The 56,701-nt window shown below is 60.1% G+C and carries 54 protein-coding genes and 1 pseudogene (1 of these 55 only partly in view); 32 read left to right on the top strand and 23 right to left on the bottom strand.

Features of this window, described 5'->3' with window-relative positions:
* Positions 1-140 precede the first annotated feature (140 nt).
* From ACA047_RS15660 to ACA047_RS15650, 3 genes are all read left to right on the top strand, one after another.
* Positions 141-566, top strand: coding sequence for a GlcG/HbpS family heme-binding protein (locus ACA047_RS15660; RefSeq protein WP_497350714.1), 426 nt, complete (start codon positions 141-143; stop codon positions 564-566).
* 111 nt (positions 567-677) lie between these two features.
* A complete protein-coding gene (locus ACA047_RS15655; protein ID WP_497350712.1) occupies positions 678-1,514 on the top strand; it encodes an AraC family transcriptional regulator in 837 nt (278 codons plus the stop codon).
* 53 nt (positions 1,515-1,567) lie between these two features.
* A complete protein-coding gene (locus tag ACA047_RS15650; RefSeq protein ID WP_497350710.1) occupies positions 1,568-2,170 on the top strand; it encodes a LysE family translocator in 603 nt (200 codons plus the stop codon).
* 155 nt (positions 2,171-2,325) lie between these two features.
* Here the strand turns inward: ACA047_RS15650 and ACA047_RS15645 are convergent, their stop codons facing one another.
* A complete protein-coding gene (locus ACA047_RS15645; protein ID WP_497350708.1) occupies positions 2,326-3,276 on the bottom strand; it encodes a class I SAM-dependent methyltransferase in 951 nt (316 codons plus the stop codon).
* Positions 3,277-3,372: 96 nt separating this feature from the next.
* The gene (locus tag ACA047_RS15640; protein WP_497360380.1) at positions 3,373-4,086 is read right to left on the bottom strand and encodes a murein L,D-transpeptidase catalytic domain family protein; all 714 of its coding nucleotides are present in this window, start codon (positions 4,084-4,086) and stop codon (positions 3,373-3,375) included.
* Positions 4,087-4,215: 129 nt separating this feature from the next.
* On the opposite strand from ACA047_RS15640, the gene ACA047_RS15635 reads away from it, so the two are divergent.
* On the top strand, positions 4,216-5,778 hold the full coding sequence (locus ACA047_RS15635) for a L,D-transpeptidase family protein (protein WP_497350706.1): 1,563 nt from the start codon (positions 4,216-4,218) through the stop codon (positions 5,776-5,778).
* 13 nt (positions 5,779-5,791) lie between these two features.
* Here the strand turns inward: ACA047_RS15635 and ACA047_RS15630 are convergent, their stop codons facing one another.
* A complete protein-coding gene (locus ACA047_RS15630; RefSeq protein WP_497350704.1) occupies positions 5,792-6,424 on the bottom strand; it encodes an NAD(P)H-dependent oxidoreductase in 633 nt (210 codons plus the stop codon).
* Positions 6,425-6,510: 86 nt separating this feature from the next.
* On the opposite strand from ACA047_RS15630, the gene ACA047_RS15625 reads away from it, so the two are divergent.
* The 4 genes from ACA047_RS15625 to ACA047_RS15610 all read left to right on the top strand — a co-directional run bounded on the left by ACA047_RS15625 (position 6,511) and on the right by ACA047_RS15610 (position 11,156).
* Positions 6,511-7,140, top strand: a complete 630-nt coding sequence (locus ACA047_RS15625) for a TetR/AcrR family transcriptional regulator (protein ID WP_497350702.1) — start codon at positions 6,511-6,513, stop codon at positions 7,138-7,140.
* Positions 7,141-7,644: 504 nt separating this feature from the next.
* Entirely contained in the window at positions 7,645-10,206 is a 2,562-nt protein-coding gene (nirB, locus tag ACA047_RS15620; protein ID WP_497350700.1) for a nitrite reductase large subunit NirB, read from the top strand.
* Positions 10,206-10,592, top strand: coding sequence for a nitrite reductase small subunit NirD (gene nirD, locus ACA047_RS15615; RefSeq protein WP_497350698.1), 387 nt, complete (start codon positions 10,206-10,208; stop codon positions 10,590-10,592). Before nirB ends, nirD begins: the two co-directional genes overlap by 1 nt.
* Before the next feature lie 123 nt (positions 10,593-10,715).
* Positions 10,716-11,156 carry a CBS domain-containing protein gene (locus ACA047_RS15610; protein ID WP_497350696.1) on the top strand — a complete coding sequence of 147 codons (441 nt, stop codon included), beginning with the start codon at positions 10,716-10,718 and terminating at the stop codon, positions 11,154-11,156.
* Between the two features lie 153 nt (positions 11,157-11,309).
* Here the strand turns inward: ACA047_RS15610 and ACA047_RS15605 are convergent, their stop codons facing one another.
* Together ACA047_RS15605 and ACA047_RS15600 are read right to left on the bottom strand one after the other, a co-directional pair.
* Positions 11,310-12,347: an AraC family transcriptional regulator ligand-binding domain-containing protein gene (locus tag ACA047_RS15605; protein WP_497350694.1), complete on the bottom strand. Its 1,038-nt coding sequence runs from the start codon at positions 12,345-12,347 to the stop codon at positions 11,310-11,312.
* A gap of 9 nt (positions 12,348-12,356) precedes the next feature.
* Positions 12,357-13,271 (bottom strand): GGDEF domain-containing protein, encoded by a 915-nt coding sequence (locus tag ACA047_RS15600; RefSeq protein WP_497350692.1) that lies wholly within the window; start codon positions 13,269-13,271, stop codon positions 12,357-12,359.
* 370 nt (positions 13,272-13,641) lie between these two features.
* On the opposite strand from ACA047_RS15600, the gene ACA047_RS15595 reads away from it, so the two are divergent.
* The 8 genes from ACA047_RS15595 to ACA047_RS15560 all read left to right on the top strand — a co-directional run bounded on the left by ACA047_RS15595 (position 13,642) and on the right by ACA047_RS15560 (position 24,422).
* Positions 13,642-16,170 carry a TonB-dependent receptor gene (locus tag ACA047_RS15595; protein WP_497350690.1) on the top strand — a complete coding sequence of 843 codons (2,529 nt, stop codon included), beginning with the start codon at positions 13,642-13,644 and terminating at the stop codon, positions 16,168-16,170.
* A 200-nt stretch (positions 16,171-16,370) separates the two neighbouring features.
* Positions 16,371-18,254 carry a phytase gene (locus ACA047_RS15590; RefSeq protein ID WP_497360378.1) on the top strand — a complete coding sequence of 628 codons (1,884 nt, stop codon included), beginning with the start codon at positions 16,371-16,373 and terminating at the stop codon, positions 18,252-18,254.
* Between the two features lie 64 nt (positions 18,255-18,318).
* Positions 18,319-19,026, top strand: a complete 708-nt coding sequence (tolQ, locus tag ACA047_RS15585) for a protein TolQ (RefSeq protein ID WP_497350688.1) — start codon at positions 18,319-18,321, stop codon at positions 19,024-19,026.
* Positions 19,027-19,039: 13 nt separating this feature from the next.
* Positions 19,040-19,486 carry a protein TolR gene (gene tolR, locus ACA047_RS15580; RefSeq protein WP_497350686.1) on the top strand — a complete coding sequence of 149 codons (447 nt, stop codon included), beginning with the start codon at positions 19,040-19,042 and terminating at the stop codon, positions 19,484-19,486.
* Positions 19,483-20,292, top strand: coding sequence for an energy transducer TonB (locus ACA047_RS15575; protein WP_497350684.1), 810 nt, complete (start codon positions 19,483-19,485; stop codon positions 20,290-20,292). The genes tolR and ACA047_RS15575 overlap by 4 nt, the downstream gene beginning before the upstream one ends.
* Before the next feature lie 185 nt (positions 20,293-20,477).
* Positions 20,478-20,987 (top strand): sigma-70 family RNA polymerase sigma factor, encoded by a 510-nt coding sequence (locus tag ACA047_RS15570; protein ID WP_497350682.1) that lies wholly within the window; start codon positions 20,478-20,480, stop codon positions 20,985-20,987.
* Positions 20,984-21,931: a FecR domain-containing protein gene (locus tag ACA047_RS15565; protein ID WP_497350680.1), complete on the top strand. Its 948-nt coding sequence runs from the start codon at positions 20,984-20,986 to the stop codon at positions 21,929-21,931. The genes ACA047_RS15570 and ACA047_RS15565 overlap by 4 nt, the downstream gene beginning before the upstream one ends.
* Positions 21,932-21,998: 67 nt before the next feature.
* Entirely contained in the window at positions 21,999-24,422 is a 2,424-nt protein-coding gene (locus tag ACA047_RS15560) for a TonB-dependent siderophore receptor (protein WP_497350678.1), read from the top strand.
* A gap of 68 nt (positions 24,423-24,490) precedes the next feature.
* Here ACA047_RS15560 and ACA047_RS15555 read toward each other — a convergent pair whose 3' ends face one another.
* The 3 genes from ACA047_RS15555 to ACA047_RS15545 form a co-directional block, all read right to left on the bottom strand.
* Positions 24,491-24,892: a hypothetical protein gene (locus ACA047_RS15555; protein ID WP_497350676.1), complete on the bottom strand. Its 402-nt coding sequence runs from the start codon at positions 24,890-24,892 to the stop codon at positions 24,491-24,493.
* Between the two features lie 149 nt (positions 24,893-25,041).
* A complete protein-coding gene (locus tag ACA047_RS15550; RefSeq protein WP_497350674.1) occupies positions 25,042-25,521 on the bottom strand; it encodes a nuclear transport factor 2 family protein in 480 nt (159 codons plus the stop codon).
* A gap of 57 nt (positions 25,522-25,578) precedes the next feature.
* On the bottom strand, positions 25,579-26,148 hold the full coding sequence (locus ACA047_RS15545) for a TetR/AcrR family transcriptional regulator (RefSeq protein ID WP_497350672.1): 570 nt from the start codon (positions 26,146-26,148) through the stop codon (positions 25,579-25,581).
* Between the two features lie 208 nt (positions 26,149-26,356).
* Here ACA047_RS15545 and pssA point away from each other — a divergent pair, with 208 nt between their 5' ends.
* Both pssA and ACA047_RS15535 read left to right on the top strand, forming a co-directional pair.
* Entirely contained in the window at positions 26,357-27,700 is a 1,344-nt protein-coding gene (gene pssA / locus ACA047_RS15540) for a CDP-diacylglycerol--serine O-phosphatidyltransferase (protein ID WP_497350670.1), read from the top strand.
* 11 nt (positions 27,701-27,711) lie between these two features.
* Positions 27,712-28,728, top strand: coding sequence for an AraC family transcriptional regulator (locus tag ACA047_RS15535; RefSeq protein ID WP_497350668.1), 1,017 nt, complete (start codon positions 27,712-27,714; stop codon positions 28,726-28,728).
* Here ACA047_RS15535 and arnF read toward each other — a convergent pair.
* The 7 genes from arnF to arnB are packed head-to-tail and all read right to left on the bottom strand — an operon-like array spanning position 28,712 to position 36,169.
* Positions 28,712-29,134 (bottom strand): 4-amino-4-deoxy-L-arabinose-phosphoundecaprenol flippase subunit ArnF, encoded by a 423-nt coding sequence (gene arnF, locus ACA047_RS15530; protein ID WP_497350666.1) that lies wholly within the window; start codon positions 29,132-29,134, stop codon positions 28,712-28,714. The two genes, ACA047_RS15535 and arnF, sit on opposite strands and share 17 nt — an antisense overlap.
* Complete coding sequence (gene arnE, locus ACA047_RS15525; protein ID WP_497350664.1) at positions 29,131-29,475, bottom strand: 4-amino-4-deoxy-L-arabinose-phosphoundecaprenol flippase subunit ArnE; 345 nt, start codon at positions 29,473-29,475, stop codon at positions 29,131-29,133. Before arnE ends, arnF begins: the two co-directional genes overlap by 4 nt.
* Positions 29,472-31,121 carry a lipid IV(A) 4-amino-4-deoxy-L-arabinosyltransferase gene (arnT, locus tag ACA047_RS15520; RefSeq protein WP_497350662.1) on the bottom strand — a complete coding sequence of 550 codons (1,650 nt, stop codon included), beginning with the start codon at positions 31,119-31,121 and terminating at the stop codon, positions 29,472-29,474. Before arnT ends, arnE begins: the two co-directional genes overlap by 4 nt.
* On the bottom strand, positions 31,118-32,002 hold the full coding sequence (arnD, locus tag ACA047_RS15515) for a 4-deoxy-4-formamido-L-arabinose-phosphoundecaprenol deformylase (protein ID WP_497350660.1): 885 nt from the start codon (positions 32,000-32,002) through the stop codon (positions 31,118-31,120). Before arnD ends, arnT begins: the two co-directional genes overlap by 4 nt.
* Positions 32,002-34,008 (bottom strand): bifunctional UDP-4-amino-4-deoxy-L-arabinose formyltransferase/UDP-glucuronic acid oxidase ArnA, encoded by a 2,007-nt coding sequence (gene arnA, locus ACA047_RS15510; protein WP_497350658.1) that lies wholly within the window; start codon positions 34,006-34,008, stop codon positions 32,002-32,004. The genes arnD and arnA overlap by 1 nt, the downstream gene beginning before the upstream one ends.
* On the bottom strand, positions 34,005-35,024 hold the full coding sequence (gene arnC / locus ACA047_RS15505) for an undecaprenyl-phosphate 4-deoxy-4-formamido-L-arabinose transferase (protein ID WP_497350656.1): 1,020 nt from the start codon (positions 35,022-35,024) through the stop codon (positions 34,005-34,007). Before arnC ends, arnA begins: the two co-directional genes overlap by 4 nt.
* Positions 35,021-36,169 carry a UDP-4-amino-4-deoxy-L-arabinose aminotransferase gene (gene arnB / locus ACA047_RS15500; RefSeq protein ID WP_497350654.1) on the bottom strand — a complete coding sequence of 383 codons (1,149 nt, stop codon included), beginning with the start codon at positions 36,167-36,169 and terminating at the stop codon, positions 35,021-35,023. The genes arnC and arnB overlap by 4 nt, the downstream gene beginning before the upstream one ends.
* A 639-nt stretch (positions 36,170-36,808) precedes the next feature.
* Between arnB and ACA047_RS15495 the strand changes: the two genes are divergently transcribed.
* From ACA047_RS15495 to ACA047_RS15455, 9 genes are all read left to right on the top strand, one after another.
* Positions 36,809-37,552 carry a glycosyltransferase family 2 protein gene (locus ACA047_RS15495; RefSeq protein WP_497350652.1) on the top strand — a complete coding sequence of 248 codons (744 nt, stop codon included), beginning with the start codon at positions 36,809-36,811 and terminating at the stop codon, positions 37,550-37,552.
* 1 nt (position 37,553) lies between these two features.
* Complete coding sequence (locus ACA047_RS15490; protein WP_497350650.1) at positions 37,554-37,847, top strand: lipid-A-disaccharide synthase N-terminal domain-containing protein; 294 nt, start codon at positions 37,554-37,556, stop codon at positions 37,845-37,847.
* 66 nt (positions 37,848-37,913) lie between these two features.
* Entirely contained in the window at positions 37,914-39,371 is a 1,458-nt protein-coding gene (locus ACA047_RS15485) for an ArnT family glycosyltransferase (RefSeq protein ID WP_497360376.1), read from the top strand.
* Positions 39,314-40,303, top strand: a complete 990-nt coding sequence (locus ACA047_RS15480; RefSeq protein WP_497350648.1) for an SdiA-regulated domain-containing protein — start codon at positions 39,314-39,316, stop codon at positions 40,301-40,303. The genes ACA047_RS15485 and ACA047_RS15480 overlap by 58 nt, the downstream gene beginning before the upstream one ends.
* A 281-nt stretch (positions 40,304-40,584) precedes the next feature.
* The gene (locus tag ACA047_RS15475; RefSeq protein ID WP_497350646.1) at positions 40,585-42,249 is read left to right on the top strand and encodes an AMP-binding protein; all 1,665 of its coding nucleotides are present in this window, start codon (positions 40,585-40,587) and stop codon (positions 42,247-42,249) included.
* 16 nt (positions 42,250-42,265) lie between these two features.
* Positions 42,266-43,027: an SDR family NAD(P)-dependent oxidoreductase gene (locus ACA047_RS15470; protein ID WP_497350644.1), complete on the top strand. Its 762-nt coding sequence runs from the start codon at positions 42,266-42,268 to the stop codon at positions 43,025-43,027.
* Positions 43,028-43,037: 10 nt separating this feature from the next.
* A complete protein-coding gene (locus tag ACA047_RS15465) occupies positions 43,038-44,225 on the top strand; it encodes an acetyl-CoA C-acyltransferase (RefSeq protein ID WP_497350642.1) in 1,188 nt (395 codons plus the stop codon).
* Positions 44,226-44,234: 9 nt separating this feature from the next.
* Positions 44,235-45,362, top strand: a complete 1,128-nt coding sequence (locus ACA047_RS15460; protein ID WP_497350640.1) for an acyl-CoA dehydrogenase — start codon at positions 44,235-44,237, stop codon at positions 45,360-45,362.
* 131 nt (positions 45,363-45,493) lie between these two features.
* The gene (locus tag ACA047_RS15455) at positions 45,494-46,267 is read left to right on the top strand and encodes an enoyl-CoA hydratase (protein WP_497350638.1); all 774 of its coding nucleotides are present in this window, start codon (positions 45,494-45,496) and stop codon (positions 46,265-46,267) included.
* A gap of 125 nt (positions 46,268-46,392) precedes the next feature.
* Here ACA047_RS15455 and ACA047_RS15450 read toward each other — a convergent pair whose 3' ends face one another.
* From ACA047_RS15450 to ACA047_RS15420, 7 genes are all read right to left on the bottom strand, one after another.
* The gene (locus ACA047_RS15450) at positions 46,393-47,544 is read right to left on the bottom strand and encodes an acyl-CoA dehydrogenase family protein (protein ID WP_497350636.1); all 1,152 of its coding nucleotides are present in this window, start codon (positions 47,542-47,544) and stop codon (positions 46,393-46,395) included.
* Positions 47,545-47,547: 3 nt separating this feature from the next.
* Positions 47,548-48,654 (bottom strand): enoyl-CoA hydratase/isomerase family protein, encoded by a 1,107-nt coding sequence (locus tag ACA047_RS15445; RefSeq protein ID WP_497350634.1) that lies wholly within the window; start codon positions 48,652-48,654, stop codon positions 47,548-47,550.
* A 134-nt stretch (positions 48,655-48,788) separates the two neighbouring features.
* Positions 48,789-49,496, bottom strand: coding sequence for an HPP family protein (locus tag ACA047_RS15440; protein WP_497350632.1), 708 nt, complete (start codon positions 49,494-49,496; stop codon positions 48,789-48,791).
* Between the two features lie 250 nt (positions 49,497-49,746).
* The gene (locus ACA047_RS15435) at positions 49,747-50,667 is read right to left on the bottom strand and encodes a LysR family transcriptional regulator (protein WP_497350630.1); all 921 of its coding nucleotides are present in this window, start codon (positions 50,665-50,667) and stop codon (positions 49,747-49,749) included.
* A 68-nt stretch (positions 50,668-50,735) separates the two neighbouring features.
* Positions 50,736-51,275, bottom strand: coding sequence for a hypothetical protein (locus ACA047_RS15430; RefSeq protein ID WP_497350628.1), 540 nt, complete (start codon positions 51,273-51,275; stop codon positions 50,736-50,738).
* A gap of 41 nt (positions 51,276-51,316) precedes the next feature.
* Positions 51,317-52,120, bottom strand: a complete 804-nt coding sequence (locus ACA047_RS15425; protein WP_497350626.1) for a putative hydro-lyase — start codon at positions 52,118-52,120, stop codon at positions 51,317-51,319.
* 91 nt (positions 52,121-52,211) lie between these two features.
* Positions 52,212-53,159 (bottom strand): LysR family transcriptional regulator, encoded by a 948-nt coding sequence (locus ACA047_RS15420; RefSeq protein WP_497350624.1) that lies wholly within the window; start codon positions 53,157-53,159, stop codon positions 52,212-52,214.
* A 273-nt stretch (positions 53,160-53,432) separates the two neighbouring features.
* Between ACA047_RS15420 and ACA047_RS15415 the strand changes: the two are divergent.
* A pseudogene (locus ACA047_RS15415) lies at positions 53,433-53,579 on the top strand (OprD family outer membrane porin); the annotation flags it as partial.
* A 166-nt stretch (positions 53,580-53,745) separates the two neighbouring features.
* Positions 53,746-54,258 carry a histidine phosphatase family protein gene (locus ACA047_RS15410; RefSeq protein WP_497350622.1) on the top strand — a complete coding sequence of 171 codons (513 nt, stop codon included), beginning with the start codon at positions 53,746-53,748 and terminating at the stop codon, positions 54,256-54,258.
* A gap of 48 nt (positions 54,259-54,306) precedes the next feature.
* Here the strand turns inward: ACA047_RS15410 and ACA047_RS15405 are convergent, their stop codons facing one another.
* Complete coding sequence (locus ACA047_RS15405; RefSeq protein ID WP_497350620.1) at positions 54,307-54,720, bottom strand: hypothetical protein; 414 nt, start codon at positions 54,718-54,720, stop codon at positions 54,307-54,309.
* A 371-nt stretch (positions 54,721-55,091) separates the two neighbouring features.
* On the opposite strand from ACA047_RS15405, the gene ACA047_RS15400 reads away from it, so the two are divergent.
* From ACA047_RS15400 to yddG, 3 genes are all read left to right on the top strand, one after another.
* Positions 55,092-55,526 (top strand): GNAT family N-acetyltransferase, encoded by a 435-nt coding sequence (locus tag ACA047_RS15400; RefSeq protein ID WP_497350618.1) that lies wholly within the window; start codon positions 55,092-55,094, stop codon positions 55,524-55,526.
* Between the two features lie 69 nt (positions 55,527-55,595).
* Complete coding sequence (locus ACA047_RS15395; protein WP_497350616.1) at positions 55,596-56,369, top strand: helix-turn-helix domain-containing protein; 774 nt, start codon at positions 55,596-55,598, stop codon at positions 56,367-56,369.
* Positions 56,370-56,468: 99 nt separating this feature from the next.
* Positions 56,469-56,701, top strand: partial view of an aromatic amino acid exporter YddG gene (gene yddG, locus ACA047_RS15390; RefSeq protein ID WP_497350614.1) — the beginning only. 670 nt of this gene lie beyond the right edge of the window; only the first 233 of its 903 coding nucleotides appear in the window; its start codon is at positions 56,469-56,471; its stop codon lies off the right edge, out of view.

The following is a 56,701-nucleotide window of genomic DNA, read 5'->3' as shown; positions in this document are numbered from 1 at the left end:
AGTGCTAGAACCGATAAGTCGAATGTGTTGGCCCAAACTTCACCGAAGAACAATACTCCGGCACAGTCATCGGCATCTCGGTAGGCAAGAACGATCCGCTGGCGAGCCGTTTCAATCAGGCGATAGCACCGGAGTCATTCATGAAAACCAAAGCGGTACTCACTGACAAAGATGTTGCACAGTTGCTCGTGATAGCCAAGGAACTGGCTCACCAGCGCCAATGGGCCGTGTCGATCTGCGTGGTGGACGACGGTGGCCATCCCCTTGGTCTGCTGCGCCTGGATGATGCCTCGCCGTTATCGGCTTATATCGCCACTGAAAAAGCCCGGACCGCCGCCATGGGCCGGCGCGACAGCAAGGTCTTCGAAGACATGATCAACGGCGGTCGCTATGCCTTCCTCAGTGCACCCCATTTGCAAGGCATGCTCGAAGGCGGCGTGACCATCCGCCACGAAGGCCAATGCATCGGCGCTATCGGGGTATCCGGGGTCAAGGCCGAGCAGGATGCCGAACTGGCCCGGCTGGCGGTGGAGACGGTACTGTCGGTCATTGCACCGGATGCCTGACAGGAGTCGAGCCGCTGTAGTTCCCCCAGAAAAAGACTGCACAAATCTTCCAGACACCTTCGCCATCAGCGGTTAATCTGCCCCAAGCGGATACACCAAAGGGGGCAAGGCATGGCGGCGCGCAACTGGATCGATCTCAAGCAGGACGCCACGTCCGGTATAGAGACCGTGCGCGCGCATTTCGAGGGGCATGCCTACGACCCCCATTGGCATGACACCTATCTGGTGGGGGTGACCGAGCAGGGCGTGCAGCAGTTTCATTGCCGCCGACAGCAGCACAACAGCACGCCGGGCAAAGTGTTCCTGCTTGAGCCCGGTGAGCTGCATGACGGCAATGCGCCTCACGACAACGGTTTTACCTACCGCACGTTGTACTTGGAACCTCAATGGCTGGAGCGCGAATTGCGTTCATTGTTCGACGAGGCACCGGACAACGCCCAGCTGGGATTTGCCGCCACGCTGACTGACGATGCGCGGTTGTCGAGCGCCACGGCCATGGCATTCCAGAGCCTGCATGAGCAGGAAATCCGCATCGTGCGCCAGACCGCCCTCGACACCTTGCTGGCCAACCTGACCCAACACTTGCACTGGCGGGCACGGATCAACCCCGACCCACGCCTGCCGCTGGTGGCGCAGCAGGCCCGTGATTATCTGCACAGTCATCTGAGTGAAGACCTCGGGCTGGACGATCTGGCGCGAGTCACCGGCGTGGATCGTTTCCGCCTGAGCCGCGCGTTCAAGGCCGCTTTCGGCCTCGCACCTCACGCTTATCTGATCCAGTTGCGCCTGGCCAAGGCGCGACGCTTGCTAGCCCGGGGCGAGAACGCCGTAGCGGTGGCCGCCATGCTTGGGTTTGCCGACCAAAGCCATCTTGGCCGCTGGTTCCAGCGGGCCTATCGCCTGAGCCCGGCGGACTACCGCAAACGTTGCTCAAACGTTCCAGACTGAGCCCGGCCTGGTGGGGATGATCGACTTACGATCATTCACCGAGACGTTGCCCCATGGACCAGTTACTGCCGTTTGCCCTGTTCGCGTTTGTCGCCTCCATCACCCCAGGCCCGACCAATATCCTGGTACTGAGCCACAGCTCGCGCTTTGGCCTGGTGACCACCTTGCCAATCATTCTCGGCGCCTGTGCCGCGGCGGCCTTGTTAGTGCTGTTGGTGGGCACGGGATTGGGGGATGTGCTGGCGCGTCATGCCACGATTCAAACGCTGCTGTCCTGGACCGGCATCGCCTGGCTGAGCTGGATGGCCTGGCAGATTTTCAGCGCACCGGCCCAGGCCATCGCCCCTGACCGGCCCGTCGAAGGCCCGCGACTCGGCCCGACGGGGGCGGCCGGGTTGCAGTTGGTCAATCCGAAAACCTGGATGATGGCGTTGGCGGTGGTCAGCGTGTTTGCAGGCGCCGAGGCTGACCGCACCGTGCGCGTGCTCTGGCTGTCCCTGGCGTTTTTTGCGATTTCGATTCCGTGCATGACCGTTTGGGCTTATCTAGGGCTCGGCGCTGCCAGGTTCTGTCGTTCCGCCGTGGCGATGGGACGGTTCAATCGGGTCATGGCGGTGCTGTTGCTGGTGTCGGCGTGGTTGACGTTGGTGGTGTAGCCCCCCGAAACCCCGTCAGCCACTGCGGCACTGCCCACGACCATGGCCATCTATCGCTCGGTCAAGAGCCGGGAGGTTGAAGCCATGGTGAGCCGGATAACCACTGGCCTGGTCAGCCCTTGGTGGTCATTGCGGCTGCAATAGTCTTCAGCCTTCTAGCTTTCAGATATCGTCGTCTTGAACACTAGCGCTTTGAGGCCACATTCCCTATCAGCGTCGGGAAACTGCGGTGGGTTTTCCAGACGCTGTTCGAACTTCAGCCCAGGTGCGTGGCGAGTGACACCGTCGATGAGAAAGTCCGGGCCGGTGGCCGGGTCATTGCTGCAGGCCAGGACCGTGCCGTGGGCGCTCAGCAACTCTGGCAAGCGGCGCAGGACTCGTTGGTAATCCTTGGTCAGCAGGAAGCTGCCTTTCTGGAAGGTGGGCGGGTCGATGATGACCAGGTCATAAGGACCGCTGTTGATCACTTTGCCCCAGGATTTGAACAAGTCGTGGCTGAGGAAGCTGACCCGACTCAGGTCATGGTCGTTCAGGCGATGGTTGTCGCGGCCACGGCTCAGGGCTGCGCGGGACATGTCCAGGTTGACCACGTGCTGCGCACCGCCGGCGATGGCCGCCACCGAAAACCCACACGTGTAGGCGAACAGATTCAGCACTCGCTTGCCGCCGGCGTTGGCCCGCACCCAGTCGCGGCCGTAGCGCATATCAAGAAACAGGCCGTTGTTCTGTTTTTTGCCCAGGTCGATCCGGTAACGCAGGCCGCCTTCGGTCAGGGTCCACTCGTCGATTGGCTCGCCCACCAGCCATTGGGTGAGGCTTTGCGGCAGGTACCGGTGTTGCACAGCCAGCGTATGCGCCGCGCTGTGTTGCCAGGCCGGCGAGGCGGCGAGCGCCAGCAGCATCGACAGTAAGTCCTCCAACTGGGCCGGCGCAGGCTCCTTGAACAGTGAGACCAGCACCACGCCTTGCAACCAGTCGACGGTGACCTGCTCCAGCCCCGGCCAGCAGCGACCGCGACCATGGAACAGGCGACGGGTTTCTTTGGGCACAGACGCCAATGCCGTCAGTAAATGAGTCTGCAGGGTTTGAAGGGCTTCAGGGTTCATCAAGCAAGGCCGGCGATTCGAAAGGCCGGCATTTTAACCACAGTGTGTTCCCCTGTGGCGAGGGCGCTTGCTTGTGCTTGCGCAGCGACCGCCTGGTTAGCCGCCGCTGGTGGCGAGAATGCTGGCAACCTGCTGCGGCTGGCAGTTGAGGTAGGCCGAGCGCTTGAGCCAGCTCGGGTCCGGGTACCAGGAAAACATGAATTGACCGCCCTTGAGCCTGTCGATCACTTGGCGCGCCACCTGAGGGCGTACGGCAGGGCAGCCCTGGCTGCGTCCGATGCGTCCCTGGCGTTGGCTCCACAGGGGATTCACGTAGTCGGCGGCGTGAATCACGATCGCGCGATCGCGGGCCTGGTCATTAAAGCCCGGCTCCAGACCGTCCATGCGCAGCGAATATCCGTGGGTGCCCTGATAGCTTTCCTGGGTGCGGAACAGGCCCAGGCTAGACTGGTAACTGCCCAGGCGATTGGAGAATTGAGTGGCGAAATTTTCCCCGGATTTCTGCCCGTGGGCCACCAGGTCGCGCAATACCAGCTTCTTCTGGCGCAGGTCGAAGATCCACAGGCGACGGGCCGTGGAGGGTTGCGAATAGTCGATCACCGCCAGGTGACGGGCCTGGGTCGCACCGTTTGCGACCGCACATTGCATGGCGCTCAAGGCACTTTTGAGCGCCAGGGGATTGAGTTCCGGCGCCGCGTGGGCGAGGCTGTTGTAAAGACGTTGAGAATTTGCCTTGTCGGCCAGCGCAGGACTGCACATGATCCCCAGGCCCGTCATGATCAGACAGAGTCGGCGTAAAAAGCTCAGCACGGATGAAAAATTCCCACGGTGGTGTTTGTTGGCGGCATCCCGTCCGTTTTTGTTCGTTTGCATAATGGCGGGGCGTACCTGTCGCAAAGTTAACCGTCAACAAGACGGCCATGGATTGGAGTAAAGCAGTTGTTCAAAAAGCCCGTATGTTACTTGAGCCTTTTATTGCTCGCTGCGCCATTGGTCGCGACAGCCGGGGACAGCGCCCCGGCGCCTGTACAAACCACACTGGCGCAACTGTCGGTTGCCTGTCCGGGGGTGGCCGCAGGCGTCGACTTTCCGACGATGATGAGCTTGCAGGCGTTTTATCAGCAAAACGCAGGCCAGGAAGTCTGGTCGGATGGCGAGCGACTGGCGGGGTTGCGGGTCCAGCTGCAACAGCTAGCCGATGACGGACTGGACCCGGCGCGTTACAGCCTGCCGGCCGAAGGCGCCGCCCTGAGCGCGGATTGTCTGGATATCGCCATCAGCCAGCGCTACCTGCAAGCCTTGTATGACTTGCGTTTCGGCTATCTGCCCCAGGACCGCCTGGAGCCGGTGTGGAAAGCCAACCCGCAGCCACAAGACCGCCAAGCCGCGGTGCTGGCCATCGCTGGGCCGGGGCTGCAAAACCTGGCGGGGGCTTTTGAACAGGCCCGGCCGAGCCTGGACCTTTATCGCAACTTGCGTGAGCTCTATGCCCGGCTACGGCAACAGCCCTTATCCGACTGGCAGTCGGTGCCTGGTGGCCCATTGTTGCAACCGGACAAGCGCGACGCTCGCGTACCAGCCCTGGCCCAGCGACTGTTCAATGAGGGTTACCTGAGCGCGCCACCGCTCGTGACCGACGAGCATTACAGCTCCAATCTTGTGGATGCGATGAAGCGCTTTCAGCTGCGGCATTCGCTGCAAGCCGATGGCGTGGTGGGGCCGTGGACCGTCACCGAGCTGAACATCAGCCCGGCCACTCGGCGTGAGCAGTTGCGCGTCAACCTGGAGCGCATGCGCTGGCTGGCCCAGGACCTGGAGCCTGACAGCGTGCTGGTCAACGTCGCCGCGGCGCAGTTGACGGTTTACCAGGGCGGCGCGCCCGCCTGGCAAACCCGCACCCAGGTGGGCCGTGCGCAACGGCAAACGCCGCTGCTCAAATCCCAGGTCACGCGCCTGACGCTCAACCCTACCTGGACCATTCCGCCGACGATCATGCGCGAAGACAAACTGCCCGAGATCCGCCGCGATCCGGAGTTTCTCAGCCGACAGAACCTGAAAATTCTCGATCGAGATGGCCTGCCGCTGATGGCGGCGGATATCGACTGGGACCATCCCGGCGACCTCATGCTGCGCCAGGACCCCGGGCCGAAGAACCCGCTGGGAAAAATGGCGATCCGCTTTCCCAATCCGTTTTCCGTGTACCTGCATGACACGCCGAGCCAGGCACTGTTCAGCAAAGGGCCGCGGGCATTCAGTTCCGGCTGCGTGCGGATCGAGCAGGTGATGCACTTGCGGGACCTGTTGGTGACCCCGGCCGAGCGCTTGCGCACCGATACCCTGCTGGACAGTGGACTGACCCATGAATTCAGGCTGGCCAGGCCCATGCCGATTCTGCTGAGTTACTGGACGGCGCAAGCGGACGGTCAGGGGCAGGCGGTGTACATCCCGGATATTTATGGTCGCGATGCAGTCTTGTCTGCCGCTCGGGGCCGCGCGCTCTGACGGCTGCGCGGGGTCAAGCGCATTCGGTGCGGGCTTGAACCTGCGACGTCTCGTCGGACGGTGAGAATAACCGCCGGCCAATGACACGGGCGGCGTCCAGGTGACGGTCTGGATCGAGGGTTTCCGATTCGAGCAAACGTTGGGAACTCACCACGCGGGCGCCGCAGTAATCGAAGATGCCATGGTCGATTTGCGCGGTCATCGCCTCTCCATAACCGTGGCGTAGAAACGTGTCGGCATCGGCACCGCCGACGGCCACCAAATGCACCTGCAAGTGCTGCAGTTTTTTGATGAACGGCTGATCGAGGCTGAAATCGAACGCCCAGCCGTTGGAAAACACTCGGTCGATCCAACCCTTGAGCAGCGCGGGCATCGACCACCAGTAGATGGGATACACCAGCACCAGCGTGTCGGCCCGGTCGATTCTGCCTTGCTCGGCCAGCACATCTGCTGGCGGCAAGGCCTCGCGGTGGTGTACGGCATGGTCGGCGAAACTGAACCGCGGATCGAAGCCCTCGGCGGCCAGGTCGGCTATTTCGAACGAATCGTTAGGACTGGCTTGGGTGAGGCCCTGGGCGATTTGTTCGGCAATGCTGTGGGTGAGGGAGCGTGGATTGTGATGAGCAACAACGATGAGTGCGTGCATGGCGAAACTCCTGCTGGCAACGAAGGCTGGAAGGCGGGTATGCTTGGTTAAGTTACCTTTAGTAAGTTACGGTTGGTAAAGTTAGCATGTCAAGCACCGGAGAAAATTCGCCGTCTTCTGCTTCACCCCGTCGCCGTCTTTCACGGGAAGACCGCCAACGGCAACTACTGGACGTCGCCTGGCGCCTGGTGCGGGAGGAGGGTAGCGAGGCGCTGACCCTGGCTCGACTCGCGGAACAGGCGGGCGTGACCAAGCCCATCGTCTATGACCACTTCACCACTCGACCTGGGTTGCTGGCGGCGCTTTATCAGGATTTCGACGCCCGCCAGACGGCGCTCATGGACGTGGCCCTAGAAGCAAGTGAACCGACTCTGCAAAGCCGGGCTGCGGTGATTGCTTCTTCCTATGTCGAATGCGTGCTGTTGCAGGGCCGAGAGATCCCAGGAGTGATTGCGGCGTTGACCAGTTCCCCGGAACTGGAAAGCATCAAGCGTGAATATGAGGCGATTTTTCTGAATAAATGCCGGGCTGTCCTGGAACCGTTCGCCGGCACGAGGACCATCGCCCAGGCAAGTTTGCGGGCGATGTTGGGGGCGGCGGAAGCCCTGTCCAATGCCGCTGCCACCGGGGAAATCAGCGCGGCGCAGGCGAAGGAAGAACTCTTTGTGAGCATCGTTGCGATGGTGGATAGAACCGCCCGCACTCCGGCAAGCTGACCCACCACTATTGCGAGCAGGCTTCCACAAGGGATTGGTGGTGGGCGCTGATTTGTGGCCGCTCGGAAAGAGGGAATACCTGCACTTTTATGAAGCCTGATGCGGCAGATCGCACCATGGGAAGGCAGATGCCGGCGCTATGACCGTCGGATTCATACACCGGAGATTCTTGGGTGGCTGAGCGCTCGTCACCACGGGCAAGCCTTGCTCCCACAGGGGTTGTGGGTGGTTAGAGGCGTCGATGGGACTGTGAAATCGGGATGTCAGTGAGGCTTGGCACGCTCGCTGCAAGAGGCTACTCAGGCCCACCGTGAACACAATCGAGTGGGCAGCCCTGTCGGTCAACGAAGATCGAGAGCCAGTAGGCCGGGGGATAACGGTAGGTCAGGGCGCAGTCGCCGGATCGATACCGCACAGAACAGGCAAAGACGCCTGGAACCGCAAGGTTTCAGGCGTCTTTTTTTTGCTTTCAATATCGTGATGGGCTTTTGTCGGGTGCTTTTTATGAATTCCAACGTTGCTTCTCTGAACAAGCTGCAAACGCTGATCGTGATCGGCAATGGCATGGTCGGCCATCACTGTGTCGAGCAACTGATCGAGCGCGGTGCCCTCAATCATTACCACCTGCATGTGTTCAGCGAAGAGCCGATGCGCGCCTACGACCGCGTGCATCTGTCCGAGTATTTCTCCGGCCGCGACGCCGAATCCCTGGCCCTCGGTGAAGCCTCGTTGTACCAGACGCCGGGTGTCACGCTGCACCTGGGTGTACCGGTGCTGGAAATCGACCGCCAGGCGCGTCAGGTCGTTACCGCCCAAGATCGCATCAGCTACGACAAACTGGTGCTCGCCACCGGTTCCTACCCGTTCGTGCCGCCTATCCAAGGCGCCGAGGGTGATTCCTGCCTGGTCTATCGCACCCTTGAAGACCTGGACGCGATCCGTGCCGCCGCCAACAATGCTCGTCGTGGCGTGGTGGTCGGAGGCGGCCTGCTGGGCCTTGAAGCGGCCAATGCCCTCAAGACCCTCGGCCTGGAAGCCCACGTGGTGGAATTCGCGCCACGGTTGATGCCGGTGCAGTTGGACGAGCAGGGCGGCCTGGCCCTCAAGGCCCGCATCGAGACGCTGGGCGTCGGCGTGCACCTGTCCAAGGGCACCCAGTCGATCTGCGCCGGTGAGCAATACCGTTATCGGATGAACTTCGGCAATGACGATTTCCTGGAAACCGACCTGATCGTGTTTTCCGCCGGTATCCGCGCCCAGGATGCTCTGGCTCGCCAGAGCGACCTGCAAATCGGTCCGCGCGGCGGCGTGGTGATCGATGACCATTGCCTGAGCAGCGACCCGGACATCTACGCCATCGGCGAATGCGCGGCCTGGAACGGCAGCATCTTCGGCCTGGTCGCACCGGGTTACCAAATGGCCCGCAATGTCGCGGCGCGCCTGTGCGGCGAAAGCGGCGAACCCTTCACCGGCGCCGACATGTCCACCAAGCTCAAATTGCTCGGCGTAGACGTTGGCTCCATCGGCGACGCCCACGGCAACACACCGGGGTCGCGCAGCTTCCAGTTTATCGACGGAACCAGCGCCAGCTACCGCCGACTGGTGGTGGACGCCGACGGCAAACGGGTGATCGGTGCGGTGTTGGTGGGCGACAACAGCTACTACGACACGCTGCTGCAATACATGCAGAACGGCATCGCGTTGCCCAAGGACGCGGCCAGCCTGATCCTGCCGTCGTCCGAAGGCGCACCGACCCTGGGCCCGGCCGCGCTGCCCGAGTCGGCGACCATTTGCTCGTGCCACAACGTCACCAAAGGCTCGATCTGCTCGGCCATCGACAGTGGCTGCACCGATCTTGGACAACTCAAATGCGACACCAAGGCCGGCACCGGTTGTGGTGGTTGCGCGGCCCTGGTCAAGCAGGTGTTCGAGCACGAACTGATTGCCCGAGGCGTCAGCGTCGACAAGAGCCTGTGCGAACACTTCGCTTACACCCGTCAGGAGCTGTACGCCTTGGTGCGGGTGGAAGGGATTATCAGTTTCGAAGAACTGCTGGCCAAGCACGGCCGTGGTCACACCGGTTGCGACCTATGCAAACCGGCGGTGGGCTCGATTCTGGCCTCGTGCTGGAACCAGCCGATCATGGACCCGTCCCTGGTGCCGTTGCAGGATACCAACGACACCTTCATGGCGAACATGCAGAAAAACGGTACCTATTCGGTGGTGCCGCGCATCGCCGGTGGCGAAATTACCGCCGACAAACTGATCGCCATCGGTGTGGTCGCCAAGAAATACGACCTTTACACCAAGATCACCGGCGGCCAGCGCATCGATTTGTTCGGTGCCCAACTGCACCAGTTGCCAGACATCTGGGCCGAACTGATCGAAGCCGGTTTCGAGACGGGCCACGCCTACGGTAAATCGACCCGCACAGTGAAATCCTGTGTGGGCAGCACCTGGTGCCGCTACGGCGTGCAGGACAGCGTGCAAATGGCCCTGACCCTCGAGGATCGCTACAAAGGCTTGCGTTCACCCCACAAGCTCAAGTTCGCGGTGTCCGGTTGCACCCGCGAGTGCGCCGAGGCCCAGAGCAAGGACGTCGGCGTGATCGCCACCGAGAAGGGCTGGAACCTCTACGTGGCTGGCAACGGCGGCATGCGCCCCCGTCACGCGGAGCTGTTCGCCACTGACTTGGATGACAAAACCCTGATTCGCTACATCGATCGCTTCCTGATGTTCTACATCCGCACCGCCGACAAGTTGCAGCGCACTTCGGTCTGGCGCGAGAGCCTGGAAGGTGGCCTGGATTACCTCAAGGACGTGATCATCAATGACAGCCTGGGCCTGGGGGTCGAGCTCGAAGCCCAGATGCAGCTGGTGGTCGAGCGCTATGAATGCGAATGGGCCAACGCCCTCAAAGACCCGGACAAACTCAAGCGTTTCCGCACCTTCGTCAACGATGGGCGCGGCGATCCGGATGTTCATTTTGTCAGGGAACGCGGCCAGCGCCGCCCGGTTCACGCCGGCGAACTTCACCTGATTCCCGTCACCGAGGAGGTGCTCTGATGAGCCAGTCAAACGTCGTTCGTATCCCCGCCCGCGATGTGGCCCAAAGCCCTGTGCAATGGCGCGCCCTGTGCAGCCGCGAGGACCTGGTCCCCAACTCAGGTGTGGTTGCCTGGCACGACGGCAGCCAGGTAGCGTTGCTGTACCTGCCCGAGCATCAGGACAAGCCGCTGTACGCCATTGATAACCGCGACCCAAAATCCGGCGCGAACGTGATCGGCCGCGGCTTGTTGGGCAGTATCAAGGGTGAGCTGGTGATCGCTTCGCCGATGTACAAACAGCACTTTCGCCTCGAAGACGGCCATTGCCTGGAATACCCGGAGCAGCGCCTGCGGGTTTGGCCGGTGCGCTTGAATGGCGATGTGGTCGAAATTGGCGAAGACTGATCCGCGCCTGAATTGAAAACACATTTGTGGCGAGGGGATAAATCCCCTCGCCACAGGGACTGCGTCGGGCTCAGTTTTCTGTGTTTGATTAGCATCACCTTTAACTGAAGTTGAGGATTAACAATGAAAACAGCCGCTCAACTGGTGAGACTCAAGAGTGTGCAAAACCAGCATGTCCACAGCATCGCGCCGGAGCAGACAGTGCTCGAAGCGTTGCGAATCATGGCCGAGAAAAACGTCGGCGCGCTGCCAGTGATCGAAGACGGTCAGGTGATTGGCGTGTTCAGCGAACGGGACTATGCGCGCAAGATGGTGCTGCAAGGGCGCTCCTCTGTGGGTACTGCGGTACGCACCATCATGAGCACGCCGGTGGTCACGGCTGACAGCCAGCAAAGTATCGAGCGCTGCATGGAGGTCATGACCGACAGCCATCTGCGCCACTTGCCGGTGCTGGATAACGGGCAGTTGATTGGCCTGTTGTCCATTGGCGATCTGGTGAAGGAAGCCATTGTCGAGCAGGCGAATTTGATTCAGCAGTTGGAGCACTACATTCGCGGGCATTGAGGCCCGGCTCTCTACCGCCGAACGAGGCTGTTGTGGTGAGGGCGCTTACTTACGCTGGGTGGTGAAGCGGCTCCACGATTTTACGGTCGCAGCACAACCGAGCGTAAGTAAGCGCCCTCACCACAACAGCTGCTCACCACAGGGCATTGCTGCTTATTCCAACGCCAGCAACTGCCGAATCAAATTCGGCGTACTGCCGGTCCAGCGTTTGAACGAACGGCGAAAGTTTGCCGTGTCGTTGAAGCTCAGGTACTGCGCGACTTCCTCGTTGCTGAAGCCCTTGACCTGATACAAATACAAGGCCACATGGGTGTGTACCCGGTCCACCTGGTGCTGGAACCCGGTGTGGTGCTTGTGCAACTTGCGCTTGAGGGTGGCCGGGCTCATGGCGAAAGCCTGGGCGGTCTGTTCCAGGCTTGGCGTCTGTTGCACATGGGCATGCAGGTAGTCGTAAACGCAATCCAGAAAACTTGCAGAAAAGCCCAGTTGATCGAGCTGTTCCCGTGCTTCGATGCGCGCCACCTGGCCGGCGGTGGCCGAGACGTTGGGCCAGGGCAGGGCCAGAAAATGGCGGGGCAGACGCATCAGGTCCAGCGGTCGGTTGAACTGAGTGTGTTCACCCAGGTGCACCCAATACTGTTCGACATAGCGCGGCTCGCCGTGGCGAAAGCTGCACTGCCAGGGCAGGCGTTCGCCGCTTAGCCACGTACTCATGGCTACCATCGAGGTCACGCTCGCTTCCAGCACAAAACGCCATTGCTCATCGGCTCCGCAGCTGTCCAGCCAATGAACGTAGGCATAATGCTCGTCCAGTAACAGGCGCGGCGTCGCCAACGGGCAGAGCAGAGCCTGCTGCTCGATCAGGGTTTCCAGCGCCTGGTGCAGATTCTGCGCGTGACGCAAGGCATGGCTGGCAGGCCCGTAGTGCCCAGGCAACAGCCGTTGGCCGAACAGGAAGCTGCTGTCGCTGGCATCGAGCAAGCGCCGGCTGTTGTCGATCAAACCGAGGAACTGCTGCGCGCTGATGCGGCTCTGGCCGGCCAGGATATCGTCGTGGAACAGCCCGGTGCCGCGCAGCAGGCGATGGCTGTCGATGTCCCGTGACAGTGCCAGATCGATCAGCGCGGCAGGCTGATAATGCCCCGGAATGAAGCGACTGTCGGTTTCATACCAGCAAGTCTTGAGCGTCATGGGCCGGCCTCAGGCGCTTTTCGACAGCGTATGCCGCGTCTGGGCCAGCGTCAGGTTCAGGCGCCTGAGCAAGGCTTCGGGAGACTCGTCGAAAGCCATCACCGCTGCTGTGCTGGCGACCAGTTGCAAGCGCTCGCCGTGTTGCCGGGTCTTATGGGCCAGGCTGCGAACGGCAACTTCGAGCTCCAGGGCCAGGCGCTGGGCCTGACTCTCGCCGGTGTCGGGCAACAGCACCACGAAGCGATCACCGGCCAGGCGGCAAAGCAGATCCTGACGGCGCAGGTTTAGCACCAGCAACTGGCTGACGGCTTGCAGTACAGCGTCGCCCTCACCATGGCCGAAACGCTGGTTGATGGCGGTGAAGTTGTCCAGGTCCAGGGCCAGCAGCGACAAAGGCTGCTGGCGGCGCCGGCTGTCCTCCAGGCTGGCGGACAATTCATGTTTGAGGAAATCGGCACCACCCAGCGGCGTGAGTTTGTCGAACAAGCGGTGCTCGCGAAACAACCGCTCGCGCTTCTCCATTTGGCCGTTGATCGCCAGTTGTTCCCGGTGCCAATGATAAATGCCCAGGGTCAGCAGGATCATGCCCACCGGCATCGGCCCGGATTCCAGCCAGTGATCCCAGGTGATGTTGGCGGGCAGGCGGATGAACTCGTCGAGGCTGTCGATCCACCAGGAAAAGAAAATGCAGCCCAGGCCCAGAATCAGGTAATTGGTCACCCGGCCGGCCGGGCGACTTTTGAGCACCAGGCCCAGCCAGACCAGCGCCAGCAGCGCCGAGCCACCTTCGCCGAGAATATCGAGCCAGATCCATTCGCCGACGGGTTTGAGTTCACCGCAGGCCAGATGCAGGATCAATCCGAGGTTGGCCGCCAGTAGGAGCAGGGTGAGCTTGAGGCGGTGCGGTCGGAGCACGGAGAACATGGCCGGAATCCTTTTGCCAGAGGCGGAATGCGGCTCAGCACAGCAGATGGATGTGACAGTGTGGTGACGGTGCGTGAATGGGTGGGGGAGGTCGAATCAGCTCATCGATCCTTTGAATTTTTTCCGATTGACGCCTGCTTCGCAGTCGAGCGGGAGCAAGGTCCTTCGCCACGCAGGACTGCGTTGTTATCCAATCTCCACTCGGGCAGGTCATTTCAGCTCATTGCGCCCCGTCAGCCCCCCTAAATCAGGCTGTTACAGCCCCTGCGACCAACGTCTGTCACAGAACCGTCATTGCCCACCCCTAGCGTGCCCTCCCAGTTGCCGGGCCGTTGCCTGGCGGATTTTTGGATTCCTGGGGAGGACCACCATGCACCACCGCACAAGCACTGCCGGGCTCGTTGGTTTCACGTTCACCGCATTGGCCATGGCCATTGCCAGTGATCGTCTGAACGCCGCCGAGCAGACTGCCGACGCCACTGAACACGTCGAAGTGGTGGGTCAGGCGGCCAGCATCGACCAGGCTCTTAAGGAGCAACGCAGCGCCGACACCATCAAGAGTGTGGTGCATGCCGACGGCGTGGCGCAGTTGCCCGACGAAAACGTCGCCGAGGCAGCGCAGCGTCTGCCGGGTGTCAGCGTCGAGCGCGACCAGGGCGAAGGTCGCTTTGTCAGCGTGCGGGGCTTGGGGCCGGACCTCAACAGCGTGACCATCAACGGCACGCTGGTGCCGGCTCCGGAAAGCGGACGCCGGGCGGTTGCCCTGGACGTGCTGCCTTCGGAATTGGTGCAGTCGCTGTCGGTGATCAAGACCTTGACGCCGGACATGGACGCCAACTCCCTGGGCGGCACGGTGGACGTTAAAAGCCTTTCGGCCTTCGACCACAAAGGCCTGTTTTACACCGGCAGCAGCGAAGCCAGCTACGACAAGAACACCGGCCAGACCAGTCCGAAGTTCTCCGGTGCCATCAGCGACCGCTTCAGCCTGGGGGACGGCATCGACAACTTCGGCGTGGCCGCAGCGCTGAGCTGGCAGAAGCGCGATTTTGGCTCGGACAACGTCGAAACCGGTGGTGCCTGGGATTTTGAGCGCGGGGCGCAGCTCGAAGAATTCGAAATGCGCGACTACGACATTCGCCGGGAGCGGGCCGGTGGCGGGTTGAACTTCGACTATAAACCCGATGATTTCAGCAGTTATTACCTGCGCACCCTTTACAGCAACTACAAAGACAGCGAAACCCGCAACGCCGCGAGCATCAGCTTCGACGACCCACAAGAGGCCGGCGAGGTAGGAGAGGCCGAGGGCGAGCGCAAACTCAAGCAACGTGAAGAGACCCAGAAAATCCAGTCCTACGTGCTGGGCGGCGAACGCATGTTCGGTCTCTGGACCCTGAGTGGCCAGGGCGGCTACAGCCAATCCAGTGAAGACACTCCCGGCCACATCGCCGGTGCCACCTTCAAAAGCATCGACAGTTTTGACGCAGGCTTCTACGACAGCGAAAAGCCGCGGTCGATCGTCGGCTCGTCGTTCTACGACACGTCCAATTACAGCCTCGACAAGGTGGAGTGGGAACAACAGAAAACCACCGACACCGAGAAAAACCTGCGCCTGGACCTGGCCCGGGACTACGACTTCAGAGGTTACGCATCCCAGGTCAAATTCGGTGGCAAAGTCAGCCGTCGCAACAAGGACAACGACCTCGACGCTTGGGTTTACGAGGATTTCGACGATCTGGGGTACACCGACGAACAGCTCAACCTCTCGCAATATGAAAAGGGCAACGTGAACTACCGTCTCGGCGAGTTCGGCTCTGGCATCAGCGCCAACGCCATCAAGCAGTTGCTGGGCGGTCTCAACAGCGCCGACTTTTATGACGAGGAGCAGTCGCGGGTCAACGACTTCAAGATGAGCGAAGACATCAATGCCGCTTACTTGATGAATACCGTCGACATCGATGACTGGCGCTTCATCGGCGGCATGCGCTACGAAGGCACCGATTTCGACGCCAAGGGCACCGGTTCCACCGACGGCGTGTTCACCGACACCGAAACCCACCGCAAGTACCATCAATGGCTGCCGGGCCTGCACGCGCGCTATCAACTGGACAAGAGCACTCAGGTGCGCGCGGCCTGGACCAAATCGGTGGTGCGCCCGACCTTCGGGCAACTGGCGCCGGGTTATGTCATCGACGATGACGAAGCGACCTTTGGCAACCCGGACCTCAAGCCGCTGGAATCGAGCAACCTGGACCTGGGCATCGAACATTTCATGGGCCATGCCGGCACCGTTTCGGCCTTCGTGTTCTACAAGGACATCAAGAACTTCGTCTACAACACTGACCTGGCGGGCACCGGCGCCTGGGCCGATTTCTCCGAAGCCAACACCTACGCCAATGGTGACAGCGCCAAGCTCTACGGCCTGGAGTTGGCCTACTCACAAAAATTCGACTGGCTGCCGGCGCCCTTGAATGGGCTGCTGATGGGCGCAAACGCGACCTTCAGCCGCTCCAGCGCCGAGATCGAAGGCTTCGACCAGGCCAGCGGCACCCAGCGCAAGCGCAGCATCGACCTGCCGAACCAGTCGGACACCGTGGGCAACCTCATGGTGGGTTGGGAAAACGACAAGCTCAGCTTGCGCCTGTCGGCCAACTACAAGTCGGCGTACCTCTATGAGCTGGCGTCCATCAGCGACAGTAATCATGACCTGTATGTCGATGCCCAAACCTTCATCGATTTCAGCGCCCGTTATTCGCTGACCAAAAACCTGCAAGTCAGCCTGGAGACGCAGAACCTCACCGACGAGCCGTATTTCGTCTACAGCGGCCACCGCGCCTACAACGGCCAGTACGAAGAGTACGGCCCGACCTACAAGCTGGGCCTGACCTTTACCCACTTCTGAATCGCAGCACTGATCACCGTGGCGAGGGAGCTTGCTCCCGCTCAAGTGCGCAGCACTTGCCAGACCATAGGGGGCTGCTTCGCAGCCCAGCGGGAGCAAGCTCCCTCGCCACACAGTTCCAGACAAGCTTCATATGAGTAACGAACAAGGATTTTGCGTTGAATACGAACATAAGTTTACCCAAGCGCTACCTGCTGGCGATGTTCATCAGCCTGGTAACGGTCCCGGCCCTGGCGGCTTCATCCGTTCCCAGCCTGAAGCTACAACCCTGGCCTCAGCCCCAAAAACTGTCGATCAATGCCCTGACATTCCTGCCTGACCATTCGACGACCGAGCGACTGGCCAGTGCCGGTGAAGGCCTGCTGTTACTGGATGCCGAGGGCCGTGAACTGGCACGCCTGAAGGGCACCTTCGAAGGCCTCGACAGCCGGACCCTGGGCGCGAATGTGCTGGTTGCCAGCCTCGACAGCACGCGCCAGCAAGCGCTGCTGGTCAGCCTCGATCCGCAAAAACGTCAGTGGGGAACGCCGCTGTACCTGCCAACGCGGGATTTTCCCGTGAACGGTCTGTGCCTGTACCGCGACGAAGCGAGCAACCTGTTTGTGTTTCTGGTGGGTGAAGAGGGCAAGGGCGAGCAATGGCTGGTGGGCACAGCCGAGCGACTGAGTGAAACCGCCCGGCGGGTGCGTGGCCTGCCACTGCCGCCAGATGCCAAGTCCTGCCAGGTGGAAGACAACGCCAACCAACTGTTCGTCAACGAAGAGCGGGTGGGCTGGTGGGCTTATCCGGCATCCGCCGAGGCCGATGCCGTTCGTGTACCTGTGGCGATGCGCACACCGTTCGGCGATATCCAGCACGCCGCCGGCGCCATGGCCGTGCTGCCGCAAGGCTTGCTGGGGCTGGACCCCAAGGCGGCGCAATTGCATCTATATCAGCAAGCGGGCGAGGGCTGGAACTCAACGGCCAATCTGCCGCTGCCGGGCCTGAGCGAGCCGGAAAGCCTTGCGGTACGCCCGACGAAAACCGGCGTCGAAGTGCTGTTGCGCGATGATGAAAACGGGCGCCTGTACCAAGGGGAAATCGATTGGCAACCCACTCCGGTGTCCTTGCCGTCGTCACTGCCCAATGTGGCCGCCATCGTTCAGAGCGAACCGGTGGCGCGCCAGGGCGATGCGGCGGACGATCCGGCGATCTGGGTTCATCCCCTACAGCCCGCCTTGAGTCGGGTGCTGGGCACCAACAAAAAGCAGGGCCTGCTGGCGTATGACCTGCACGGCAAGCTGCTGCAGGAGTTGCCGGTCGGGCGCCTGAATAACGTCGATGTGCGCGCGAACTTCAAGCTGGGCGATCAAACGGTCGACCTGGCGGTGGCCAGCAACCGTGACCGGAACAGCCTCAGCCTGTTCAGCATCGACCGTGCGAGCGGTGAGTTGCATGAGGCCGGTGAGATCCCCACGTCGCTCAAGGAAATCTATGGCATGTGCCTGTTCCAACCCGCCGAAGGTGAGCTGTATGCCTTCGCCAACGGCAAGGACGGTCGCTATCTGCAATACCGCCTCAGTGCTCCGGACGGTGTGGTGAAAGGCGAGTTGGTGCGCCAGTTCAGCGTCGACAGCCAACCCGAAGGTTGCGTCGCCGATGACCAGCGCCAGCGCTTGTTCCTGGGTGAAGAAGACGTCGGCGTCTGGACGATGGATGCCCGGGCCGACCAGCCGACGACATTGAGCAGTGTGATCAAGGTCGGTGCGCAGTTGCACGCCGACGTCGAGGGCATCGCCCTGTATCAGGGGGCTGGTCACGATTACCTGGTGGTTTCCAGCCAGGGCAACGACAGCTACCTGGTGCTCGATGCCGAGTCACCCTATGCCGTACGCGGCGCATTGCGGGTCGGCTTGAACGCCGCCGACGGCATCGACGGCGCCTCGCAAACCGATGGCCTGGAAGTGACCTCGGTAAACCTGGGCGGGTCGTGGAGCCAAGGAATGCTGGTGGTTCAGGACGGACGCAAGCGCATGCCCGAGCAGACCCAGAATTTCAAATTCGTACCCTGGGCCGAAGTGGCCAAAGCCCTGCGCCTGCCTTGAGTGGCGCTGTCATTAACCGGTCACGAACATTTCATCGAATAGTAGCCAGACAGGAGTTCTACCCATGCAAGCGACTCTGGAACACATGACGATCTGGGGCCTGATCAGCGACGCGAGCCTGTTGGTCAAGGCGGTCATGCTTACGCTGTTGTTGGCCTCGCTGTTTAGCTGGTACCTGATCATCCAGCGCAGCGCCGTGTTGCAACGCAACGAGCGTCAGTTCAAAGGCTTCATGCAGCGTTTTCGCAGCAGCGCCGATTTGCTGCCGCTGTACCGCGAGACGGCCCAGACGCGAGAGGAAGATGGAGGGGTGGAGCCGATCTTTCACGCCGGTTTTCAGGCCTTCACCCAGCTCAACCTGCCCTCCGGCAGCCCGCAAGTGGTGCTCGAAGGCGTCGAGCGATCACTGCAAGTGGCAATCAGCGAGCAGGAAGTACAACTGGAAAAAGGGTTGCAGTTTCTCGCCACCGTCGGTTCGGTCAGCCCTTACATCGGTTTGTTCGGCACCGTCTGGGGGATCATGAATGCTTTTATTGGCCTGTCCCAGGTGCAACAGGCCAGCCTGTCCACCGTGGCGCCGGGCATCGCCGAAGCGTTGATCGCCACCGCCATCGGCCTGTTCGCGGCGATCCCGGCGGTGATTGCCTATAACCGCTTTGCTGCCCGCGGCCAGACCTTGCTCACCCGTTACTACGCGTTCGGCAACGAGTTGCAGGCGCGCCTGCATCGCAAGCTGCACGGCGCCCCGGTGAACCTGGCCACGGCCGCTTGAGAGGAGAGGGCAGATGTTAGTCAAGCCGCAACGCAAGCACGGGCCCAAGGCCGAAATGAACGTGGTGCCTTACATCGATGTGATGCTGGTGCTGCTGGTGATCTTCATGGTTACCGCGCCGATGCTGACCCAAGGCGTGAAGATCGAACTGCCCAAGGTCGCCAGCGAGGCGCTGGCCAATGATAGTCGTCAGCAGATCCTGACTCTGTCGGTGAAAGCCGAGGGTGGTTATTACTGGAACCTGGGTGGCGAACTGGATACCCGCGCCCAGACCGACAGCGCCGTGGACCTGGACCAGATGCGTGCCAAAGTGGCGCAGATCGTTGCCGAGCGTAGCGACACCCAGGTGTACATCCGCGCTGACGATCATGCCGACTACGGTCGGGTCGTCGCGGCCATGGCCGCCTTGCAGCAAGGCGGGGTGAGCAACCTGGGGCTGGTGACCGAGGCGCCGCAATGACGGCGATGACCATGCACAGTCCTTCTCTGAACATGCCTGCGCTGACCCGCAATGCTTTCTGGAAAAACAGCCTGGCGGCGGGGCTCGCCGTGGCCTTGCACGCGGGCGTTGCCGCGCTGCTGGTGTTGGGTTGGACTGTGGAAAAGCCAGCCGTCGAGGCGCCGCGGGTGCTGCGCACGCAACTGGTGATATTGCCACCGGCGCCTGCGCTGGCCCCCGTGACATCCGCAACGCCGGAACCGGTCGAAGCCGCCCAGGCACCCGCCCAAGCGCCGCGCCCCGCGCCGACCCAGCCGGTCGTGGATCCGCGTCTCCAGGCCCAGAAACTGGAGCAGGCAGCCCTGGCCCGCAAGCGGGTCGAGGATCAAAAACGCGAGCAACAGGCTCAACAGCAACGCGAACGGCAGGAGAGCGAACGACGCCAGCACGAAGCCAATCAGCAAGTCGCCGAGCAACAGCGCCAGGTTCAGGCGCAACAGGCGCAAGCGCTCGCCCAGCAACGCAGCGCCGAACAGGCACGCCTGGCCGCCGCCGACAGCCGCAGTTATCAGCCCCTGAGCAAAGAAGCGCCGGATTATCCGCAACGGGCTTTGGACAAGGGGCTGGAAGGCGACTGCACCGTGGAATACAGCGTGACGCCGGACGGACGGATCGATAACCCCAAGGTCGTCGACGGTTGCCATCCCTTGTTTATCCGACCGTCGCTGGCCGCCGCCCAGACCTTCCGCTACCAACCGCGGATCGTAGACGGCAAGGCGGTGACAGTGCCGGCGGTGCGCAATACCTTTCACTACCGGATCAAATAAACGCAGGATCCCGACAGGCGCCCAGCACAACCTTTGTGGCGAGGGCTGTGCAGAGCAGCCCCCATCAATAAAAACTATCCTCCACCCCGTATTTACACATTCTCTGCATAAAGAGCTTGGATTAGCCTGAGAACATTAATTAGAATCAGTCTCATTTGAGACATTCCTTGCGCAGGCCTCTTGACATGTTTGATGCAGCTACGCCGACGGAGCACTCCCTACACGCGTTGTACCGTGACCACGGCGGCTGGCTGGAAGGCTGGTTGAGACGGCGCCTGGGCAATGCCTGGGACGCGGCGGACCTGCGTCAGGATACCTTTCTGCGAGTACTGTCCAGCGCCCAGCCATTGGCCGACTTGCACGAGCCTCGCGCCTATCTGCTGACGGTGGGCAAGCGTCTGCTGAGCAATTTCTACACTCGCCGCAACCTGGAGCAGGCTTATCTCGACGCCTTGGCGAGCTTGCCCGAAGAGTGCGTGCCCTCTGCGGAACAGCGCTGGCTGCTGCTGGAAACCCTGCAAGCCCTGGACGAATTGCTTGATGGCCTGCCGCCGCTGGTGCGGCGGGCTTTTTTGTGGAGCCAGCTCGAAGGCCTTGGCTATCGAGAGATCGCCGAGCGCATGCAGGTCTGCGAGCGCACCATCAAACGCTACATGGCCCAGGCCTATGAACATTGCCTGCTGGTGGATTTTTGAGTCGCCAGGCACCTTCGCCTGAAGCCCGGGAAGTCGCCAGGGCGGCTGCCCGCTGGCTGGCCATGATGGAATTCAGCGGGGACGAATTCGACGCTGCCGCCCTGCAAGGCTGGCGCGACAGCAGTGCCCACCACGAGGCCGCCTGGCAAAAGGCCCTGCGATTGCGTCAGCGATTTGCCGCAGTGCCGCCCTCGCTGGGCATGGCGACCCTGGATCGCCCGGAAATGGCCCGTCGCGCCGTGCTCAAGCGCGCATTGGGCGTCGCGGCACTGGTGCCGACCGCGTGGCTGCTGGGGCGAGAGTTACCGCTGGAGGTCTGGCGCGCCGACCTGCACACGTCCACCGGTGAACAACGGCGGTGGTTGCTGGCCGATGGCATCGCCTTGCAGTTGAACACCGACAGCGCCGTGGATCTGGACCTCAAGGCCCGACGTCTGGTGCTGGTACGGGGCGAGATGGCCCTCAAGGTCACCGGCCCCACGCCATTGGCCATTCAGGCACCCTACGGGCTGATCACCGTCAGCCATGGAGAAGTCTGCGTACGCTTGAGCGAGCGCAACTGCCGAGTGTCGGTGATCAGCGGTTCGGCACGGTTGGAGCCGTTGCGCGGACCGCTGCTGAAACTGGAGGAAGGCCAGCAGGTCAGTCTCCAGGCCGCGGGGGCGGGGCCAGTGGGCTCCTTCGACGTGGTGCAACTTGGGTGGCGTGACGGGGTGCTGGTAGCGCAAAACCAGCCATTGGGCGACTTTCTCCGTGAGCTGGGCCGCTATCGCCCGGGCGTTTTGCGCTGGGAAGAATCCTTGGAATCCCTTCGAGTCACCGGCAGTTTTCGCTTGGAAAACACCGATCGAATTCTCGCGTTGCTCTCGGCTAGCCTGCCGCTGGATGTGCAAACGCGTACCCGCTACTGGGTCACATTGAGGCTTCGCAAAAATATCGCCTGAAGCCTGTCCCCTTTTTTTGTCTCGCTTGTCATTCAAGGCAACTGAACAAAAATGAGAGCGCCTTCTAATGTCCGCAGCAGTACCTTTGCGTTTTCGCCCGGCCTTTGCCGGCCGGCGTCCGCTGTTGAACCTGAGTCTCATGCTGAGCCTGAGCGCCAGCCCATTCTTTATTTCACCTAGCCAGGCCGAAGAAGCCGCCCGGCGCAGTTACCAGGTGCCGGCCGGCAGCCTCAGCGTAGCGCTGACCCGGTTCGCTGGGCTGGCGGGTGTCAACCTGTCGGTAGACCCTGCCTTGGTGAGCGGTCGCAACAGCGCCGGTCTCTTTGGTGAATATGCGGTGGAGGAGGGCTTCGCCCGGCTGTTGCAGGGCTCCGGTCTGCAGTTGCAGCCAGTGGGCGAACAGGCGTACATCCTGACCCCGGCGCCAGAAGGCGGCAGCCTGCAATTGGCCCCTACTTCGATTCTCGGTGCCACGGGCTCAGTGGAGGGTCAAGTGTATGCCGGCGGCCAGGTCGCGCGCCGAGGTTCGCAAGGCTTGCTGGGCTCGCGAGACTTCATGGAAACGCCGTTCAGCATGACCACCTACACCAGCGAAACGGTGAAAAACCAGCAGGCTCGTACCTTGGGCGACCTGATCGCCAGCGACCCGTCTGTGCGCGCCACCAACCCGGCGGGCGGGCGCTATGAGCAGTTCACCATTCGCGGGTTCAGCCTGTTCAACAGCGATGTTGCCTACAACGGTCTCTACGGCATCCTGCCAACCTATACGATTGACATGGAGATGGCCGACCGCGTCGATATCCTTAAAGGCCCGAGCCAGCTCATCAACGGCATCTCGCCGCGGGGCAGCGTGGGTGGCGGGATCAACGTAGTGCCCAAGCGCGCGACCGACAAACCCATCACCTCGTTCACCGGTAGCTATGCTTCCGAAAGCCAGGTCGGTGGGGCCGTGGATGTTGGCCGGCGCTTTGGTGAAGATAACAAGTTTGGCCTGCGTTTCAACGGTGTGAAGCAGTCCGGTGACACTGAATGGGATCACCAGAGTGTGGACCGCGAGATGGCCGTGCTGGGCCTGGATTTCCGTGGTGAACGCCTGCGGCTCTCGACGGACATCGGGCGCACCGAGCGTATTACCGACGCACCGCAGGAGCGCGTGCAGGTTGGCACCAACGCGCAGGTTCCCCATGCCAGTGATGTCAGCAGCAACTATGCACAGTCCTGGAGCAAAGCGCACACCAAGGACACCTTCGGCATGGTGAACGCCGAATTCGATGTCAACGATTCCGTCATGCTGTACGGCGGTGTGGGGGCGCGCAAAAGTAATCATGACTTCCTCCGGCATGCCGTTTCAGTCACCAATGACGCTGGCGATTTCACCGTTCAACCCCGTGACTTTACCCGGGACGAAAATATCCGGACGACCACAGCTGGAGTGCGCAACTGGTTCCACACCGGCCCGGTGAGCCATGAGGTCAACCTGGCCGCCAGCTATTTCTACATGGACTACACAAACGGCGGAGCCCGTTATGCATCGGCCTCCAGCAACCTGTATGACCCAGTGGACACAGCAACTCCGAGCAACGCCACGCGACAGGATGACAAGGTCTACACCGAGAACCGCTCCAGCGGCGTTGCGTTGTCCGACACATTGGGTTTGTTCGATGACCGGGTGCTCCTGACTCTCGGCGCCCGCTGGCAGCGGGTGAAGGTTGACGACTGGACCAATGACGTCAAAGGCGACACCTCCTACGATGAGGAAAAGGTTTCGCCGTCGGGCGGCATCCTGTTCAAGGCCACCGATAAGTTGTCGCTGTATGCCAACTACATGGAAGGCTTGAGCCAGGGCAAAATCGCGCCGTCGACCTCGGTGAACGAGGATGAGATCTTCCCTCCGTTCATCAGTCGCCAGGTCGAGGTCGGTGCCAAGTATGACGCCGGTGCGTTGGCCGTTACTGCGGCCGTATTCCGAATCAAGCAGCCGGCTTACGCGACCGACTCGACGACGCGTGTCTTCGGCCAGAACGGCAAGCGTGAGAACAAGGGGGTGGAACTGAGTGTGTTCGGTGAACCGCTCAAAGGTGTGCGCTTGCTCGGCGGTGTCATGTACATCGACAGCAAGCTGACCAACACCACCAACGGCACCTATGATGGCAATCGGGCGCCCGCCACGCCGAAATACAACGTCAACCTTGGCGCCGAGTGGGACGTGCCGACCGTACAGGGCCTGACCCTGACCAGCCGCGGCATCTATTCCAGCTCGCAGTTCCTGGACCAGTCCAACACCAAGGAAATCGATTCCTGGGAGCGTTTCGACGTAGGCGCACGCTACGCATTCAAGGTCGACGAGAAGAACATCACCCTGCGTGCCAACGTCGAGAACGTGGCGGACAAGCGCTACTGGAGTTCGGCCGGGGCCTCGGATGACAGTGAGCCTGGCTTGACGCTGGCAACGCCACGCACCTACCTGCTTTCGGCGACCGTAGATTTCTAAACCGATGTGCAGCTCCAGGGATGGAGCTGTTTTTTAGGATGCGCCCAGCATGGGCGCAATCTTGACCGTCAGGCGTCGCGGAACAGGTCGTGGGCGTCCAGCAGTCGCCAGGCGATTTCCGGGCGTTTTTCCAGCCCGCGCCGGATGGCGGTGGGGATCGACTGACGAATCTTGCGGCACAGGCCCGGTTGATCCTGGAATTCGATGGCGATGCCGCGCATGGTCCGCACTTCGTTATAACCGGGCTCGACGGTCAGGCGGATCCCCAGGTTCTCGTAAAGACGCTGCTGCAATCGCTCGAGTTCGTCCAGGCTCTGAATGTTTTCCAGCCGCTCGAGCAGGCGTTTTTCTTCCTCGCGGTTCAGGCAAAGGATGCGCAGGTCGCTGCCGGGAGCTTGCAGCAACGCATCGCGCCCGCAATCACAGACGCCAGGCGGGCAGGGGGGACGAATCGGGATCGACGCAGTCATGGGCTCCACAAAAGTCTGCAACACAGCGACACTGCCGCTGAGCGTATCGACGGCCCAGGCAATGTGATGCCTGGCAGCACGTCGGTCAACCCTGGCGAGCGGCCGCTTGTCTGCCGCTCCCACAAGGTTTCACACAAGTGCTGTGTTCCTTACAGACCCAACTCGGACAACCCCGGATGATCGTCCGGCCGGCGCCCCAGCGGCCAACGGAATTTGCGCTCGCTTTCCTTGATGGGCATGTCGTTGATGCAGGCGTAGCGGTTGTACATCAAGCCTTGCTCGTCAAACTCCCAGTTCTCATTACCATAAGAACGAAACCAGTTGCCCGAATCGTCGTGCCATTCGTAGGCATAGCGCACGGCGATGCGGTTATCGGTGAAGGCCCAGAGTTCCTTGATCAGCCGGTAATCCAGCTCCTTGGCCCACTTGCGGGTCAAAAACGCCTTGGCCTCTTCCCGGTTATGGGCGAACTCGGCGCGGTTGCGCCATTGAGTCTCCAGCGTGTAGGCCAGCGATACTTTTTGTGGGTCGCGAGCGTTCCAGCCATCTTCGGCCAGGCGAACTTTTTCAATGGCCGATTCACGGGTAAAAGGCGGCAAGGGCGGGCGAACTTCAGCAGTGGATGACATGGCCAATCTCCAGTGAGTTATTCATGATGGGTACATCGGTTTAACGGCGTCCAGGTGTTACTTGTTGTTTATCAATAAAGTTTTCAGCATGTCCTGAGCGTGATCAGCGGCGCTGTGATCACCCATGATCAGCGCAACGGTAATGGCGCCGTCGATCAGAATCAGCAGTTGCCGGGCCAGGGCGTCGGGGTTTTCGACACCCTGTTCAGTGCACAGCCGGGTGACATAGTCGAGCAGCTTTTGCTTATGCTCCTTCGCCACCTGGCGGACCGGATCCTGTGGATCGCCGGTTTCGCCACTGGTATTGATAAACGCACAGCCGCGAAAGCCTTCGCTGTCGAACCAGCCCTTGAGCACGGTGAACAGGTTGAGTAACCGTGCGGCCGGGGTGGGCGCCTTGTCGACTTCGGTGCTGAACCAGTGCATCCAGCGCTCATCGCGACGCTTTAGGGCGGCTACGATCAGATCGTCCTTGTTGGCAAAGTAGCGGTAAATACTTTTCCTGGAGACGCCGGCGGTTCTCACCAGAAGGTCCATGCCGGTGGCCGCGATGCCACTTTTATAGATCAGCTTTTCGGTGACATCGAGGATGATGTCCCGTGTGTCATTACGATTGATTTCAGTCATGGCGCAAACAGTAGAACGATCGTTCTTCTTGGTCAAATATATTTTTTTGTTATCGGGTCCGTGGGCACTCAGCGTGCTTGCGATGCTTCTTTCAAAGGCGTCATTGCCAGCACGCCGTGCTCCCACAGAGCCATTATCCAAAGACCCCAAACCGGTCCTCCATGGTGTAAGCTCATCCGTTCTTCGGATTCGACCTTTTGCGAGCCCTATGCCGTCGCTTTTCAAACGCTCCCTGCTGCCCAAGCTACGCAGCTTTGCACTGACCGCCGATGCCGTGACCATCCTCGATGGCGCCGCCGAGTTCCGCCGTTGCCTGCTGGAGAAAATCGCCCAGGCCACCCAGCGCATCTACATCGTCGCCCTGTACCTGCAACAGGACGAAGCCGGCCAGGAAATCCTCGATGCCCTGCATGCTGCCAAAGCGGCGCGCCCCGAACTGGACGTGGTCGTGGTGGTGGACTGGCTGCGTGCCCAGCGGGGGCTGATCGGCGCCAAAAAGCAGCCGGGTAACTCGGCGTGGTACCAGGAGCAGACGCGCACCCATGGCAGCGAAGTGCCAATCTACGGCGTGCCGGTGCAGACCCGCGAGCTGTTCGGCGTGCTGCACTTGAAAGGTTTCGTGATCGACGACTGTGTGCTCTACAGCGGCGCCAGCCTGAATAACGTCTACCTGCATAAATTTGACAAGTATCGCTACGATCGCTACCACGTGTTGCAGAGCGCGGCGCTGGCCGACTCGATGCAGCACTTGGTGCAGCACGGCTTGATCACCTCAAAGGCGGTGCATCGCCTCGACCTGCCGAACCTGCCCAGCACCCGCAGCCTGCGCAATGACATCGGTGACCTGCGCAGTCGCCTCAAGCACGCGACGTACGACACCAGTGCCGGCAGCGTCGACAATAGCGGCCTGTCAGTGAGCCCGCTGCTGGGCGTCGGCAAGAACAACCCGCTGAGCCGGGTGATCGGCGAACTGATCGCCAGCAGCCGCCAGCAACTGACCATCTGCACGCCGTACTTCAACCTGCCCCTGGCCGTGACCCGGGAGATCAACCGCGCCCTGGCCCGCGGGGTCAAGATCGACATCATCGTCGGCGATAAGACCGCCAACGATTTCTACATTGCGCCGAGCGAGCCGTTCAAGATCATCGCCGCGCTGCCATACCTCTACGAGATCAGCCTGCGGCGCTTCGCCAAACGGCACCAGCGCTTCATCGACAGCGGCCAGTTGAACCTGCACCTGTGGCGTGACGGTGACAACACCTATCACCTCAAGGGTATGTGGGTGGATGAGCGTTACACCTTGTTGACCGGCAACAACCTCAATCCGCGAGCCTTTCGCCTGGACCTGGAAAACGGCCTGTTGCTGGACGATCCCAAGGGCGAGTTGCTTGCGCCGCGCCAGGCCGAGCTTGAGCAGATCTACCGGCACACCCGCCGAATCGAACGCTACCTGGACCTCGAAACCCTGCCGGATTACCCCGGGGCCGTGGCCAAGTTCCTGAAACGGGTCAGCCGGGTGCGGATAGAGCGGCTGCTTTACCGGATCCTGTGAAAACCCGCGCCATGTCGGAAAAAGACACCATCTCCATCCAGTTGGTGCGTGAGGCGCTGTTGCAAAGCTGCGTCCCTGGAGCCACCACCGAGGAGGTGCTGAGCAAGGTAGGCATCGACCCCGCGTTACTCGGCGATCCGCTGGCGCGGGTGCCGGCCCATGCCTATGCGCGGCTTTGGCGTTTGCTGGCAAGGCGACTGGACGATGAGTTCTTCGGCATGGATCCGCGCAAGCTCAAGTTCGGCAGCCTGGCTTTTCTGTGTCAGTGCGCCATGGCCCAGCCCACGTTGGCGGCGGGGTTGACGGCGGGGCTGGGTTTTTTGTCGCTGATGCTTGAACACCTGCCGGCCCAGTGGGTTCGTCAGCAGAGCCTGGCGGAAATCGTCCTGCTGGAAGACGATCAGGATCCACGCCGGGCTTTCACCTATTTCACTTACTGGATGATCGTCCATGGCGTCGCCTGCTGGCTGGCCGGGCGGCGTATTCCCATTCTTTCCGTCGAATTACGGTGCCCGGCGCCGAATTTCTGCGACGACTATCGCGTGATGTTCTCCCAGAACCTGCGCTTCGACCGGCCCCGCACCCGGATGATCTTCGCCGCCGAATGCCTGGACCTGCCCATCAGGCGCAGCACTGAAGAACTCAAGCGCTTCCTGGCCCAGGCGCCTGCCAACATTCTGGTCAAATACCGCGACCCGCAAAGCCTCGCCAACCGCATCAAGCACGACCTGCGCCAGTTACCCGCCGAGCAGTGGCCGGAAACCGAGGCCCTGGCCCAGCAGCTGTGCGTCTCTGCGTCCACCCTGCGCCGGCGCCTGGCGGAGGAAGGGCAGACTTATCAGGGGCTCAAGGACAGCGTGCGCAAGGAGTTGGCGATCACCTGGCTCGCCGAGCCGTCCATCAGTTTTGTCGACATTGCCGCGCGCCTGGGCTTTGCCGATGCCAGCTCTTTCTATAAGGCGTTTCGCAAGTGGTCGGGTTCTAACCCGGGGCATTATCGGAGCCTGATTCTCAACGACCTGAACTGATTTTGCCCGCAGGTTTCCTGGGTTCAGGCGCGTGAGCAGGTCGAGAGTTGATGGTGATGACACCGAGGATGACCAAGGCCACCGCCACGCTTTTTGAGAGGCTGAAACCTTCGTTGAACGCCGGCAGTGCGGCGGCAAGCAGGTACACCAGCGCATAGCTGATACTCAGCAGCGAATAAGCCCGGCCCAACGGCAAATCCCGCAGGGCCGCCAGCCAACTGAGCATCGACAAGGCGTAGGCGAAAATAGCCGCCAGAACCACGGCAAACGCCGTCAGATCGACGCTTGCAGTGAGCCAGTGCTCGGGTGGCGGCAGGCGACTCATGCTCCAGCGCAAGCCCAACTGCGCGGCACTGACGAGCACTACACTGCCCAGCGCAAAGATAACGCCGCGACGATGGCTCATGCGTGCTGCCCCAGCAATATCACACCCCCCATCACCAGGATCACGCCCAGCCAATGACGACGGTCGACGGTCTCGTTGAAGACAAACCGGGCGACCAGGGTGATCAATACGAAATTCAGGCTCAGCATCGGGTAGGCGATACCGACCTCAAGACGCTGCAACACCAGCAACCACACCAGTAAGCCTGCACCCAACGCGGCAAGCGCCAGCCACAACCAGCGCGAACGCAGTTTCTCGCCCCAGCCCGACGACTGGCCACGCCAGTGCTCTACGGCGTACTTCTGGGCGATCTGACCCAGGCAAGTCAGCACGCAGGCGGCCAGTAGCAGCAACAGGCTCATGACATCTCCTGAGGGAAAATCAGAATGACCAGATTGCCTCGCTCATAACGTTTGCCATCCTTGGGCAATCGTTCGATTTCTTGTAGCTCATCGTCACCCTTGACCCGCATCAGCACCCCGACCGAGCCGCTTCGGCGGGCCTCGTGCATCCACTGTTGCACCTGTTTCGAGTCGACCCGTTGCTGTATCCCGTCAGGGTAAGCCAGGCCATATTTCAACTCCCCGACTGTGTTGTACAACGCCACATCCGGGCGTTTCGCGCGCCAGGCCAATGCTGACGCAGCGCCCAGATCGTTGCTCAGCAGATTGTCGGTTTGTGCCAGTTCCTGAAGGTGTTCGAGGATGAACTGGTCGGGCATTTTGTTGGCGACTACAGAGTTGGGCAGTCCGGCGGGCAGCAACCCGATCAGCAACAAACTGCCGAACGCCGGGGCGGCCCAGCATTGCAAGGGTCTGAAGGCTTGCAGTAGGTTAGTCACGATCCAGCCGATCAGCGCGATGAACACCAGCACCAGATTGTGTGGCTCATGGTCGTAGAGCGGATTTTTCAGTTGCAGATAGACCACGGCGAGCAGGGCGGCCAAGCCGAGTATCAGGTTCAGTAGACCGTTAATGCCAAGGGCCCGACCCTGTTTCAGCGCCAGCCGGTCCGCCAGCGTACACCCCAGGAGCAAGGATAATGGCAGCAGGCACGGCAGGATGTAGCTGGGTAATTTGCCTTTGCTGAGGCTGAAAAACAGCAGCGGCATCAACAGCCACAACCACAGGAAAGCGATGTTCGCCTGGCGCCGGGTTTGCCACGCTTGCCGCAGCGCCGGTGGTAACAGCCCCACCCACGGCAGACTGAACGCCACCAGCAGCGGCAGATAGAACCACCATGGCGCGTCATGCTGGGCATCGTCCCCGGCGAAGCGCTGAATGTGTTCGTGCCAGAAGAAGAACCGCCAGTAGTCCGGTTCCTGTGCATGTACCGCCAAGGCCCAGGGCAGGCTGACGGCGATGGCCACGACAATCGCCATCGGGCCGTAAATCAGCAACTCACGCCAGCGCTTTTGCCAGACCATCCAGGGCAGGGCGATCAACACTGGCAGCAACCAGGCGAGAAAACCCTTGGTCATGAAGCCCATGCCGCAGGCCAGTCCCACTACCGCCCAGCCGATCAGCCGTTGCGTGCGGCCGACGCTGTCCAATGCAAACCACAACGCTACCAGGCTCAGGGTTACCCAAAAGGTGAACTGCGGATCGAGGTTGGCGTAGCCCGCGGCGCCGGCGATCATGGTGAGGCTCATGTACAGCAGGGCGCAGGCAAAACTCTTGCGCGGCTCGTTCCAGAGTCGGTGGGCGATCAAGTAGCACAGCATCACACTGAGCCCGGTGCTGACGGCCGAAGCAATGCGCACACCAAACAGGTTGTCACCAAAAACTGCCTGGCCGAGGGCGATCATCCAGTATCCGGCTGCCGGTTTTTCGAAATAGCGCAGGCTCATGAAGTGCGGTGAAACCCAGTTACCGCTCAGAAGCATGTCCTGGCTGATCTGGGCGTAGCGGGTTTCGTCGGGAATCCACAACCCATGACTGCCCAATGGCAGCAGGTACGCCAACAGAAAAATCCCCAGCAGCAGCGGCAGCCCCCAGCGTTTGCTCATGCGCCTTGCACTCCCAGCCAGCCTTCGCGACCTTCAAGCGTGCCGCGCACCACGCGACCTGTCGGCAAGGTCGCGGGCGTTTGGGGCAGCAGGTCGCCCAAGGGTTGAAAGCGGATTTCTCGCTGGCGCGCATCGGCCAGCAATTGACGGAAATCGTGAGCCATCAATATCCCTTCTACTTCGGCATGGATCGTGTAGGCGTTGAGCTTTTCGGGGGCGAAGCGCTCGATAATGAAAGCGTTGTAGTCCTTGGCCATGACGTTCGGGCCGACCACCTCATCGAAGGTCGGCAGGTCCACCGGAATCTGCGGCGTACCTAAACCTCCATCGGCCAGTGTCGGCTGGAACAGCCGATGCCCACGGCAATCGCTGTTGTAGCGAAAGCCGAACGCCTGCTTGACCTCGATCACACGCTCGTCCGCGCGCCAACCGGCCGCCGCAGAGCATTCGACTTTTTCCCCGAGGATGTCGCTGAGGCTGTCTACGCCCCGGCGAATGTGCTCGATCAGTTGCGCATCGCTCCAGCGTCCGGCATTGGCCTGCCAGGCATGGTGATCCCAGGCATGCAGGCCGACTTCATGGCCAGCGGCCCGGGCCTGACGCATCAGATGCCCGAGATCGCGGCCGATGGGTTTGCCGGGCCAGGCGGTGCCGGCCAGCAAAATCTCCCAGCCGTACAGGCCCGCGGCGTTGGAGCGCAACATCTTCCAGAGAAATTGCGGCCGTATCAGGCGCCACAGATGACGCCCCATGTTGTCCGGCCCGACACTGAAGAAAAACGTAGCCTTGACCTGGGCCTCATCGAGGATTTCCAACAGCCGGGGCACCCCCTCACGGGTGCCTCGGTATGTGTCGACATCGATTCGAAGGCCTGCCTGCATCAGCACGATTCTTCTATAGAGTGCTCCGCGATTTCGAGCATGGCCTCGCGCAAGAAGAAATCCAGCGTGTTGCCGATGGTTTCACTCATTTGCACGGTCGGCGTCCAGTCCAGCAGGCGCTTGGCATTGGCGATGCTCGGTTTGCGGTGTGACACGTCCTGGTAACCGTTGCCATAGAAGGCCTTGCTTTCGACATCGCGGAACCCGGCGAACGGTGGAAAGTTGTCACGCAGCGGGTGCGCTTCGAACTGACGCAGCAGTTCCTCGCCCAATTGACGAATGCTGGCTTCGTTGTCCGGGTTGCCGATGTTGATGATCTGGCCATTACAGGCGTCGTTTTCGTTGTCGATGATCCGGGCCAGCGCTTCCACACCGTCGGCAATGTCGGTGAAGCAGCGTTTTTGCTCGCCGCCATCGAACAGGCGAATCGGTGTGCCTTCCACCAGGTTGAGGATCAGTTGGGTAATGGCCCGGGAGCTGCCGATCCGTGCCGAACCCAGGCGATCCAGGCGTGGACCCATCCAGTTGAAGGGGCGGAACAGGGTGAAGTTCAGGCCTTTCTGGCCGTAGGCCCAGATCACGCGGTCGAGCAACTGTTTGGACGTTGAGTAGATCCAGCGTTGCTTGTTGATTGGGCCGACGGTGAGGTTGGAGGTGTCTTCATCGAAGTTGTTGTCCTGGCACATGCCATAGACTTCTGACGTCGACGGGAAGATCACGCGTTTGTTGTATTTGACGCAGTAGCGAACCAGTTTCAGGTTCTCTTCGAAGTCCAGTTCGAACACGCGCAGTGGATTGCGGGTGTACTCAATCGGCGTGGCGATAGCGACCAGCGGCAGGATCACGTCGCACTTCTTGATGTGGTATTCGATCCACTCGGAGTGAATGCTGATATCGCCTTCGACGAAGTGGAAATGCGGATGACTGCGCAGACGGGCGATGGCGTCGGAGCCGATGTCGAGGCCATGTACCTCGTATTTGCCGTCACGCAGCAGGCGTTCGGACAAGTGATTACCGATGAAACCGTTGACGCCGAGGATCAGCACGCGAGTACGACGCGGGGCGCGGTCGGCCTCGGCACCGCGCAGCACTGAGCCGTCGACCAGGCCCAGTTCATTGGCCAGTTGCGGACCACTCAGATACAAGCCGTTGTCGTTACGCTGACCGGAGGTGATCACCAGGGAGTCTTCGCCGCAAGCGATGCGCAACGGATCGACGCTGATGACCCGACCTGGTGCCTGACCTTCGTTACCCGGAGTGACCTGTGCGCTCCAGACAATCAACTTGTGTTCGCCCACGGCACAAAACGCACCTGGGTACGGTCGGGTCACGGCACGAACCAGGTTGAACAGTTCCTCCGCCGGGCGTTGCCAGACGAGTTTTCCGTCGGCGGCTGTGCGACGGCCAAACACCGTGGCTGTGGATTCGTCCTGTTGCGTCTCGCTGACCTTACCGGCAAGCAACGCTGGCAACGTATCGCGCAGCAGGTCGATGGCAGCCACGCGTAATTTGCCGTGCAGGGTCAGCGCGGTGTCGCTGCGCTCGATGGCAACCCTCTGCTGGGCGAGGATTGCACCGGCGTCGGCGCGTTTGACCATACGGTGCAGGGTCACCCCGGTCTCGGTTTCACCGTTCACCAATACCCAGTTGACCGGCGCGCGACCGCGGTAGTGGGGCAGCAATGAACCGTGCAGGTTGAACGCGCCTTTCTGGGCGGTGGCCAACAGCGGTTCGTTCAACAAATGGCGGTAGTAGAACGAGAACAGGTAATCGGGGTTGAGCTGACTGATGCGCTCGACCCACAACGGATGGTTCACGTCTTCCGGCGCATGGACCGGGATGCCATGGCGCGCGCACAGTTGCGCAACGGAGCCGTAAAAGGTGTTTTCCTTGGGGTCATCGGCGTGGGTAAACACCGCGACAATGTCGAAGCCCGAGTCGAGCAGGGTTTCGATACCGACACAGCCGATATCGTGATAGGCGAAGACAACCGTTTTTACGCTCATGAGAGCACCTGATCTGAAGACATGGAAGTGAGGCCGTCAACGGTGACAACGGGAGCAGGGGTGGCGGGCTGGCCCCGTAGGACCTTCTCGATGAAGAACCGGGGACGCGCACGAACGTCGCTGTACATCCGCCCCAGGTATTCGCCCAGCAACCCCATCCCGATGAATTGCCCGCCAGTGAAAACAAACAGCACGGCAAACAGCACGAACATTCCGTGGCCGGCCCAACTGGCGCCGAAAACCAGGCGCAGGACGATCAACGCGATGGCGAACAACACGCCCAAACCGGCCATGGCGAAGCCGACAATGCTCAGCAGTCGCAGTGGTGTCGTGGTCATGCAGGTGATCAAGTCGAACATCAGGTTGATCAGGCGCATGGGGCTGTACTTGGATTCCCCGTGTTCGCGCTCGGCGTGGGTCACTGGGATTTCCGAGGTGTGCCGAGCGAAGCTGTTGGCCAGGATAGGGATGAACGTGCTGCGTTCGCGACAGGCGAGCATGGCGTCGACGATGGACCGCCGGTAAGCCCGGAGCATGCAGCCGTAGTCGCTCATGGCCACGCCGGTGGAGCGCTGCACGGCAAGGTTGATCAGTTTCGACGGCCAGCGCCGCAGGGCCGAGTCCTGACGGTTGTTGCGAACCGTGGCGACCACGTCATAGCCAAGCTCGGCCTGGGCCACCAATCGAGGAATCTCTTCGGGCGGGTTTTGCAGGTCGGCGTCGAGGGTAATGACGAGGTCGCCCTTGCACTGCTCGAAACCGGCCATGATTGCCGCGTGCTGACCGTAGTTGCGGTTGAGAATGACCGCTACGACCGGGCTGCCTTTGAGTGATGCAGCCTGTTCCAGTATTTGCGCCGATTCGTCCCGACTGCCATCGTCGACCAGCACAATTTCGTATGTCTGGTGCAGTTGCTGACAGGCGGCTTTTGTACGTCGCAGTAACTCGGGCAAGCTGTCTTCTTCGTTGTAGACCGGAATGACGATCGACACGCAGTTGATTGGGTAAGGTTTCACAGGTGGGTGTCCATGACGTTTTCAATGGTGTCGACAACGCGATCCACGTCATCGACGGTCATGTCGGGGAACAACGGAATTGAGCACAGACGCGCCGAGTTCCACTCGGTATTGGGCAAGTGGACGTTGGGAAAGCGCTGGCGGTAGTAGGTGTGCAGGTGCGTGGCTATGAAGTGAATGCCGGTGCCGATGTTCTGCTCCTGCAGGGCTTTGATGAACGCTTCGCGATCCAGTCCGCAGCGCTCAGCGTCGATGCGCAGGATGAACAGGTGCCAGGCGTGCTGTTGCGGGTAGACCGGAACTGCCAGCGGTTGCACTTTTGAGCCTTGCAACCGTTGCAGGTAAGCCGTGGCCAGCTCGGTGCGTTTGGCGTTGATCTGGTCCAGGCGCTCCAGTTGCACGAGGGCAATAGCGGCATTGATGTCGGCCAGGTTGTATTTGAAACCCGGCTCTATCACGTGTGCCTGGGGTTTGCGACCGTGAGTAAGGCGGTCGTAGGCATCGACGCCCAAGCCATGGAACTTGAGCCTGCGCACCCGCGCGGCAAGCACTTCATCATCGCTGACGAACATGGCACCCTCGGCGCAAGTCATGTTCTTGATCGCGTGGAACGAGAAAATCGCCGTGCCTTTTGATCCGACATGGCGGCCCTTGTAGAGGGTGCCTGCCGCATGGGCGGCATCTTCGATAACCGCGATACCATGCCTGCCTGCCAGCGCATACAGCGGATCGAGATCGAACGCTGCGCCGGCGTAATGCACCGGTATGATCGCTTTGGTGCGCGGCGTGATGGCTGCTTCGATGCTCGACAGATCACTCATCAGCGTGTCGCGGTCCACGTCGACGAACACCGGCGTGGCCCCCAACAGGCAGATCATGTTGGCGGTCGACACCCACGTCAGGGACGGTGTAATGACTTCATCACCCGGCCCGATTCCCAACGCCAACAGCGTGATGTGCATACCGCCGGTGGCCGAGGAAAGTGCAACGGCATGCCGGCAGCCGACGTGGTGGGCGAACTGCTCTTCGAGTTGCTGGTTTTTCGGGCCAGTCGTGATCCAGCCGGAGCGCAATACTTGCTCTACGGCGGCAACTTCTTCATCGCCAATACTGGGACGGGAGAACGGAAGAAACCCTTGAATCATGGGCACCTCGGGGCTCAAGAGTGAATAACTTTAAGGTTAAAACAGGGATCGACTAACAGCCTAAACCCTATAAAGAAAAGCCGCATCAAGCAGTTGCCTGAAATATTTGTTAAGAAAATTCAGTGGATTTTTTCGTTCCAAGGTGGGTGGTGCTCGTAACGAGCAGCCCATATTCATTGAGGCTAAACGTGATTTTTTGAAAGAAACGTGAAAAAACGGTAGGCGAATTGTTTATTTGCTGCCAGCCATTACTTGATACCTGATTGCATTACCTTTTTTAGCGGAGGAGGGGCGCGTATTTGTTCGAGGTTTTACATGGCGCGCACTAAACTGGATCAAGTGTTTGTTGTTTGGGTTATTCAGGGGCATGCGTTTATTGAGCTATCAGCCGCCGCCTCTGATTATTTTCATCGCAAGTGTCGTCAGCGCCAGAATTAAAAGATGCGCTAAACTCCGTGGGGTATTACCGATGATCGATATATCGAGTAACCACTTTCGTCGCTGTCTTTAATTAAACACAAAACTGTCATTTTTCTTTGATATAAGCCACTGGGTACAGAAGCTCATCATCGGGGACGGCTGTCGCAGGGTACCGCGCCTATTACGAAGCACTCACCCCTCAGTTTTTACGGAAACGTCATGCACGAAACCCCTTATGTGTCGGTTCTGATTCCGGCCAAAAACGAATCAGGTAACCTCCTTCCACTGTTGGAGGAAGTGCGTGCAGCGCTGGCCAACGAGACCTTTGAAGTCATCGTGGTTGACGATGGGAGCACCGATGCCACCGCCAGCGAATTACGCACATTACAAAACAATGGCTACAGTCAATTGCGGGTACTCAGTCATGCCCGTTCGCTGGGGCAGAGCACCTCGATTTACCACGCGGCTGAGGTTGCACGTGGGCATTGGTTGGCAACACTCGATGGCGATGGGCAAAACGATCCGGCTGACCTGCCGAAAATGCTCGACTTGGTGCGGGGTTCGGAAGGCAAACCCGAAGGTGTGAAACTGGTGGCAGGCCATCGGGTAAACCGTCGGGACACGGCGAGTAAGCGCTGGGCTTCGCGATTTGCGAACAATCTGCGCGCCAGTCTGCTGAAGGACCAAACGCCCGATACAGGTTGCGGTATCAAATTGATTGAGCGCGAGGCGTTTCTGCGCCTGCCGTATTTCGATCACATGCACCGCTTCATTCCTGCCTTGATTCGCCGTCACAACGGCCGGATGCTGATTCAACCTGTGAACCACCGTGAGCGCGGGGCAGGGGTTTCAAACTACGGAAACTTCGACCGGGCCCTCGTGGGAATTGTTGATTTGTTCGGGGTGTGGTGGCTGATAAAACGCACTCGCCTGGAAGTCAATGCACAAGAGGTCGAGGTCTGACATGGGCAGAGAAACGTTGTGGTTGGGCATTGGCTTCGCTGGCCAGTTTGCATTTACCGGCCGTTTTGTTCTGCAGTGGCTATACAGCGAATACAAGAAGCGCAGCCTGATCCCTGTTGGGTTCTGGTACCTGAGTATCATCGGCAGTGCGCTGCTGTTGGCCTACGCCATTTACCGCGAAGACCCGGTTTTTATCGTCGGCCAGTCCTTCGGTTTTATCGTGTATTTGCGCAACTTGCAGTTGATCGCCAAGCACCATGAACAGGAAAACCGCGAACTGGGTAAAAAGGACTGAACGGTGCGGATACGATTATCTTCCTCGCGGTTAGAGCTACTGTTTTTTTTCGTATTGGCGTTGGTGATGGTGGGTGCCGGTCTTGGCTGGCGCCAGCCGATGAATGTCGATGAAGAGCGTTTTCTGGGCGTAGCCTTGGAAATGCTGCAGAACGGTTCGTGGTTTATTCCGCATCGCGCTGGCGAAATTTACGCGGACAAGCCTCCGCTGTTCATGTGGGCTGTAGCCCTATTCGTGCAGCTTACCCAGTTACCAAAAGTAGCCCTGTATTTGCCCGCGCTTGTCGCCGGCGCCGTTACGACGGCTGGCTTGTACGACTTGGGCCGGCGCTTGTGGGGGCGCCGTGTCGGTGTCATTGCCGCGCTATTGTTTCTGGCGACCTACCAGACCTACAGCATTTTACGGACTGGCCAGATTGATGGCTTTCTGGCGCTTTGGACAATGCTGGCGATCTATGGCTTATGCCGGCATCTGTTGCTCGGTCCGGCCTGGCGCTGGTACTACGTAGCCTGCGCGGCGATGGGGTTTGGCATCATCAGCAAAGGTGTGGGCTTTCTGCCGGTGCTGATGCTGATCCCCTACGCGTATGCAGTGCGCAAAGGTTGGAAAGGCGTGGTGTTGATGCCCGGCGAAACGGGGAAATGGTGGCTGGGGCTGCTGGTGGCGTTGGCAGCCATTGCGCTATGGCTGGGTCCGCTGTTGGTGATCGTGCTTCAGGGCAGTGCTGATAGCTTGGCTTATGCCCAGGAAATCCTGCTCAAGCAAACGGCTGGCCGGTATGCCAATGCCTGGGACCACCGCGAACCCTTTTGGTATTTCTTCGTCAAGGTGATTCCGAAGTACTGGCTGCCGATTGTGTTCATGCTCCCATGGCTGGTGCCGGCTTGGCGTAAGCAGCTGGTCAAGCACGATGGTCGAGTGTTGGTGCTACTCGGTTGGGTGGCACTGGTGTTGTTGTTCTTCAGCCTGAGCAGCGGTAAACGCAAGCTGTACATCTTTCCTGCATTGCCCGCATTGATTCTGCTGGTGGCGCCGCTTATTCCATGGATGCTGCGCCGTTGGTTCAGCCAGCGTCCGAGGGGCAGAACGGTATTTGTCATATTGACCGCATTGTGGTTGGGGGCCTGGTTTGTGCGCGGCTTCATCGAGCCCCGTAAAGAAGGCCTTAACCCCCACGAAACCGTTATGCGGGAGGTGGCGCGACTGACCGCCAATGCTGAGTTGGTGCTGGTGAGTTGGCGTGAGGGACACTGGTTGTTCGCGCAGCAACCCATCGTGCATTTTGGCTTCTATACCAGCCACTCTCTGGAGCAATCCGCCCTCTGGCTTCGCAGCCATCCGCAGGCTTATGCCTTGGTGCCCGCGCACGATCTGGCACGCTGTTACGACCCGCAAAAAGCTCGCAGTGTCGGCGATACTTCAAGGGCTGAGTGGTTCTTGGTGGGGGCCGATGCGGATAACCATCGTTGCCAGTCGCCAACGCCAGAGAAGGTTTATTCATTCGCCTGGAAGCATCCCCTGTGACGGCTGGCGTTGCTCATGAATTCCGACGGCGTCGGGTGCTCATTGTTGTTTTTGTGTTGCTGTTATTAGGCGTTTTGGGGGCGGCTTCCTGCCGTTTCTACTGGCACCAACAGCTGTATTACTTTGTTGTGCAGACTTGGGGCAGCGCCAGTCATGCGCCTAGCCTATGGCTGCCAGGATTTATGCCTGACGTCGTCGCCAAGCCAATAGAGGGCATTGACGATGATCTCTCAGGAATCACCTACGATTACGACCATGACCGGTTGCTGGTTATTACCAACGCCGGGACTCTTCAAATTGTTGCCCTCGACCGAGCGGGCAATGTGCTTGAACGTTATCCGCTTGAGGGCTTTGACGATACCGAAGGACTGGCCTACATGGGCAATGGCCGAGTAGTTGTTTCTGAAGAAGCTGACCAACGTCTGACGTTTATCCAACTGCCCGAGAAGTCCTCGACCATTCGAAAGCGAGCAGAGCCGTTCATCACCGTAGGTGTCAACCTGAGCACAAACAACAAGGGCTTCGAAGGGGTGACCTATGATCCGGTTGGCGACCGTTTATTTGTGGTCAAGGAGCGCGACCCACGACAATTGTATGAGGTGGGTGGCGTGTCGAAAAGCCTGAATGGAAACCAGTCCATCAACTTGATCGATCGCACTGAATGGGTGACCCGCAGTGTGTTCGCACGTGACCTGGCAGACGCCTATTACGACCCAGGCACCGGCCACCTTCTTTTACTCAGTGAGCAGTCCAAATTGTTGATTGAGTTGGACAGAGAGGGACGTTATATAAGCTACAAAAGTCTGTTCGAGGGCGTGAAGGATTTTTTCTCGTCCAAGGCACAGCCAGAAGGTGTAGCCATGGATGCGCAAGGCCACTTATACGTGGTAGCGGAGCCGAATTTATTCTATTCGTTTACTCGCAAGCCATGAATTCGCGTCATCAACGCTAACGTCCAAACGTGCCAGACTCTGTATTGACTGGTCGTGCGCTATCGCGAGCTGGCTCGCTCCCACAAAATCAACACGCCTCCCATGTGGGAGCGAGCCTGCTCGCGATGGGCCATATACTGACAACACATCCCCACGACCATGGCCAAACCAGTCAAGCAACTTGATGGCTTTGACCATTGCCGCCCACGCCCTTCGGCGCGAGTATTTCCCTGCTGCTTACGGTTCCCCCAACCAATAAAAAGTACAGAGGGATTCTGGTCATGCCCGATTATTCGTCCGCCACGTCGCAGTTCGATTACCTGCACACCGTCAACACCGCGCTGCACGGCTCGCTCGAGGCGCTCAATGCCTGCGTCGAGTGTTGCGACCGGCACGCGTTGCCGGGGCGTATCGCCTTGTTCTGGGAGGGTCGCGATGGCAGCGATGCAACCTGGACGTACCGCGACCTACAGGACAACGCTGCAAGTTTTGCCAATTTCCTGCTCGCCCAAGGCGTGGGCAAGGGCGACAAGGTGGCCGGCCTGCTGCCGCGCACCGCTGAATTGTTGATCGTGGTACTCGCCACCTGGCGCATCGGGGCGGTGTATCAGCCGCTGTTCACCGCGTTCGGCCCCAAGGCCATCGAACATCGCCTCGGCAGTTCCGGTGCGCGCGTTGTGGTCACCGACGCGGTCAACCGCCCCAAGCTCAACGAAGTCGCCGGTTGCCCCACGGTCGTCACCGTTGGCGGTGAAAAAGGCCAGGGCATTGTCCGGGGCGACTACAGCTTCTGGGCCGAAGTGGCAAATCACGCAAGTCACTGCGAACCGGTGATGCTCACTGGCGAAGACCCATTCCTGCTGATGTTCACCTCCGGCACCACCGGCCCGGCCAAGGCGCTGTCGGTGCCGCTCAAGGCCATCGTCGCGTTCCAGAGCTACACCCGTGACGCTGTGGACCTGCGCCCTGAAGATGCCTTCTGGAACGTTGCCGACCCGGGCTGGGCCTATGGCATCTACTTCGGTGTGACCGGACCGCTGGCGATGGGGCACCCGATTACTTTCTACGATGGCCCATTCACCCTGGAAAGCACCTGCCGGGTGATCAATAAATATCGCATCACCAACCTCACGGGTTCGCCTACGGCCTACCGTTTATTGATCGCTGGGGGTGAGCAGTTCGCCCGGTCGATCAAGGGCAAGCTGCGCATCGTCAGCAGTGCTGGCGAGCCGCTGAACCCGGAGGTGATCCGCTGGTTTGCCGACAATCTGAACGTGGTGATCCACGACCATTACGGCCAGACCGAACTGGGCATGGTGCTGTGCAACCACCACGGGCTGGAGCATCCGGTGCACCTGGGCGCCGCCGGTTTTGCCTCGCCGGGCCATCGGATCGTGGTGCTGGATGAGCACCAGCGCGAACTGGGCGTGGGGCAGCCGGGTATTCTGGCCGTCGACCGCAGCCAGTCGCCTATGTGCTGGTTCGCCGGTTACGAGGGCGGGCCGACCAAAGCCTTCATCGGCGACTATTACCTGAGCGGCGACACCGTGGAGCTGAACCCGGACGGCAGCATCAGTTTTGTCGGGCGCAGCGACGACGTGATCACCACCTCCGGCTACCGCGTCGGCCCGTTCGACGTGGAAAGCGCGCTGATCGAACATCCGGCGGTGGTGGAGGCGGCCGTGATCGGTAAGCCCGACCCGGAGCGTACCGAGGTGGTGAAGGCCTTCGTGGTGCTCAGCGCTCAGTACCGCGCCGCGCCAGAACTGGCCGAAGAGTTGCGCCAGCATGTGCGCAAGCGCCTGGCGGCCCATGCCTATCCCCGCGAAATCGAATTTGTCAGCGATTTGCCGAAAACCCCAAGCGGCAAATTGCAGCGCTTTATCTTGCGCAACCAAGAAGTCGCCAAGGCTCAAGAGGCTGCGGCGCATAACGTTTCAGCTTGAACCCAAGGAAACCATGATGCAGATCGACAATAAGATTTTCCTCGTCAGCGGCGGTGCGTCCGGCCTGGGCGCGGCCACCGGCGAGATGCTGGTCAAGGCCGGTGCCAACGTGATGCTGGTGGACCTCAATGCCGAAGCCGTGGCCGCCCAGGCGCAAAAGCTCGGCTGCCTGAGCGTGGTGGCGGACATCAGTAACGAGGCGGCGGCCGAAGCGGCGGTCAAGGCCACGGTCGATGCGTTCGGCGGCCTCAATGGCCTGGTGAACTGCGCCGGCATCGTTCGCGGCGAGAAGATCCTCGGCAAGAACGGTCCCCACGCATTGGCCAGCTTCAGCCAGGTGATTAACGTCAATCTGATCGGCAGCTTCAATCTCTTGCGTTTGGCGGCTGCCGCCATTGCCGAAACCGAGGCCAATGCCGACGGTGAGCGCGGCGTGATCATCAACACTGCGTCGGTAGCGGCCTTCGACGGCCAGATCGGCCAGGCGGCCTACGCAGCGTCCAAAGGTGCCATCGCCAGCCTGACCTTGCCAGCGGCCCGGGAGCTGGCGCGCTTCGGCATTCGCGTGATGACCATCGCCCCCGGCATTTTCGAAACCCCGATGATGGCCGGCATGACGCCTGAAGTACGCGACTCCCTGGCTGCCGGCGTGCCGTTTCCACCGCGCCTGGGCAAACCCGCCGAGTACGCGGCGCTGGTCAGGCATATCATTGAAAACAGCATGCTCAACGGTGAGGTGATCCGTCTCGACGGTGCCTTGCGTATGGCTGCCAAGTAGGAGAATTCTTATGTCAAACGATCCGATTGTCATCGTCAGCGCCGTCCGCACCCCCATGGGCGGTTTCCAGGGTGAATTGAAAAGCCTCAGTGCCCCACAACTGGGGGCTGCCGCGATCAAGGCCGCAGTGGAGCGCGCCGGTATTGCGGCGGCTTCGGTAGAAGAAGTGCTGTTCGGTTGCGTGCTCGCGGCCGGCCTGGGCCAAGCCCCGGCGCGCCAGGCAGCACTGGGCGCCGGGCTCGACAAGTCGACCCGTTGCACCACGCTCAACAAAATGTGCGGTTCGGGCATGGAAGCGGCCATCCTCGCCCATGACATGCTCATCGCCGGCAGTGCCGAGGTGGTGGTGGCGGGTGGCATGGAGAGCATGTCCAACGCGCCGTATCTGCTCGACCGCGCCCGCAGCGGTTACCGAATGGGCCACGGCAGGGTGCTGGACCACATGTTCCTCGACGGCCTGGAAGACGCCTACGACAAGGGCCGCCTGATGGGCACCTTCGCCGAGGATTGCGCCGAAGCCAATGGTTTCAGTCGCCAAGCCCAGGACGCTTTCGCCATTGCTTCTACCACCCGCGCCCAGCAGGCGATCAAGGACGGCAGTTTCGACGCCGAGATCGTGCCGGTGCAAGTCATGGTCGGCAAGGAACAAGTGACTGTGCGCCACGACGAGCAACCGCCCAAGGCGCGGATCGACAAGATATCCTCGCTCAAACCGGCATTCCGGGAGGGGGGTACCGTGACGGCCGCCAACTCCAGTTCCATTTCCGATGGCGCCGCGGCGTTGGTGTTGATGCGCCAGAGTCAGGCCCGGCAACGTGGTTTGAAGCCCTTGGCAGTGATTCATGGCCACGCGGCATTTGCCGACACCCCGAGCCTGTTTCCCACTGCACCGATAGGCGCGGTGAAGAAGCTGATGAGTAAAACCGGCTGGTCGCTGGATGAGGTCGATCTGTTCGAAGTCAATGAAGCCTTCGCGGTGGTGAGTTTGGTGACCATGGGCAAGCTGGAAATCCCCCACGCCAAGGTCAATATCCACGGCGGCGCCTGTGCCCTGGGCCACCCGATTGGTGCGTCCGGTGCGCGGATTTTGGTCACGTTGCTCTCGGCCCTGCGCCAGAAAGGTCTCAAGCGCGGCGTCGCGGCCATTTGCATTGGCGGCGGCGAAGCCACGGCCATGGCCGTTGAATGCCTGTATTAAGGAATCACCATGCTCCCGACTGAAGAACAGACTCAAATCAGCGACGTGGCCCGGCAGTTCGCCCAGGAACGTTTGAAACCGTTCGCCGCCGAATGGGACCGCGAGCACCGCTTCCCCAAGGAAGCCATCGGTGAAATGGCCGAACTGGGTTTCTTCGGCATGCTCGTGCCGGAGCAATGGGGCGGTTGTGACACCGGTTACCTGGCCTATGCCATGGCCCTGGAAGAAATCGCCGCTGGCGACGGGGCATGCTCGACGATCATGAGCGTGCACAACTCGGTGGGCTGCGTGCCGATCCTCAAGTTCGGCAGCGATGAACAAAAAGTCCGGTTCCTCACGCCGCTGGCCAGCGGCGCGATGCTCGGCGCTTTCGCCCTGACCGAGCCCCAGGCCGGCTCGGACGCCAGCAGCCTCAAAACCCGGGCGCGACGGGAGGGCGATCATTACATGCTCAACGGCTGTAAGCAGTTCATCACCTCAGGGCAGAACGCCGGGGTGGTGATCGTGTTCGCGGTGACCGACCCGAGCGCCGGCAAACGCGGCATCAGCGCGTTCATCGTACCCACCGATTCGCCGGGCTACACCGTGGCGCGGGTCGAGGACAAACTCGGTCAACATGCCTCCGACACCTGCCAGATCCTGTTCGAGGATGTGAAGGTGCCGGTGGGCAATCGCTTGGGTGAGGAGGGCGAAGGTTACAAGATCGCCCTGGCGAACCTGGAAGGCGGGCGGGTCGGCATCGCGGCGCAATCGGTGGGCATGGCGCGTGCCGCGTTCGAGGCGGCCCGCGACTATGCCCGCGAACGGGAAAGTTTCGGCAAGCCGATCATTGAGCACCAGGCCGTAGCGTTCCGTCTGGCGGACATGGCGACCCAGATCGCCGTGGCCCGGCAAATGGTGCATTACGCCGCCGCCCTGCGGGACAACGGTCAGCCGGCGCTGGTGGAGGCGTCCATGGCCAAGCTGTTCGCCTCGGAAATGGCTGAAAAAGTCTGCTCCATGGCGTTGCAAACCCTGGGCGGTTACGGTTACCTCAACGACTTCCCGCTGGAACGCATCTACCGCGACGTGCGGGTCTGCCAGATCTACGAAGGCACCAGCGACATTCAGCGCATGGTCATTTCGCGCAATCTGTAGGAGCTGCCGTAGGCTGCGATCTTTTGATTTTGGTCTTTTTGTTCAGGAACCAATTGACAGGAAAAGATCGCAGCCTGCGGCAACTCCTACAGGACATCGAGCCAAATACAGGGCTTAAACAGGAGTCATACATGAGCTACGAAACGATTTTATTGGAGATCAAGGACCGCGTTGGCCTGATCACGCTCAACCGTCCCCAAGCGTTGAATGCCTTGAATGCGCAGATCATCAGCGAGTTGAACCACGCGCTCGATAGCCTGGAAGCTGACCCGAAGATCGGCTGCATTGTGCTGACCGGCTCGAAAAAAGCCTTCGCCGCCGGCGCCGACATCAAGGAAATGGCCGAGCTGACCTACCCGCAGATCTACCTCGACGACCTGTTCAGCGACAGCGACCGGGTGGCGAACCGTCGCAAACCGATCATCGCGGCGGTGAACGGCTTTGCCTTGGGCGGTGGTTGTGAGCTGGCGCTGATGTGCGACTTTATCCTGGCGGGCGATAACGCCAAGTTCGGCCAGCCGGAAGTCAATCTAGGCGTGTTGCCGGGTATGGGCGGCACCCAGCGCCTGACTCGTGCGGTGGGCAAGGCCAAGGCCATGGAAATGTGCCTGACCGGGCGTTTTATCGATGCGGTGGAAGCCGAGCGTTGTGGCATCGTTGCGCGAATCGTGCCGGCCGATGAACTGCTGGATGACGCGCTGAAAACCGCCGCCGTGATCGCGTCCAAGTCAGTGCCCATCAGCATGATGGTCAAGGAAAGCGTCAACCGCGCCTTTGAGGTCAGCCTGTCCGAAGGCGTACGTTTCGAGCGCCGGGTATTCCATGCCGCGTTTGCGACGCTGGATCAGAAAGAAGGGATGGCGGCGTTCGTGGCCAAGCGGACGCCGCAGTTCCAGGACAAGTAACACGGCGTCCTCACTGACGCCATCGCGAGCAGGCTCGCTCCCACATTGGACCTGCGGTGTACCTGATATTTGAGTACACCACCGGACCCTGTGGGAGCGAGCCTGCTCGCGATGCTTTTCAGCCATTACACCAAGTAGTGCTTCAGCTCCCGGGCGATGACCATCCGCTGTATTTCGCTCGACCCTTCATAGATCTGGGTAATCCGCGCGTCGCGGTAGTAGCGCTCCACGGGATAATCCTCGAGATACCCATACCCACCATGGATCTGTATCGCTGAGGAACAGACCTTCTCGGCCATTTCCGAGGCGAACAGCTTGGCCTGGGAAGCTTCCGACAGGCACGGTTTACCGGCGCTGCGTAACCGCGCGGCGTGGAGGATCAGCAAGCGGGCGGCGTTCAGGCGGGTGTGCATGTCGGCCAGCAGGTTGGCGATGCTCTGGTGTTCGATGATCGGTTTGTCGAACTGCACCCGATCCCGTGAATAAGCCAGGGCCGCTTCAAACGCCGCGCGGGCGATGCCCAGGGCTTGCGCCGCGATACCGATGCGGCCGCCCTCGAGGTTGGAGAGGGCGATCGCCAGGCCTTTGCCCCGGGCGCCCAGCAGGTTGGCCTCGGGGATGGTGCAGTTGCTCAGCGTGACGGCGCAGGTGTCCGAGGCGCGGATGCCCATTTTGTGTTCGGTGCGATCGACGATAAAACCCGGTGTATTGGTCGGCACCAGGAACGCCGAAATCCCTTTTTTGCCCAGCTCAGGGTCCGTCACGGCGAAGACAATCGCCAGTTTCGCCCGCTTGCCGTTGCTGACGAACTGCTTGGCGCCGTTGATGATCCACTGGCCGTCCCGCAGTTCGGCGCGGGTGCGCAGGTTGTGGGCCTCGGAGCCGGCCTGGGGTTCGGTCAGGCAGAAGCAGCCAATGGCTTGGCCGCTGGCCAGGTCGGCCAACCAGGTTTGCTTTTGTTCATCGGTGCCGAAGTTGAGGACAGGCCCGCAACCCACCGAGTTGTGGATACTCATCAGCGCCCCGGTGGCGCCATCGCCCGCGGAGATTTCCTCCACTGCCAGGGCATAGGCCACGTAATCGACGTAGGTACCGCCCCATTCTTCGGGCACCACCATGCCCAGCAAGCCCAGTTCGCCCATCTTCGACACCAGGCCGTCGTCAATCCACCCGGCTTTCTCCCAGGCCTGGGCATGGGGCGCGATTTCGCCACGGGCAAAGTCCCGGGCCATGTCGCGGATCATCACTTGTTCTTCGGTCAGTTCGATGTCGTGCATGGCTCAGTTCCCGTGGTCGTCGAAGCCGTCGAAGAAACTCGCCACGTGGCGGGCGTCGAGCGCCTCCAGGGTCGGCGGGTTCCAACGCGGGTTCTTGTCTTTATCGATCAGCAAGGCGCGCACGCCTTCGATCAGGTCACCGCGCTCGAACCATTGCCGGTCCAGGTGCAGCTCTAGGGCAAAACAGCTCTCCAGGCTCAGATGCCGTCCACGACGCAGCATTTTCAAGGTCACGGCCATCGCCAGGGGCGAACGGCTTTCCAGCAGCTCGGCAGTTTTCAAGGCCCAACCATGGCTGTTGGCGACCGTGACCTGACGCAGTTGCTCGACCATGCTCGGCACATCGGGAAGAGCAAAGAAGTGATCGATGGCCGGACGCAGGTCGGCCAGAGGCGGGGCGGGCAGTTGCTGCACGGCGAGTTTCGCCAGCAGGCTTTGCAGGACCTTGAGCGGTGTGCCATGCCACTCCAGCCGATCAAGCCGCTCGTCGAGCTGTTGGAGTTTGTGGCTGTCCAGGTACCAGTCGGCCAAGCCGCAATACAGCGCGTCGGCGGCACGAACCTGGACACCACTGACCCCCAGGTAGATACCCAGTTCACCCGCAATACGCGGCAGGAAATAGCTGCCGCCCACGTCCGGGAAGTAACCGATGGCGACTTCCGGCATGCCCAGGCGGCTACGCTCGGTGACCACCCGCAGGTCGGCGCCTTGCACCAACCCCATGCCGCCGCCCAGGACGAAGCCATCCATCAGGGCGAGGATCGGTTTGCGGTAGTGGTGAATAGTCAGGTCGAGGGCGTACTCCTCGACAAAGAAATCTTTATGCAGGGTGTCGCCTTGCTTGTGGCTGTCGTACAGCGAGCGGATATCGCCGCCAGCACAAAATGCCTTGTCGCCTGCACCGCGCAGGACCACCGCACGGATCTGTGGATCGAGGGCCCAAGTATCCAGTTGTTGCTGCAAGCTGCGCACCATGCCCAGGGTGAGGGCATTCAGGCCGGCGGGGCGATTCAGGGTCAAGTGACCGATATGATTGCGAACTTCGACCAACACCTCGCAGGCCATGGCTTCGACGGTCCCTGTGGCTTGGGATAATACCTGAGCAGTCATCGCTAACTCCCTGCTTTTATTGTTCTTTATAAATTGTGTAGCGCGTACCTGGCCGGAATCGTAACAGTGCAAATTTGCATTGCACAACTGGAATACGTGCAGGTCCTCTCTGCATATTTATAGCAGCCACTGGATCAGCCGCGACCCGACAGCACCTCCGTGATGCTGCGGCGCCTGGCATTGCGCTCGCTGACGTGGATCAATTGCTCAAGATCTTCTGGGGTGACGTCGAAGAACGCTTCCATTTCCGCCAGGGCCAGTTTCAAGTCTTCGCTGGTGATGGCATGGCGGTCAACGGGGGGATGGTCCGCCGGTATGACGGCAACCGGCTCACTGGCCCGCTTTGGATAGCGCACTCGGGTCAGGTTGTTGTAGGCCAGTGCACTGATAAGCAGACCGGAACCGGCCAGCATGGCAGCGCCAACGGCCTGCCAGTCCAGGGCAATGATGGAGGGGTCTGCCAGCACCAAGGTCGCTGCTACCGCACCTGCCGGAGGGTGCACGCAGCGTAGCCAGCACATCAACACCAGCGCCATGCCGGCGGCCAGGCACGCGCTGCCGAGGGTGCGGCCCAGGACATGGGCCACCAGCAATGCCACGACCGACGCGCACAGGTAACCGCCGAAAATCGACCAAGGCTGGGCGAGGGCGCCCGATGACACCGCAAAGAGCAGCACGGCCGAAGCCCCGAGAGGGCCAATCAGATGTTGCGCCACCTCGAGGCCGAAGACCTGGCTACAGAGCCAGACACTGAACATCGTTCCCAGGGCCATGCCGATGGCGGCGCGGCTCCATTCGGTGGGACGGGTATTGATAGCCGCGGGGAACCAGCGAGAAAGCATTAAGCGAAAATCCAAAAAACGAGCAAAAAAAGGGGCTTACGGGATAATCCCAGAAAGCCCTTGAAGTGTTCCAACAAGTTGGGGGAGGAACGATGCACAGTGTGCCGGTCGTGACTCTCGCTTACTAATTCATATTAATGCTGGTTAAGTGCATTTATTTTGAGGTAACTGTGGCTTTCATGTGCTTTTGCAGGCTCGGGAACCCTGTTTGCTGACCGATGAGCAGTTACAACACGCAGAAATCCTGGGTCTAACTCGCATCCGACCTGTCCCCCTCAGGCAGTTCTGCCACGAACTCACCGACCACGTCCCGGGCCAGGCTGACGATGTCTTCCACCCGTTCCATTCCCGCGCCGGTCCGCCAACTGGCAACGATGTCCATGACCGATGGCAGCGGCACGCCTTCCACCCGCTTCAAGATGCCTTGGGCCAGTTCGCCCTGTACCAGTGCCGCCGGCATGGCGCCGATACCAAAGCCGTCGCGAACCAGGCGGGTGATGGCCGAAGCCGAGTTCACACAGTTGATGCGTGGGGTGACGATGTTGGCCGAGTGCAGCAGGTTGAGAATGTCCTGGTGGGGTCGCGAGTTGCGCGAGAAGGTCACGATGCGCTCCTGGGAAAGATCCTCCAGCGAAGCGTAGTGTCGGTCATAGAACGAGCCGGTGCGCACCACCCAATGCATCGGATAACGGGTCAGGAGTGCATTGCGCACGCTGTCCAGACGCAGGATATCGGTCTGGAAAATGATGTCCTGATAGCCTTTTTCCAACTGGGAACACAGGTTGCTCGCGGTGTCGGCCGACAGTTCGATCTCCAGGGCCGGGTAATTCTTCATCAGGCGTGTCACCAACGGACTGAGCCATGTGTGTATCACCGTATCCATCGCCCCGATGCGGATCCGGCCACGCACCTGACGTGGGTCCTTGATAGCGGCCTTCATGCTTTGCATGGTGTCCATGATGCGCTCGGCGTATTCCAGCACCCGCTGGCCTTCGGATGTCAGCGACACACCTTTGGAGTCGCGCACGAATAGCCGCACGCCCATTTCGTCCTCCAGTGCCGCGATCCGGCTGGAAATGGACGCCTGAGTGGTGAACAGCTTTTCTGCCGTGAGACGAAAACTTCTCAGGCGAGCTACCCAGACGAAGGTTTCCAGAAACTTGATATTCACGTGGGGCGGCTCCTTGAAACGGTCATGGAGGGCCTGAAAGCTCAGGTTCTGTGCCGACGGAGGCCGGATTAAAGAACGCCGGCCGTCACGTACTGGAGCACGTCTTGAAGCTCGCCTGAGTCCGGCGCGTTGCTCACGGCCGCTTCGGCGCTGCACCATGGATAGTCCAGCCTCGAGACCCACGCCATGATCGGCAGTAGTTCGGTTGCCGGTAGGGTTTTCATGTGTTCAATGGTGATGGTCAGTCGCTCGACCAGTCTCGACTCCGGATTGAACTGCCAGTCATACAGGCCACAACCGACACGGGCCTGGCCGCCCTGTTTGTCCGACATCGCCACCAGCCATTTGCACTGGAAGGCGTTGGCGTTCGATGGCGGTGGGGTGTCCAGGCAAAACGTATAGACGTTTTCGAAGGTCTGGCCAAAGCGACTGACCAGCACGTCGCCGATGGCCCCACGGCCTTCAACGTGGCCTGGAAACGAGATTGAACCCGTACGCACAACCATGTCCAGAATGGCGTCCGGTGTAAAAGCCTGGCTCAGCAGATGAGGGCGGTTGCTGTCTTTGGCGTTTATGTACTGTTGGATCGATAGCTGAGCTGTGTTCATCGTGTATTCCAAATCAGGTTGAGAGCGGCCTCGTCTGAGGCTCACAAGTCGCTGTTCGATAGATCCGTCACCAGCATGCAGCCTGGGGCGTGGGTGATGCACAGCGGTGGACGTGAGGCCTGGACCACCGATTGAGGCGTCACGCCGCAGGCCCAGAATACCGGGATTTCATCCGCCTCCACCGGTACGGCATCACCGTAATCGGGCGTGTCCAGCGACTCGATGCCGATCAGCGACGGATCACCGATGTGGACTGGAGCGCCGTGGACGTTGGGCATGCGGCCGGTGATCTGAATCGCCTGGATCGCCGCGGCGGCTTTCATCGGCCGCATGCTCACCACCATTTTGCCAGACAGGCGAATGGTGGGGCGTGTGTCGATGTTGGTCCGGAACATCGCGACATTGCGCCCCAGATTGATGTGCCTGAGGTGGATGCCGGCCTCCAGCAGGGGTTGTTCAAAAGAGAACGAGCAGCCGAGGGCGAAGGCAACCATGTCGTCCTGCCACAGATGTTCGATGTCCAGGGGCTCTTCGCTCAACTCGCCATGGCGATAGACCCGATAGCGCGGTACTTCATGGCGGATATCGATGGCGGCGCCCAGATTACGGAAATACGGATCCCCTGGCTCGGTCACGTCCAGCAACGGACAAGCCTGACGGTTGAGGGTGCAATAACGCAGGAACTCGTTGGCCCAGTCGTTGGGCAGCATCACGATATTGGCTTGCACCCGACCCTGGCCCAGGCCGCTGGTATGGCCCTGGTACTGCCCGGCGGCAATGCTTTGGCGCAGGGCCAGCGGCGCGCATTGCTGCAGGTGTTCGAAGGACAGGGCAGGCTGATTCATCACGGCATCTCCAAAGGGGCATGGCGCTTTTTTAGAGCGCCGTGGCAATGCCGTCCAACAAGGAATATTGGTACCCCCAAACAAGTAAAAGTTATTCGAGAGGCGGCTGGCTGTTCAAACCGGGCACCGCCACCATGCGTTGCGGGCCGACATCAAGGGCGTATTGGCTGACCACCTGGCGGCTCATCTGGACGATGCTCTCGATCAGCTCCAGGCCCACGCCCGCGCGCCATGAGGCCACGACATCAAGCTGGGGCAGGGCAGTACCGGGCTCCAGTTGAATCAACTCGCCGCTGGCCAGGGGCTTGGCCACCAGCGCCGCCGGCAAGGCGCCAATACCAAAGCCATCGCGAATCAGCCGGGTCATGGCCGACACCGAGTTGACGCAACTGACCCGTGGCGAGCCGACGCCATGGGCGTACAGCAGATTGAGCACATCTTGATGAGGTCGCGAGTGTTTGACGAACGTGATGATGCGCTCACTGGCCATTTCGATCAGCGAAGCATAGGGCCGGGCATAGATCGAGTGACTGGCGGCGATCCAGTACATGGGATAGTGCGCAAGCTTGAGGTTGCGCACGCTTTCGTGGCGGACCGGGTCAGTCTGGAACACGATGTCCAGGTAACCCTTTTGCAGCTGTTCGCAAAGATTGCGGGCGGCGTCGGCGGTGATTTCGATTTCCACGGCGGGAAAGGTCTGCATCAGCATCGACATCAACGGGCTGAGCCAGGTGTGGATGACCGTATCCATCACACCGATGCGCACCAGGCCTTGCTGCGGGCTGGTGTTGTCCAGCGACTGCTTCAATGCACGCTGGACCTCAAGCATCTGTTCGGCATAGTCGAGCACCTTGAGGCCTTCGGGCGTCAGCGAGACCCCGCGTGAGTCACGCACGAACAGGCGCAAGCCCAATTCCTCTTCCAGCGAAGCGATCCGGCTGGAGATCGCGGCCTGGGTGCTGAACATTTTCTCGGCGGTCAGGCTAAAGCTTTGCAGCCGGGCAACCCAGACGAAGGTTTCGAGGAATTTCAGGTTCATGGGGATCTCTTGGCGCTTGTGGTTCTTATAGCTGCAATTGTTACTCCAGATCGGACCATTGAAGGCATCAAATTTTCTTATGCCCGATCTGGCATTTTCCCCGTTTGACGCTGCCAAGCCTCGATGGGAAGAATCCGTCCCACGACGCAGGCCACTGCGTGCGCATCCCCAACGACAACGCCTTCACAAAAAAATAACGAGGCGTGTCCGTCATCTTCGCTTGCTGCCGCAGGAATCTCCCATGGAAAAGACCATGACTGACCGCGTACCTACAGGAACACCGACATTGCCTATGTGGTGCAGGACGGCACGTTGAAGGGGCTGGGTGTCAAATGGCGCAATGCGTCGGCGCGCTCCAATTTTGGGAATGATCTGGATGAGAATCGGTTGATTGTTAGTTATACGGTAGGGTTTTGGTAAGATTGTTTTTATCGCCTGCAGCAACACCCCGCGATGAGGGGCGTTGCTGTGTACATACATAAGCAATTTGAAAGTGATTTTCAGGAAAGTAAGGGAACTATTTTCTGTGATTTACCTAATACGACACGCCTCGCCCCTGATTGACTACAAGCGCTGCGGTGCACGCTTGGCTAAAGTGCTTTTGGATGAATATAACCAGACGTCATCTATCGATGAGGATGAAATTGCAGGGTTCTTGGGCCAACCGGACTTGTCTCGGCCACTTTTAGCGTCTGAGGCCACCGTCATTTCTTCCCCGGTCAACAGAGCCTATGCAACGGCGTGCAGGTTGTTCGGGGCTGCGAGTATCCAACAGGATATTCGGTTACAGGAGTACGACCTGCGGTTAAGCGCGATTCCTTTCCTGAGAATGGGGTTACGGCAATGGTTCGCTTTGCACAGAATTCTTTGGTTGCTGGGGATTTCGTTGGGAGCAGTACCCCGAAAAACGGAATACCGTCGGGCTGAAGGTGTTGCCGATGAGCTTTACAAATCCTTCGCCGAGACAGGGAAGACCACGGTCGTCATCTCCCATGGCATGTTTCTCAGAACCGTCAGGAAAACCCTGCAAAACCGGGGTTTGCAAGCTCGTACAGTTTATCGCTCAGGGTGTTTTACGGTTGAGTCTTTAACACTATGACAGGGTTGCGTCCCCGTGGAGAGTTGGCCGGGCGGCTGACTCAATCGCTTAATCACCTGGCATTCGTGGTCGCGGCGTTTCATTTCCGGTTGGCTGCAATTCGACCACAATCTTTGGTGCGTCATGAGCGGTAGAGCGCTCTGCACCATGGCCGCGACTATGTACGCCACTCGAAGGCGTCCCGAGCAACGCGGCAGTGAAGGCTTCGTCTTGCGGGGTGTAGCCTTCAGGCAGTCTATAGCCCCCATGCTGACGGTGAAGTTCTAGAATGACGCCGCTTGGTAGTTTCACAAACACGATTGGCTTCTCAGGCTGAGTTGGCCGGCATCTCGCATAATTGCTGTCTTTAAGAAGTGCTTGCGTAGCGGCGGCTTTGCATTCGTCCAACGTCAGACCGCTTTGCACTGATAGTTCTTTATTTACGTTGATCGCGGTCGCGATAAATAACGTGTATAACGACATGTCTGAGCTCTCTGATCATCATCCGTTAATGCCGCGTTATCAGTGTGCCCATGCGTTAGCAGACTTCACTCTGACCACGATCCTGTATACAGCTGGGAGCGTGTTTAAACCAGTCATCGCTTGATGATGTTTTTATATGACTCTAAAAATTAAAGCGCCGTTTTTGACGGCATTTGGCTGGCGCGCCGGTATAAGTTAACTCTGGGTATTGTCTACGCACAGGCTTCTCGACGGTGACCCCGCCCGGCGTGTAATCGAGCTTCTTGCTGATGTCTTCGCCGGGCGCTTACGGGCAGGGCACCTGGCAGCAATATCTACGCGGCTTCTGCTAGTCTGCAGGGCGAGACAGTCAACACAGCAAGGCTCAACCAATGTTCAACCTCCGTGTCATGACCCTGGACGATTACGATGCCGTCATCGACCTGATGAGGCGTACCCCGGGCGTTTCCTTGCGTGATGCCGACTCTCGTGAATCGACCTCGAAATATTTAGAACGCAATCCCGGTATGAGCTTCGTTGCTGAAGTCGGCACCGTGCTCTGCGGTTGCATCATGTGCGGACACGACGGTCGCAGAGGATATCTGCAGCATTTGGTTGTCCTTCCCCGGTATCGGCGGCAAGGCATAGCAAATGCGTTGGTAGGGCGCTGCCTTTCGAGTCTTGAGAAACTCGGAATACTTAAATGTCATCTCGACGTTTTCAAGACCAATGTGGCAGCTGCTCACTATTGGCACAGCCAGGGTTGGCAGCTTAGGTCTGATATCGATCGCTATTCGTTTATCCGATCGGATAATGAGAATGTGTGAAAATCAGGCACTGGTGCTGGGTTCAATCACTCATGCATCATGCGTACGTCGTCTTACGGAGAGAGTACGATGCATAACGCCGATGCACAGAAGGTTTCACTGGCCTTGCGATCCTACTCGGGACAGGTGGAGCTACATGATCACGACTATCATCAGATAGTGCTTTCTCAATACGGCTCGATGGAAATAGAAGTCGATGGCCGTGGCGGTGAAGTCAACTGGAGCCAAGGCGTAATCATCCCTGCCGGAGCCCCGCATACCTTTTGCGCCAAGACCGCCAACACTTTCCTGGTCCTCGATGTGCCCTTTACGTCTTACACGCAAAAGCCCGAAGCAGAAACCATCAAAAAGCTGAGCGAAAAAAGCTTCTTTGCGGTAAGACCTGAGGTCCGCCATCTACTCAACTACGCGACATGCAGTGAGCCGTTGCTGAATAACTCATCAGAGGTAGCTCGGTCCTGGAGTACTTTGTTGATGTCGTCTTTGGTGCAGTCTCATAGCAATACTCCCAACCCTGGGCACTACACCCTGACTAGGGCATTGACGTATATCGAAAACAACCTTGGCAGCCATTTGACAGCCTCCGAAATCGCCCGAATCGCAGGCACCAGCGAGCGACGTTTATACGTGCTTTTCGAGCAGTATCTGAAGACCACACCGTTCGTGCACGTCACCAGTTTGCGCCTGAACCTGGCCATGGACCTGTTGCGCGACACCCAACTGTCAATCACCGAGATCGCCCACCAAGTGGGTTACGCAGACCAAAGTGCCTTGAACCATGCCTTGAAGAAAAGTCGTGACCTGACCCCGGCAGCTGCTCGGAGGTTGTCCAGAATCCACTGAAAATGTGCAGTCTGGAACAAATTTCCAGCAGCATCCGCCAATACCCGCCTAGCCATCCTTTCTATGATCCCTGTTCCGAAACGCTCACCGGCGGAGCTCATGACACAATCCAAGGCACCTTTCAAACCGACCACAAATGGTAGGACTGCAGGCTCGGCAACCGCCATCGGGGTCGTTGCGGTGTTTCTGTGGTCATGCCTGGCGTTGCTCACCACCTTTACTTCCGGAATTCCTCCTTTTGAATTGCTGGCTTTAAGCTTTGCCGTGGCATTCCTGGCCAGTCTAGGCGTTATTGGCCTGACCGGCGCGGCGGGCTTTTCCGGTTGGCGTCA

The organism is Pseudomonas sp. LBUM1664, from assembly GCF_059695895.1.
Note: the sequence above shows the minus strand (reverse complement) of the source record. Positions and strands in the feature narration are given on the sequence as shown.

Coding starts and splice junctions, on each gene's coding strand:
- ACA047_RS15395 (WP_497350616.1), top strand. CDS start 55,596: ATGCATAACGCCGATGCACAGAAGGTTTCACTGGCCTTGCGATCCTAC.
- ACA047_RS15440 (WP_497350632.1), bottom strand. CDS start 49,496: ATGCTTTCTCGCTGGTTCCCCGCGGCTATCAATACCCGTCCCACCGAA.
- ACA047_RS15535 (WP_497350668.1), top strand. CDS start 27,712: ATGTCGGAAAAAGACACCATCTCCATCCAGTTGGTGCGTGAGGCGCTG.
- pssA (WP_497350670.1), top strand. CDS start 26,357: ATGCCGTCGCTTTTCAAACGCTCCCTGCTGCCCAAGCTACGCAGCTTT.
- ACA047_RS15570 (WP_497350682.1), top strand. CDS start 20,478: ATGTTTGATGCAGCTACGCCGACGGAGCACTCCCTACACGCGTTGTAC.
- ACA047_RS15485 (WP_497360376.1), top strand. CDS start 37,914: ATGGTGGGTGCCGGTCTTGGCTGGCGCCAGCCGATGAATGTCGATGAA.
- ACA047_RS15625 (WP_497350702.1), top strand. CDS start 6,511: ATGTCAAGCACCGGAGAAAATTCGCCGTCTTCTGCTTCACCCCGTCGC.
- ACA047_RS15490 (WP_497350650.1), top strand. CDS start 37,554: ATGGGCAGAGAAACGTTGTGGTTGGGCATTGGCTTCGCTGGCCAGTTT.
- ACA047_RS15470 (WP_497350644.1), top strand. CDS start 42,266: ATGCAGATCGACAATAAGATTTTCCTCGTCAGCGGCGGTGCGTCCGGC.
- tolQ (WP_497350688.1), top strand. CDS start 18,319: ATGCAAGCGACTCTGGAACACATGACGATCTGGGGCCTGATCAGCGAC.
- nirD (WP_497350698.1), top strand. CDS start 10,206: ATGAGCCAGTCAAACGTCGTTCGTATCCCCGCCCGCGATGTGGCCCAA.
- ACA047_RS15465 (WP_497350642.1), top strand. CDS start 43,038: ATGTCAAACGATCCGATTGTCATCGTCAGCGCCGTCCGCACCCCCATG.
- arnB (WP_497350654.1), bottom strand. CDS start 36,169: ATGATTCAAGGGTTTCTTCCGTTCTCCCGTCCCAGTATTGGCGATGAA.
- ACA047_RS15450 (WP_497350636.1), bottom strand. CDS start 47,544: ATGCACGACATCGAACTGACCGAAGAACAAGTGATGATCCGCGACATG.
- ACA047_RS15575 (WP_497350684.1), top strand. CDS start 19,483: ATGACGGCGATGACCATGCACAGTCCTTCTCTGAACATGCCTGCGCTG.
- ACA047_RS15595 (WP_497350690.1), top strand. CDS start 13,642: ATGCACCACCGCACAAGCACTGCCGGGCTCGTTGGTTTCACGTTCACC.
- ACA047_RS15475 (WP_497350646.1), top strand. CDS start 40,585: ATGCCCGATTATTCGTCCGCCACGTCGCAGTTCGATTACCTGCACACC.
- ACA047_RS15660 (WP_497350714.1), top strand. CDS start 141: ATGAAAACCAAAGCGGTACTCACTGACAAAGATGTTGCACAGTTGCTC.
- ACA047_RS15605 (WP_497350694.1), bottom strand. CDS start 12,347: ATGACGCTCAAGACTTGCTGGTATGAAACCGACAGTCGCTTCATTCCG.
- ACA047_RS15445 (WP_497350634.1), bottom strand. CDS start 48,654: ATGACTGCTCAGGTATTATCCCAAGCCACAGGGACCGTCGAAGCCATG.
- ACA047_RS15420 (WP_497350624.1), bottom strand. CDS start 53,159: ATGAACCTGAAATTCCTCGAAACCTTCGTCTGGGTTGCCCGGCTGCAA.
- ACA047_RS15655 (WP_497350712.1), top strand. CDS start 678: ATGGCGGCGCGCAACTGGATCGATCTCAAGCAGGACGCCACGTCCGGT.
- arnD (WP_497350660.1), bottom strand. CDS start 32,002: ATGCAGGCAGGCCTTCGAATCGATGTCGACACATACCGAGGCACCCGT.
- ACA047_RS15630 (WP_497350704.1), bottom strand. CDS start 6,424: ATGCACGCACTCATCGTTGTTGCTCATCACAATCCACGCTCCCTCACC.
- ACA047_RS15560 (WP_497350678.1), top strand. CDS start 21,999: ATGTCCGCAGCAGTACCTTTGCGTTTTCGCCCGGCCTTTGCCGGCCGG.
- ACA047_RS15425 (WP_497350626.1), bottom strand. CDS start 52,120: ATGAATCAGCCTGCCCTGTCCTTCGAACACCTGCAGCAATGCGCGCCG.
- ACA047_RS15455 (WP_497350638.1), top strand. CDS start 45,494: ATGAGCTACGAAACGATTTTATTGGAGATCAAGGACCGCGTTGGCCTG.
- ACA047_RS15460 (WP_497350640.1), top strand. CDS start 44,235: ATGCTCCCGACTGAAGAACAGACTCAAATCAGCGACGTGGCCCGGCAG.
- ACA047_RS15600 (WP_497350692.1), bottom strand. CDS start 13,271: ATGTTCTCCGTGCTCCGACCGCACCGCCTCAAGCTCACCCTGCTCCTA.
- ACA047_RS15610 (WP_497350696.1), top strand. CDS start 10,716: ATGAAAACAGCCGCTCAACTGGTGAGACTCAAGAGTGTGCAAAACCAG.
- ACA047_RS15430 (WP_497350628.1), bottom strand. CDS start 51,275: ATGAACACAGCTCAGCTATCGATCCAACAGTACATAAACGCCAAAGAC.
- ACA047_RS15590 (WP_497360378.1), top strand. CDS start 16,371: ATGTTCATCAGCCTGGTAACGGTCCCGGCCCTGGCGGCTTCATCCGTT.
- arnF (WP_497350666.1), bottom strand. CDS start 29,134: ATGAGCCATCGTCGCGGCGTTATCTTTGCGCTGGGCAGTGTAGTGCTC.
- ACA047_RS15405 (WP_497350620.1), bottom strand. CDS start 54,720: ATGTCGTTATACACGTTATTTATCGCGACCGCGATCAACGTAAATAAA.
- ACA047_RS15550 (WP_497350674.1), bottom strand. CDS start 25,521: ATGTCATCCACTGCTGAAGTTCGCCCGCCCTTGCCGCCTTTTACCCGT.
- arnT (WP_497350662.1), bottom strand. CDS start 31,121: ATGAGCAAACGCTGGGGGCTGCCGCTGCTGCTGGGGATTTTTCTGTTG.
- tolR (WP_497350686.1), top strand. CDS start 19,040: ATGTTAGTCAAGCCGCAACGCAAGCACGGGCCCAAGGCCGAAATGAAC.
- ACA047_RS15545 (WP_497350672.1), bottom strand. CDS start 26,148: ATGACTGAAATCAATCGTAATGACACACGGGACATCATCCTCGATGTC.
- arnE (WP_497350664.1), bottom strand. CDS start 29,475: ATGAGCCTGTTGCTGCTACTGGCCGCCTGCGTGCTGACTTGCCTGGGT.
- ACA047_RS15495 (WP_497350652.1), top strand. CDS start 36,809: ATGCACGAAACCCCTTATGTGTCGGTTCTGATTCCGGCCAAAAACGAA.
- ACA047_RS15645 (WP_497350708.1), bottom strand. CDS start 3,276: ATGAACCCTGAAGCCCTTCAAACCCTGCAGACTCATTTACTGACGGCA.
- ACA047_RS15400 (WP_497350618.1), top strand. CDS start 55,092: ATGTTCAACCTCCGTGTCATGACCCTGGACGATTACGATGCCGTCATC.
- ACA047_RS15555 (WP_497350676.1), bottom strand. CDS start 24,892: ATGACTGCGTCGATCCCGATTCGTCCCCCCTGCCCGCCTGGCGTCTGT.
- ACA047_RS15650 (WP_497350710.1), top strand. CDS start 1,568: ATGGACCAGTTACTGCCGTTTGCCCTGTTCGCGTTTGTCGCCTCCATC.
- arnA (WP_497350658.1), bottom strand. CDS start 34,008: ATGAGCGTAAAAACGGTTGTCTTCGCCTATCACGATATCGGCTGTGTC.
- nirB (WP_497350700.1), top strand. CDS start 7,645: ATGAATTCCAACGTTGCTTCTCTGAACAAGCTGCAAACGCTGATCGTG.